The sequence below is a fragment of the Zwartia hollandica genome, assembly GCF_019923725.1.
GTDB classification, from domain to species: Bacteria; Pseudomonadota; Gammaproteobacteria; order Burkholderiales; family Burkholderiaceae_B; genus Zwartia; species Zwartia hollandica.
Map to the genome: position 1 here is coordinate 1 of NZ_JAHXRI010000010.1, position 55,896 is coordinate 55,896.

Here is a 55,896-nt window from a genome sequence, read left to right on the forward strand (position 1 = left end):
CAGGGTAACCTTGTCTGCATCTTCCCCTACAACCATCCGCTCGCAAGCGGTTCCATGCTAACGATAGAAGATCTCTTGCCTTACCCTCTGGTGTCCTATCGTAGCGAAACACCTTTTGGAACATTGGTCGAGCAGATGTACCAAGAGGCTGGGCATGTGCGGCGCGTCGCCATAGAGGTGAGCTCCCCGCATAACGCCTGTTCATTAGTTAAAGCCGGTGCCGGCATTGCTATCGTCGATGAATTCTCTGCGCACAGCGCGGAGGGCGACTTTGTGGTCCGTCCCATCGCGCACACGAAGACCTTAGCGATCAATCTTGTACAGTCTCGCTTCGAACCTTTGTCTCAACTCGCGCAAGACTTTGCTGTGGCCTTGCGCGACACCGTCAAGACACAAGGGTTTGCAATACCCAAAACGAACAAATAGCTACGCACCACTCACCCATAACCTAAGGTTATAGGTGGGCAATAAAAAAACAAGTGATGTTCTAGCGCAACCGCTTTAGGATAAAGCATCACAGCAACAAGCAACTCAGCTTGCATCGCTATCAAACGGAGACGTCATGCCTGCCCCAACAAACGCCAAAGGTGTATTTACGATTTGCCCTACCCCCTTTGATGACGCACTCAAGGTCGATACTGAAAGCATCAAAAGCTTGGTAGATTTTTTGTTAGATACGGGGATCACCGGCTTGGCTATTCTCGGGTTCCTAGGCGAACTGCACAAACTCAACAACGCTGAACGCCGCCTAGTGACAGACACCTTTATTAAACACACAAAAGGTCGCGTACCGGTTTGGGTTGGCGTGCGCGCCCATGGCATCACTGGCGCAATCGAACAAGCACAAGAAGCGCAAGACTCCGGTGCTGCTGCCGTGTTTGCTGCACCCCTTGATAACGCGAGCGATGCACTGTTGTTCGACTATTACAAGGCCGTTGCAGACTCCGTCAAGATCCCAGTTGTCATTCATGACTTTCCGGACTCGTTCGGCACAGAAATTCGACCGGAAGTTGTCGCGCGCCTGGGGAAAGAAGGTGGCGTAAACATGATCAAAATGGAAGAGCCTCCTGTTGGTCAAAAGATTAGTCGCATCCGTGATCTCGCGGGCGATGAAGCGATGAAGATCTTCGGTGGCTTAGGCGGGATGTTCTTCCTCGAGGAACTCCAGCGCGGAGCTGTCGGCACAATGACTGGCTTCGCGTATCCAGAAGTGTTGGTAGAAATCTATAACCGTTTTGCAGCAGGCGATCACAAAGGTGCGGCAGCCGTCTTTGACCGCTACTGCCCACTGATCCGCTATGAATTTCAACCAAAGATTGGCTTGGCGCTTCGCAAATACATCTACCAACAACGCGGCGCAATCCGCAGCAATGCAATTCGCTCGCCAGGAATGCGTATTGACGCACTCACCATCAAAGAACTTGAAGCAACCGTTGCTCGCGTTGGTTTATCGACGACCGCACGCGGCAGACAAGTCGTAAAGGCTTAAGAGAAACAAGGATGAGTGCCATGAGCAATTTTGACGTCACGATTCGGAATGGTCGGATCTGCACCGCTAACGAAACCTACTATGCGGACATCGGTATTAAGGACGGTGTGATTGCTGCGATCGCGAAGAGTCTGCCAGCCGGCAAACAAGATATTGATGCAGCGGGTCGCTGGGTGCTTCCCGGCGGCATCGATAGCCACTGCCACGTCGAGCAGCTATCAGGCATGGGAATGATGTGCGCGGATGACTTTTACAGCGCAACAGTCTCGGCGGCCTTTGGCGGTACAACAACCATTGTCCCGTTCGCAGCGCAACATCGCGGCAACCAGATCCCCGAAGTGGTTGCCGACTACGCTAAGCGCGCAGCCGAAAAAGCAGTCATTGATTATGGCTTTCACCTTATTCTGGCAGACCCGACAGCCGAAGCCATAGAGAAGCACCTGCCCGCAGTCATCAAAGATGGCATCACGTCATTCAAAATCTATATGACGTATGACCGCATGAAACTTGATGACTATCAAGTGCTGGACGTTCTGGAGTGTGCAAGTAAGGAAGGTGCACTGGTTATGGTGCACGCAGAAAATAACGACATGATCCGTTGGATCGCACGTCGCTTGGTCGAGCGCGGGCTCACCGCACCGAAGTACCATGCGGTTGCGCATACCAGCATCGCCGAGAGCGAAGCCACCAATCGCGCTGTCGCTCTTGCAACGCTAGTGGATGTGCCCATATTAATTGTGCACGTCGCGGGTCAGGAAGCCGTGCGCGTGATCCACTCTTCGCAAGCACTGGGACTTCCCATCCACGCCGAAAGCTGCCCACAGTATCTGTTTCTAACGGCGAAGGATATTGACCTTCCCGGCCTGGAGGGCGCAAAGTTTTGCTGCAGCCCACCACCCGGTGACGAAGCGTCTCAAGAGGCCGTCTGGCAAGGACTGATTAACGGCACACTGCAAATGTTTTCGTCGGATCACGCTCCCTACCGCTTTGACGAGTCCGGAAAATTGCCAAAGGGTGATGCGACGACCTTTAAAGACATGGCGAATGGTGTACCAGGCTTAGAAGTACGCATGCCCTTATTGTTTTCCGAAGGCGTACTTAAGGGTCGCATGACCATCGAACGCTTCGTTGCAGTGACAGCCACAAACCATGCGCGCACCTACGGGATGTATCCACAAAAAGGAACAATCGCTGTCGGTAGCGATGCAGATCTTGCGATTTGGAATCCAGAGAAGGCCGTCACGATTTCGACCAAGATGTTGCATGACAACGTGGGCTATACGCCATACGAAGGCAAGCAGATCACGGGTTGGCCTGAACAAGTATTTAGCCGTGGGCGTTTGGTTGTGACCGATGGCAAATTACAAGCCGAGCGCGGCTCCGGCAAATTCATCAAGCGGTCAACACCCGAACCTGTTCTGCGTCAGCGCTTGACCGGCAATCCCAACTCGGTCATGCGTAAGTATTTTTCTGTCGATCCGTCGGAGAAGCATTGATCATGAGCAAACGCCCCTTTGGTCTAGCCGTCGCTCAACTCGGCCCAATTCAGCCCAACGATACCCGCAAGCAGGCTGTTGCGCGCTTATTGGAAATGATGAAAGAGGCTGCAAGTCGTGGCGCAAAGATGGTCGTGTTTCCAGAGCTCGCGCTCACAACGTTTTTTCCACGGTATTGGATGACAGAAAAAGAAGCGATCGATCGCTACTTTGAAAAATCGATGCCGGGACCAGAAACGCAAGCACTGTTCGATACAGCAAAAAAACTCAGCATTGGGTTTTATCTCGGCTACGCAGAGGTATCGACAGAGGGGAAGTGTTTCAATACTTCGATTTTGGTCAATCAGCAGGCAGAGATTGTTGGTCGCTACAGAAAGATTCATCTGCCTGGACACAGCGATAACAAATCACATGCGCCCTTTCAGCATCTAGAAAAGAAATATTTTGAAGTCGGTAACGAAGGCTTCAATGTCTGGGAGACGATGGACTCCCGTATCGGCATGTTGTTGTGTAACGATCGCCGTTGGGGAGAAGCTTGGCGTGTGCTTGCTTTGCAAAACGCCGAGATCGTTGCCGTGGGCTACAACACCCCCTCACAAAATATTCATTGGAACGAGCCGCCTCACCTAAGAATGTTCCATCACATTCTGTCCTTGCAAGCGGCCGCTTATCAAAACTGCGTGTGGGTCGCCGCTGCTGGCAAAGCTGGCAAGGAAGATGGCTTTCACTTATTTGCGGGCTCTGCGATTGTGGCCCCCACTGGCGAGATCGTCGCCCAAGCCCAAGGCGAAGACGACGAAGTTATCTTCTGCCAAGCAGATCTCGCGCTTGGCGATGCATTCAAACAACATATTTTTAATTTCGCCGCCCATCGGCGTCCCGAACACTACACACTCATCACAGAGCGTGTAGGGCCAGGTGCCGCCTTGGGCAAACCTCCACTGCTCTAAAAAGGACTGATGATGACTAGCCTTACTTCTTTGTCGAATCGCGCCGGACGTTTTGGTCTGGTGCTGGCTCTCAGCGCTGCCTGTGCATCGGCCGCCTGGGCAAATAAACCACTCGCGACGGGCGTTGATGCAACTTTCGCGCCGCACGCCATGCCAAAACTTGGCGGCGGTATTGATGGCTTTAACGTTGAGTTGGGTCACGCTCTGGCTAAACAACTCGGCACGACCATTACGATCGATGGCACAGAGTTTTCAGCGTTGATTCCTGGCCTCAATGCCAAAAAATACGACTTTGTATTAGCACCGACTACAGTGACCGAGGCACGTGCCAAGGCGCTTCTTTTCTCTGAAGGCTATCTAAACACCGACTTCGCATTTGTACAAGACAAAAAGACAGCTGACATGAAGTCGCTTGACGACCTCAAGGGCAAAACGATTTCCGTGAACAAAGGTTCTGCCTACGAGTCCTGGGCCCGTGACAACGCAGCCAAGTACGGCTTTAAATTTGATGTCTATGCAACCAATGCAGATGCCATTCAAGCTGTTCAATCTGGCCGTGCTTATGCCAACATGGCCGGCAACACCGTCGCCGCGTGGGCTGCTAAGCAAAACCCAGCAGTCAAAATGACCTATGTCATGTCGACAGGATTGGTGTGGTCTCTAGCCTTCCGCCTGGATGACAAAGAAGGGCGCGATCGTATTTCAAGTGCTTTGAAATGCTTGAAGCAAAACGGGACTGTTTCTAAGCTTGCTCAGAAGTGGTTTGGCTTTACACCAGCCCCCGGTTCAGCAGCCGTGACGATTACCCCCGGTCAAGGTGTTCCAAACATGCCTGGCTACGACCCAACCCCCGTTAACCTCAAGTGCTAAGACGTTCCTGGACCGCATGATGCAAAGCCCGATTCTGAAAATTACCGGCCTCCACAAGTCCTTCGGTGACAACGAAGTGCTCAAGGGTATCGACTTGAGCGTCACGAAGGGACAGCTGGTTTTCATGATCGGGCCGTCCGGGTCTGGCAAAAGCACTCTCTTGCGCTGCTGCAATCGACTAGAAGAGCCAAGTGCTGGCGCGATACTGGTCGATGGCGAAGACATCACGGCTGCTAAAGCAGATCTCAATCGTATCCGCCAAGACATTGGCATGGTGTTTCAGCACTTCAATTTATATCGTCATATGTCGGTACTCGACAATGTCACCCTAGCTTTGCGAAAAGTGCAAAAGCTTTCAAAGAGCGAAGCAAATGAGCGTGGTCTTGACGCCTTAAAACGCGTGGGCCTAATCGAGAAATCAGCGTCATTTCCAGACCAGCTTTCTGGTGGTCAGCAGCAACGTGTTGGCATTGCGCGCTCGTTAGCGCTCCGCCCCAAGGTTGTTTTGTTTGATGAGCCGACAAGCGCGCTCGATCCAGAATTAGTCGGTGACGTACTGAAAGTCATGCGTGAACTGAAAGACGACGGCATGACCATGGTCGTCGTGAGCCATGAGATGGGCTTTGCCCGTGCTGCCGCAGACCATGTTGTGTTCATGGATGCCGGCGCCATCGTTGAACAGGGCACACCTCAGCAGATTTTCGGTGCACCCCAACATGTGCGGACAAAAGCGTTTCTCGCTCGTCTAAGCGATCACTCGGCATAACGATGGGTGACGCCAGACCATGGATCTAAAAGCGCTAGTCTTCTCTTTTTTCAACCTAGAGATCGCCTGGGAGTACCTGCCTGACATCTTAAAAGGCATGGTCGTAACTGTCGAGTTAGGCATCGTTGTTGCGCTGACAGGCTTGTTTGTCGGGATGTTGCTCGCCGTCGTGCGTGCGCTCCAACTCAAACCAATTAATTTTTTCATCATCTGCTTTGCCGACATCATGCGGTCTTTGCCTCCGCTGGTCGTCATCATGGTGTTGTTCTTTGCATTCCCGTACATCCAGATTTCCATGTCCGCATTTACTGCCACCTGGCTCGCCCTTTCGCTTGTGCTGGCAGCCTTTGTCGAAGAAATTTGCTGGGCAGGTATCGTATCCGTTCCCAAAGGCCAAGCTGAGGCGGCACGCTCCACAGGCCTGAACTGGTTGCAAAGTATGTTGTATGTGGTGCTACCTCAGGCTGTGCGCCTGACTGTCGCACCGCTGACTAATCGCGTGATCGCGATCACAAAGAGCACGGCACTTGGCTCTGTCGTTGGTTTGAGCGAAGTACTGAGTAACTCCCAGTCTGCGATGAGTAACAGCGGCAATGCCACACCACTCATGCTTGGTGCGATTGGATGCTTGTTTATCTTCATCCCTGTCGTGTTGCTTGGTCGTTGGACCGAAACGCGTTTCCGTTGGAAGCAATAGAGAGCGCCATGGACGAGATACTTAATAATTTCTTCAATATCCCGATCTATATTCAGGTCGCGCCATTTCTGTTGCAAGGGTTGCTCAATACCCTCTTGCTCTCCGCGCTTGTTATTCCGTTTGGACTAGCTTCAGGGTTATTGGTCGGTGTGCTGTCTATCACTCTCAAAAACCGTTGGGCGCGTGGGATCCTTGCGATCTACATCGACGTCTTTCGTGCACTACCGCCACTCGTTCTACTGATTTTTATTTACTATGGCACGCCATTTTTTGGTTGGGAACTCCCCAAGCTGCTTGCCGTTGTGATCGGCTTCATGCTGAACAACTCGTCTTATTACGGTGAAATTTTTCGCGCTGGCCTGGAAAGCGTCCCAAATGGCCAAGTTGAAGCCGCGCGCTCGACGGGGCTATCAGCCACACAAACCCTTCTCTATATTCAGATTCCCCAAGCAACGCGCAACGTCATGCCTGACTTGATCAGCAATACGATTGAAGTGATTAAGCTCACAACCCTTGCCAGCGCAGTCGCGATGCCGGAACTATTACGCGTCGCGCGAGACGCACAATCACTCGTCTACAACCCATCGCCGATCGTATTGGCAGCTATCTTCTACCTCGTCTTGCTATGGCCACTCGTGCGCTTACTCAGTCGCTTCGAGCACAAGAAGATGGGCGGTGGACATTAACTACAAATACACATCATGAAGATCCTAGTTGCTCGCATGAACCACGAGACCAATACGTTCTCGCCTATTGCAACCCCCTTGAAGTCTTTCGGTGACAACGGCCCGTTGTACGGCACAGAAGCGTACGTAGCATCAAAAGGCACGCGCACCGGAATCGCCGCCTTTATTGACATCCTTGAAGCAGCAGGTCACGAAGTTGTTGTTGCCTGTACGGCCACAGCCAACCCCAGCGGTTCTGTTTGCGCTAAAGCCTATACCCATTTATGTGACACGATCGTTGCAGCAGCCAAAGGCTGTGATGCCGTCGCGTTGGACCTCCACGGCGCCATGGTCGCTGAAAACTCTGATGATGGCGAGGGTGACTTACTTGAACGTGTACGTAAAGCACTACCGAACGCACCGATCGCAGTCGCACTCGATCTGCATGGCAAGATGACCGACAAAATCATTAATAACAGCGATATTGTCATCAGCTTTAAGACCTATCCGCATGTTGATATGTACGAGACCGGTGAACATGCGGGACGCCTGTTAGTAGACATGATCAATCAGCGCATCAAACCAACGATTGCTTGGCGTCGTCTTCCGCTGATTTTGAACACGCTCTGTAGTCGCACAGATATTGGCCCTATGCACGAAGCGGTGAAACTTGCCCGTGCGGCTGAGGCAAAAGGTATTTTGGGTGCCTCGGTGTTAGCCGGTTTTGCGTTAGCCGATATTGCGGCACCTTGCATCAGCGTTGTTGTGGTCAGTAATAATGACCAAGCAGCTGCCGAAGCTACCGCACAAGAAATCGCCGATTACATCTGGACGAATCGCGAAGGCTTCATTTACAAAAACGAGCCACTCGCGGCTTCTATTGCACGCGCCAAGGACCTCGCAGCCGCACCGGGCTCGGGCCCAGTCTTACTGTTAGACCATGGTGACAACTGCATGTCGGGTGGTACCTGTGACGACATGAACGTGCTGCACGAGGCGCTGAAGCAAGGCTTAGAAGATATCGTGGTGGGCCCAATTTGTGACCCTGAGGCAGTCGCGCAACTAATCGCTGCAGGCTTAGGCGTCACAGTAACCTTGCCCATCGGCGACAAGGTGCCCCTGACCCAACTCGACATTACGAATCCACCGCGCTTACTGACTGGTGTGGTGTCAAAGATTACTGATGGGCAATATGTGGTCTCAGGCCCAACCTATACAGGTCAACGTATCCACATGGGCCGGACAGTTTGTCTGGATACACCACAAGCAAAAGTGATGGTCACTGAAACACCGCAAGAGCATTGGGATCTGGGGATCTTCAGTCACATCGGAATCGATGCACCAAAACACCGCTTTATTCTATTGAAGTCGCGCATGTACTGCCGACCCGTTTTCGTACCAATCGCCAAAGCACTCGTCGAGTGCGATGGCGGTGGTGTCACCGGTGCGGACTACTCTCGCTTCCCCTACAAGAAGCTAGACCGCCCGGTTTATCCGTTTGACTCCCAGACAACCTGGAAGTAAACGCTTTTAATTACTCGCCGGCTTCTCGAGTTGCTGCATGATCTGGTCGATCGAGAAGCTTGCCGCCTTTTGACGTGGTGGAAACTCTTTGAAGGTCGAGTAAAACTGCGCGACCATCTCTTGCGCTGGTACGAATAAGAACGCGTGATCGATCAACCAATCATAGTAAGTATTGGATGTTTGATCAGCGCGCTCGTACGGATCCAGCCGCAAGTTAAAGAGCTTAGGAACGCGCAGCGGTGTGAAAGGCTGTGCCCACAAACGCATCGTTCCTTTGGCTTCTTGCTCAGAGAAGACAACCTTCCAGTTGTCGTAACGCAAGGCTACAAGCTGACCATCATCGTTGAAGTAAAAGAACTCATTACGCGCACTCTTGCCCGACTTACCCGTCAGGTATGGCAACTGGTTGTAGCCATCAAGGTGCACCTTATAGTCTTTGGCACCAACTTTTGTACCCTTCTTCAACTTCTCTTTGATCTGATCATCGCCTGCTGCGGCCACCAAAGTAGGCAACCAATCCAAGCCTGAAACGATACCGTTCGAAACCGAGCCTGGCTGAATCTTGCCTGGCCACTTGATCATGGCGGGGACACGATATGCACCTTCCCAGTTTGTGTTCTTCTCAGCGCGGAAAGGTGTCATGCCCGCGTCTGGCCATGAATTCATGTGCACGCCATTGTCGGTTGAGTAAATAACAATGGTGTTCTCGGCCAGACCAAGATCTTTGATCTTTTGCAATACACGCCCTACCCGCTTGTCATGCTCGACCATCGCATCCGCGTACTCGCCTAGCCACTTGCCTGCCTGACCAGCAATCTTTGGATCAATGTGGGTACGAAAATGCATACCTGTGGTGTTGATCCACGTAAAGATTGGCTTGCCACTTTTTGCGCCGCGCTCAAGAAACTCGTTCGCGCCTGCCACGATCTCATCATCGATCGATTGCATCCGCTTCTTTGTTAACGGTCCAGTGTTCTCGATTCCACCACCTGCTTTGCATTTCAAGACACCGCGTGGTCCATACTTCTTTTTGAACTCTGGGTCTTTGGGGTAGTCGCGGTGCTCTGGCTCCTCCTCAGCATTAAGATGGTAGAGATTGCCAAAGAACTCATCAAACCCATGATTACAAGGCAGATGCTCATCCCGGTCACCAAGGTGATTCTTACCGAATTGGCCCGTGACATAACCACGTGATTTGAGCAAGGTCGCAAGCGTTACGTCCTCTGTTTGCAAGCCAAGCTTCGCACCAGGTAAACCGACTTTCGACAAGCCAGTGCGCACAACGGCCTGACCCGTAATGAAAGACGAGCGACCCGCTGTCGAGCTTTGCTCAGCGTAATAGTCAGTAAACAGCATGCCATCTCGCGCAATGCTGTCAATATTAGGTGTGCGATAGCCGACCAAGCCGTTAGAGTAAGCCGAGATATTGCTCTGGCCGATATCATCGCCCCAAATCACGACAATATTTGGCGGGCCCGCTGCAATGGTGGCCGTGGAGATCAAACCCGTCGCTAGCATCGCCGCCACGAGAGAGGATTTCTGAAATTTTTTAAGCATTTGAATCAAATCCTGAAGTTGGGTGACCAGCATCGAACGAAACCTAAGTTATTCCGTCTTTGCTTTTTTATGTGGTCAACCCTATTAAATTCCTTATTTCCAGAAAGGGAAATAGACTAATTGGCGTATACAGCCCTCTCAATCATTTTTCTGAGGAATGCGCACACCCACATCTTTGATCAATCGCTGAAACTCGGGCGACGCCATGATGATTTTGCCTGCCGAGGCACGCAAGCGATCAACCGCTTCATCGGTCAGCACAAACGAAGTCGGCTGCTGATTTAAATAAAACCGCTCTTCTTCGCTTTTGATTTGTTTGAAGGACACATCAATCGTGTAGATCTCTGCATTCGGCACTTTCATCAAGGACGCAATCGCAGGATCTTTGTTCGTCTTCATTGCGGCGGAGTCTCGAATCTTACGCAAAGCGTTCCAGCGCGCCGACGTATCCTTGAGCAACTCTACTGCTTCGTAAGAATAGTGATCGATCGGTGTGCCGGCGGCCTTGAGCAAGACAGTGAGACTATCAGGAGGACGCTCGCGCTCATCCCAATTAGTCTTGGGCTCAGATAAGGAGTTCACGACGAACACGATTACCCGACGTATGCGATCGAGTGAGGTTGAGGTGCCCGTGTCGTAGAGTGCTTCCATTAACTCAAGGGAGTCTAGAACACCACGCATGCCGACGTTGTCTGAGACGCCGCCGTCTACAAGGTGAAGATATGGCTTTTTGGTGCTGTCACTTAAGCTATTTTCCGCCTGAATTGATCGCGTGGCTCGGGCCGCCGGGCGCTTGACGTTGCTATTATCTAAAAAAGGTGCCATCCATACAGGTGGCTTCCAACCACAACTCCCCCCATAATTGTTAAAAGTCACTGGCGACAGAACCACGGGGACAGCTGAGGACGCCGCCGCAGCACGCGATAAGGGCACCGCACTCAAATCCGAGCACATGGTATCGAACACGCGTTGATTAAATACAAAGCGCGAACCAGTCGAAATATCGGTCGCAGATGCTACGACAAACGGACCCTTGCGCTTTGCAAGATCCCCAAAGGTTGCACCTTCAAACAAAATTTCATCGTAGAGTTGCGCGGCCAACTCGGACCTACCCCAACCACTTGAGGACAAACTCGGCCAATAAACAGGATTCAATACGCGCGAAACGATTTCTCCTTGCACATCACGCTTAAGGAACCGTTTTTCGTATTCATCAAAGAGTTTGTCGCCATACAGGCCATAGGAAAGTGCTGTGAAGCTTCCCCCAGATACACCGGTGATCAAGCCAACGCTATCAAGCAAGCGCATCTTTTTGCCTTTTGGGCCAACCATCTCGGTGTTACGTAAAAATTCCAACACGCCATACGAGAAGGCAGCTGCCCGCGTGCCACCCCCTGAAAACGCTAGCACCACAAGGTTCTCTTGATCCTCTGCTTTGGCGTGCATGGTCTCAAAACGATACCCGGCATTGTCGTCGACGGTGGATACTTGCTTGTTCACTGGGCGTGAAGCACACCCAGTGAGTAGGATTACAGAAAAAAACAATGAAAAGAATTTAACGGATGTCATGAAGGGCGAATTAAAAAAACAAGATGAATGTTATGGACTGCGTCGAAACCATAGCAGAGAAAGAATGAATGCCAACAACACAAAGACGAAGCTTACCCCTCCAAAAAGAGAGGTGATCTCTGTTTCGCGTCGCTCTAACGAAAACTTGCTAGATAGATGCTGATAAACCTTTGTTAAATCACTTGAGTTTTCAGCACGAAAAAACTCTGCCTCAGTGATACCTGCAATCGCTTGCAAAGACCGTTCATCGACCTGAGCATAGAAATTACTGCCACCCCATCCTGGAATAAATCCACCGGCCGTCCCGAACGCAACGGTATAGACGCGAACGCCACGCTCTGCAGCCTGCTTCGCTGCTGCGAAGGGATCAGGACCGTGCGTACGACGTCCATCCGAAATCAAAATAATGGCACCGTTGCTATATGATCCTGGCGGCACAGCAGCGCTCGGGCGATTTTTACTGACGGGTGGTGAAGGCTTGGCCGATGGTAAGGGAAACCCGTCACCCCAGGCTCCAAAGTTCTCACCATAGATCGTGGCTTGCAAGTCCACACCCGATTCAGGCAGCAAGGTGGCAAGCGAAAGTAACAAGCCACTTCCCGTCGCGGTCCCTCGCTGCAGTCGAAAACGATCGATGGCCTCTAACAATATCTCTCGGTTGTCCGTCACTTGCTGGACAACTTGAGCGGTGCCCGCAAACGTGACCACACCCACACGAATGTTATTTGGCAATTCTCGTAAGAATTCTTTAATTGTTACTTGTGCTGCTTGAATACGATTGGGTTCAACGTCCTCTGCCAGCATGCTGCGCGACACGTCAACTGCCAAAACAATTGTCATATAGTCTGCCGGCAAAGTGACCTGCATGACAGGTCGCGTCAAGCCAAAACAGGCGATCAAGAGCCCAATCCAGAGCAAAGCGGGTGGTGTATGACGCCGCCAGGCGCCTCGCGGCCCAAGGGCCTGACGCACCATCGCTACGTTTGAAAAAACCACCGCCTCCCGGCGTTTTCGACGCAGCAGCCATACATACCCCAATGGCAGACATGCCATCACGGCAAAGCACCATAAAAATTCTGGCCAAATAAAGCGCATAAGCCTAGTCTCGGCGGTATGATAAATCACACTTTATCACCGCTTGCGGGAATTGAGTCCATTATGAAACGAACCGCACTATACAGCCGTCGTTTAGACTCCTTGCCGAAGCAAGATGAGCCCAGCTGGGACTCGTCACAGGATCACCTCCCTGCGCTAAATAAGAAAAAACGCTACCGAATAAACCGCAGACAAGTCGAGCGCGCTTTCCTTCTGTCCTTAGGCATCTTGCTCGGTATCGTTGCAATTTTGGGTTTTAACCATCAAAACCAAGCTCTCAATGCCTTAACGCAAGAGCAAATCGACGCGGCCGTATTGCACACACTGAGCACGAAAGATTTGCCCTCGCGTACGACGCGTGCGGCCACCTTAATCGCGCCCTCAATCGTCAGAATCAGGACTGATATTTTTGCAGCCTCAGGCGGGACCCAGGTTTTTGATGGTGAGCTTGGCGTTGGTACCGGAATTGTGATTAAGGATGATGGGACCATACTGACTAATCTGCATGTTGTGGCAAATGCGCCTCGACTCATCGTCACTTTCGCGGATGGCATGGAATCGCCAGCGGTCATCATTTCAGCACAGAAAGACAAAGACCTAGCTGTGATTAAACCAACCAACATCCCAGATGATCTCGAACCAGCCACACTAGGCTCGAGCAAAAATATTATGGTGGGCGATGAAATAGCAGTTGTTGGGTATCCCTTCGGGCTTGGACCGTCGGTTTCAGCGGGGGTGATATCTGGGTTAAATCGCGAATATAAGCCGACAGAAAACTTAACACTAAAGGGCTTAATTCAATTTGACGCTGCCGCTAATCCAGGCAACTCAGGCGGTCCATTAATCAATATGTCTGGAGAAGTACTTGGCATTGTGACTGCGATTCTAAATCCAACAAAGGCAAAGACCTTTGCAGGAATTGGCTTCGCAATCACGATCGAAAGTGCCGGAGATAGCTTAGGTATCCCACCATTTTAAACACCGTGTTTGAGGGCATCACAATGCAAGAATCAGAGATTTGGAGCGCTGGTCGACCCACTCAGCCAATCGCAGAGGCCGCCTCCTTGATGGAGCGCGTGCTCTTCGAAGTCAAGCGCGTCGTGGTCGGTCAAGATGTCTTTCTAGAAAGAATGTTGATCGCAATATTGGCTCAAGGCCACCTTCTGATTGAAGGTGTGCCTGGCTTGGCAAAAACATTGACCGTAAATACCTTAGCCAAAACGATTCAAGGATCGTTTAAGCGCATTCAATTTACGCCAGATCTTTTACCTGCTGACCTAGTGGGTACACAGATCTTTAATCAAAAAGAGAGCGAGTTCAGCACTGTACTCGGTCCCGTCTTTACAAACTTACTCCTTGCAGACGAAATCAATAGAGCTCCCGCTAAGGTTCAAAGCGCGCTATTAGAAGTGATGCAAGAGCGACAGGTCACAATCGCCGGAACGTCGCACAAAGTACCCTCGCCCTTTCTAGTGATGGCGACACAAAACCCAATCGAAACAGAGGGCACCTACCCCCTTCCCGAGGCACAAGTCGATCGCTTCATGATGAAAGTACAAATCGGCTATCCAAGCGACTCTGAAGAGTTTGTCATTGTGCAACGCGTCATTGGAGACCCTATCCACGTGAGTCCCGTGGCTTCAACAGAGCAGCTTCAAGCACTGCAAGCGCAGAGCCGCCAGGGTTATGTTGATCCTGCACTCATTGAGTACGCGGTCAGAATTGTTGCTGCTACCCGAGATCCAAAACGAAGTGGGCTCGCAGAGTTAGAGCGATTCATCACTTTTGGAGCAAGTCCTCGCGCAACGATCGGTTTAATTGAAGGCGCAAGGGCACTAGGCTTCTTGCGCGGACGAGCATACGTTCTACCTCAAGATGTTGTTGATCTTGCCTTTGACGTGCTTAGGCATCGAATCGTCTTATCGTACGAAGCGCTCGCCGAGGGAATTACAGCCGACGAGATTATTAGACAAATTTTAAAGGCCGTCCCTCGACCAGAGAAACCGCTTGAGAACCATGTTCAACTTCCTTAGGCGGTTTGCGAAGTCACCTACCGTTGACGTGACCCCGCCGCCCTTCAATCCCGATCTGTTTTTACGACAGCTCGAGTGGACGGCTGTTCGTAAATTAGACGGTCAATTGCAAGGGGACTATCGAACACTCTTTCGCGGTGCGGGGCTGATGCTCGCAGACCTCAGAGAGTATCAAATGCATGACGATGTGCGTCACATTGATTGGAATGTGACTGCGCGGATGCGTACCCCATACGTGCGTGAGCACGAAGAAGACCGCGAGATCTCAATCTGGTTTCTTGTCGATCTTACCGGATCTATTCATTTTGGCTCCAGCGCAGTGACCAAGCAACAACTAGCAATGAATTTTGTAGCAGTGTTGGCGCGGCTATTTACACGTCATGGGAATCGTGTTGGCGCAATTCTTTACGCGGGACCTTCATCACAGGCGTCGCTTGTTATTCCAGTGCGATCTGGCCGAAAGCAGGTTTTACATATCATCGAACAGATGCATCAGTTGTCTGAAAAAAAACCACAAGGCGAGACAAGCCTGAGTGATTTATTCCAACTGGCTAGCATGGCGATCAAGCGTAGATCCACTGTATTTGTCATATCAGACTTCATCAGTTCGCCGGGCTGGGATAAGCCGATACATCAGCTTTCGAATCGTCATGATGTGATCGCCGCTAGACTCTTAGATCCAGCCGAGAACGAACTACCAGCCTCTGGAATCATGCTGATCCAAGATAGTGAAACGGGTGAACAAGTATTTGTCGACTCGGAAGACAAGGGCTTTCGGCAACGATTTATCGAACATGCCGAGGCACATGCAACACGCCTCTCACACATCTTCGCGCAATCTAGCGTGGACTGTATCGAGTTAGACACGTCGGAGTCTGTTCACGACGCATTAATGCGTTATTTACTTTTAAGAAAACGTAAAGTGTCGCTTACGCGTGGCTCAAGCTTGCACAACAGCACCGCGAATCAGTCGCACGTTCAGCAGAATAAAAAAATATGATTGCGTTGAACTCAATCAGCTTTCTATGGCCTCAACTTCTTTGGCTTTTGTTTATTTTGCCGCTTCTCTGTGGCATCTACCTTTTCACTAACATCCGCTACCATCACGCACAGACGTTTGGTCAGCCCCGTCTTTCAGGACCTAAGAGTCGTACAAGATGGCGCAACACAATCGTAGCGGCGCTTATACTCATCGGCCTAGCGCTCTTGATCCTGAGTCTAGCCAGGCCCAGAGCGGCCCTTTTGCTTCCGACTCGCCTGGACAGCATTATGGTAGCAATCGACACATCAGGCAGTATGGCGGCTACCGATATTGCTCCCAGTCGAATTGAAGCGGCACAGGCCACAATAAAGAAATTTATCGGAGCTCAGCCACCCAACATGAAGGTCGGTGTCGTGACGATAGCAAGCACAGCGGCTATTGCGCAGGCACCTACAACGGATCGAGACGATTTGTATCGGACCATCGAGAGCCTGCCCTTACAAGCGGGCTCCGCTGTGGGCAGCGGCATTCTGATTGCGCTTAGTGAACTTATTACTGGAAGCGGCCTGGACGTACAAAAAATCCTAACAGAGTCAAACCGCTCTACTGGACCGACCGACTCCGGTCAACCGCTTGATCTCACTCCGCGCCCAAAGGCCGCCTTAAGAGTTCCGCCTGGCTCAAATAAATCAGCAGCGATCGTGTTGATCTCCGATGGTCAGAGTAATTTTGGACCAGACCCATTGAAGATGGCTCAACTCGCTGCCGATTTTGGGGTGCGCATCTATACCGTCGGGATGGGTACGCCAGAAGGTGTTGTCTTAAAAGCCCAAGGCGTCTCAATGCGCGTCAAACTCGACGAGGCACTACTTAAAAATATTTCCGAACTTACCTTGGGTAATTACTATCGGGCAACCAATGACATGGACCTGACAAGTATTTATCAATCCTTGTCCAAGACAATTAGACTTGAGCGCCATCAAGTCACTGAGGTTTCTGCTATTTTTCTGGCATTAAGCGTACTCTTTCTGCTCATTGCCGCGCTCATATCGATTAACCATCGCGGCCGAATAATCTAATAGGAGCCCTTATGGATCTGGGAATCAAAGGTAAAACAGCAATGATCACGGCCTGTAGTTCTGGGCTCGGACAAAGTATTGCTCAGCGTTTGGCCATGGAGGGCTGTAACCTCACCTTACTGTCGCGCTCGGCTGAGAAGCTGGAGTCCTTAGCATGTGAGCTGCGATCGAAGTATGGTGTAGAAGCGATCGCGATTCCTGGAGACATGACGCGCGAGCATGATATGGAACATTTCACTCAAGTAACCCAAGAAAAACTAGGCGGGCCTGACATTTTAATTTTGAACACCGGACGTCCACCACTAAAAATGACCACGGTCTTGGGTGAAACCGATGCACAACGATGGGAGCAGGCTTACCAGACACAACTGTTAGCGGCAACAATTGCCGTTCGCGTGATTGTGCCCAAGATGGTCGGTCGCGGATGGGGACGCATTGTCGGAGTCACGTCTGCCTCTGTTGCGCGACCAATGACCAATCACGCGCTATCTACCGTATATCGCGCAGGTGTAACGGCCCTCCTCAAGCATCTTGCAAACGAAATTGCACAGCACCAAATTACCGTCAACACCGTGCAACCGTCCTCAATCCGCACCACTTCATTGGCTTCCTCTTATGACATGAGCGAACGCATCAAACGCATACCGTTGGGCAGGCTCGGCACACCTGAGGAATTCGCTGCAACAGTCGCATATTTGGTTTCCGAGCCAGCCGGTTTTATTACCGGTACCCATTTATTGATTGATGGTGGCATGGCGAGTAGCCTCCAATAGCTGGCAAATGATTAAAGACTAGCTTAGGTAGCGACTCAGGCCCCCGAAGGCTTCCCAATTTGAGATCCACAAAGCTTGCGCAAAGCTTACAAAAAACTTGCATAAAGTTTACGCCTCTGGTCTCATAAAGAAAAAACCCTTTGGAGACAACATGAACGCGATAAAAAAACTCTTATTAGGCTGCACGCTGTTGCTATCTATTTTTAAAGTCAGTCACGCTGCCTATCCAGATCAACCCATCAAAATCATTGTTCCGTTCCCTGCCGGGGGAACAACCGACGTCTTAGCGCGAATCTTAGCGGCTAAGCTTTCTGAGCGCGTCGGGCAACCTGTCGTTGTTGATAATCGCGCCGGTGCAGGCGGGACAATCGGTGCAGCTGCGGTCGCAAAAAGTCAGCCAGATGGTTACACCTTTATTCTCGGAACCTTTGGGACCCACGCAGTCAATTTTGCACTGACAGACAAACCGACTTATCACCCCTTGAACGATTTTGCCCCTGTCACAACAATTGCTGAAGTACCCAATGTATTGGTCGTTTCGTCCAAAGCGCCATACAAGACCCTCGCAGAACTGATTGCGGCGGCAAAGGCAAAGCCGGGGCAGCTAAGCCATGGCAGTACGGGAATCGGCGCCTCACCGAGCCTCAGTTTCAATGTACTTAAAAACATGAGTAAGATAGACATGATCGAAGTCATGTACAAAGGCGGTGCGCCCGCCCTCCTCGCTACGATGGGGGGTGAAGTCACAATGACCTTTGATGGCGTCACGACTTCAACTCCGCACATCAAAGCAGGAACGTTAAGACCCCTCGCCGTCAGCAGCAGTTATCGCATCCCCACCCTGCCAGACGTGCCGACGGTCGCCGAGAGTGGTTACCCAGGCTTTGATGTTGCTGCATGGTACGGCATCTGGGCGCCGGCAAAAACTCCTCCGGCCATCATCCAAAAAATGAATGCTGAGTTCAATGCCATTCTCAAAATGCCTGATGTCAGAGAGAGATTCGAGAGCAATGGTGCCAAAATTTTAGGTGGCTCAGTGCAGGACTTCGTCGCCTTCAATAAGAAAGAGTTCGAGCGTTGGTCAAACTTTATCCGTACCAGCGGCATCAAATTAGAAAACTAAGTAGGCATCAAATCAAATGCTTGGCATCGCTTCTCAGAGTACAGACAATCCCTTCGATACCGTTGATCGCATCAGTGCCACAAACTGGCTGAACACTCTTAATTCAGCCTTAGCAAAATCTGACGAAGGTCTGATCAAGACGCTCTTCGCAGACGATTGCCATTGGCGCGATCTGCTCGCGTTTACTTGGTCTCTTACACCCACAGCAGGTGGTGCCAACATAGCAAGCTTAATGTTGAGTAAACAAGCCCAAGTGAAGGCGCGCGACTTCAAACTGGCAGAAGGTCGACTTGGCCCACGCCGGTTGAAGCGAACAGGCATAGATGTCATTGAGTCAGTTATTCAGTTTGAAACAGAGCTTGGTCGTTGTTTTGGTGTTCTACGTCTTTTGCAAGACCATCCTGAAGAAGCATTTCAGTTACTGACAAGTATGCATGAACTGAAAGGACACGAAGAAAAAATTGGGGGGCGTCGCCCAACAGGAGCAGCCTACTCACGAAACTTTGGCGGAACTAACTGGCAAGATCAACGTATCGCAAGCCAAGCCTATGCGGACCGAGAACCCACCGTGCTTGTGGTGGGTGGCGGCCAGGCAGGGCTTAGCGTCGCAGCGTCTTTGGTCTTGATCGGTGTTGATACATTGGTAATCGATAAGTATCCAAACATTGGCGATAGTTGGCGCAAAAGGTATCACTCACTCGCGCTGCACAACGTCACGGATCTCAACCACCTGCCCTATTTGCCATTTCCAGAAAGCTGGCCCTCTTATCTACCTAAAGACATGGTGGGTAACTGGCTCGAGATCTATGCTCAGACGATGGAAATCAATAACTGGACGAGTACTGAGTTAGCTACTGCCACTTATAACGAAGAAACCGCAAGCTGGACTGCAGTACTCAAGAATAACGTCACAGGCACCGAGCGCACAGTACGACCCAAGCACATCATCTTCGCCAATGGACTCGTAGGGCTCCCACGCATCCCGAAACTGCCTGGGCTCGAGGATTTCACCGGCGAGGTCATGCATACAAGCTCCTTCACGAGTGGCGCGAAATGGAAGGGAAAACGCGCACTAGTTCTTGGCACTGGAACCAGTGCACACGATGTCGCCCAAGATCTCCATAGCAACGGCGTAGAAACGACAATGATTCAGAGAGGATCAACGACCGTTGTCAGTATCGATCCTAGCTTGAAGTTAACTTACGCACTGTACGAAGGTATTGCACTAGAGGACGGCGATCTACTTTCTAGTGTGAACACACTTGAAGTGACCAAACGCAATTTCAAGCAAACCTCGGCCAGAATGATCGAGCTCGATAAAAAATTAATTAACGATCTTATTGCCTGCGGATTTAAATGGGATAACGGCGAAAACGATACCGGCTATCAAATGAAAATCCGTACACGCTACGGTGGCTACTACTTAAATGCTGGCTGCTCTGACCTTATCATCAGCGGAGCTATAGGCTTGTGTCAGTATGAACAAATTGACACGTTCGTAGAAAACGGCGCTCTATTGAAAGATGGGACCATCAAACAAGCAGATCTCATTGTTATGGCCACTGGCTTCGTCCCACAAGAGGAAGTCGTCAAGCAACTACTGGGTGAAGAGGTGGCGCAAAAGATTGGCCCGGTTTGGGGCCTTGCGCCAGATGGCGAAATGAACAACATGTGGCGCCGCACAAGTCAAAAGGGACTATGGTTTGTAGGCGGAAGCTTTACGAACTGTCGAATTTACTCCCGCTATGTCGCCATACAAATCAAAGCACTTGAGGAAGGGCTTCTGCATTAACGCTCCTCAAACGAAACACCGTTCACCACTTCTCAACGCTTGGCCTTAAATCTAACTCAAAGGTCCAAGCATCGGGAGTTTGCTCGTGCAGCCACAAGTAGGCGCGAGCGATGCTCTCCGGATCAAGCAGTCCTTGCGGACCAAGCGCCGCAACACGTTCTGGCTGAGTGGTACGCACTCGCTCAGAATCGATCACACCATCGACAACTACATGTGCAATGTGTAAGCCCTGCGGCCCAAATTCACGCGCCATACTTTGCGCGAGCGCCCGTAAGGCGGCCTTACCTCCGGCAAAGGCACTGAACCCAATACCGCCCCGCAGGCTAGCCGTAGCACCCGTAAATAGAATCGTGCCGTGCTTTCTCGGCAACATTGCCCTCACGGCTTCACGCCCCGTCAAGAAGCCCGCCATTGCGCACATTTCCCAAGTCTTGAAGTATTTTTCTGCTGTCATTTCCAGCAACGGAAATCGCACATTACCGCCTACGTTGAAGACGACCACTTCAAGAGCGCCCACGTCGGCCTCTATTTTCTTGAGGAGCGCGATGACCTCCTCCTCGCGTCGTGCATCAAGTTGATAGGCAATGGCACGACCACCCGCGTCTTGAATACTTCGCACAAGCGCAGCACTGGCGTCGGGCGTGCGACGCGTCACACAGACGGTAAAACCCGCTTGTGCGAAGCGTTTTGCAATGGCACTACCTGTCGCATCGCCCGCGCCTACAATCAAACAAACCTTCTGTGAGGTTGTCACCGCAGGTGAAGTGCTCATGCTAAGCCCGGGCCGTGGGACGTGCGACGACCGAGGTGTACCAACGAGTCAGCTCTTTAAGCTCGGGTGGGATCTTTGTACCCGTCACCTTACCCACCAAAAACCCACATTGCGCCACGATATCTGCAATGCTGTATTGATCTCCGGCAATAAACTCGCGACCAGCTAGCTCACGATCGAGCCACGCAAAGGAGTCATACGCGCGATTGCGCGCATGCTCACCACAAAGCGGCTCTTGCGGAATGCGCCCTTCCCAATACTGCCCTGTGTGTTGAAACGCTGTCACGATCGGGGCGACGATTTCAAATTCCATCCGTCGCATCCACATCTCGATTTGCGCTTTCTCAAGTGGTGTACTGCCAAACAAGGGTCGCTCAGGGTGCAGGGCCTCAAAGTAGCGGCATATCGCGATCGATTCGGTCAGCAAGGTGCCGTCATCCAGTTCTAGCACAGGTGTCTTACCCAGTGAATTCAACTTCAGAAAAGCTGGAGATAGGTTTTCACGATTCAGACCATCGACTTGCTTCGTTGGTACGGTGATGCCCTTCTCAGCCAAAAAGATCCGCACGCGACGCGGATTCATTGCCGTGGTCATGTCATACAGAATCATGTGAGTTACCTTTGTGAAGTCAAATATCAAGCGCGACGCAGGACTAAGCCTTGAGTCCTTATTATGCTTGAAACAAATCTCTGTGAAAGACCCTACGAAGAAAATCGTTTTTTCGTGCTAAAACATCGACTTACCGTAAACACCTAGAGGTCCTATGATCCGAGCTCTAACGCTTCGCGCACTAACTTTTTGGGCGACGACATTTTTTGCCTCGGCGATCACCGCTAGCGCCCTTGCACAACAGGTATTACGTGTCACAACAATACCTGAAGAGGCCGCAACAGAACAGGTTCGTAAGTTCGGACCGTTAACGAAATACCTCGAGCGCACCCAAGGCATGAAGGTTGAATTCATCCCGGTCAATGACTACCCAGCCGCAGTCGAAGCCTTGGTCAACAAACAGGTCGATCTCGTTTGGTTTGGTGGCTTCACACACGTTCAGGCACAAATTCGTTCTGGCGGAAAAATTATCCCAATCGCTCAACGCGAAGAAGACACAAAGTTTCGCTCAGTATTTATTGCGCAGAAAAACTCCGGGATCACGAAACTCTCTGACTTAAAAGGTAAGCAATTTAGCTTTGGCTCTCAATCCAGTACGTCGGGTAGCTTGATGCCACGCTCGTTTCTGCTAGAGGCAGGCATCGATCCAGAACGTGACTTCAAACGTGTCGCCTACTCCGGTGCGCACGACGCAACAATCGCCTCAGTCGTTAGCGGTCGTGTCGATGGCGCTGCACTAGACATTACCGTTTGGAATAAGTTTGTCGCAGACAAGAAAGTCGACACAAGCAAAGTTGATGTGTTTTTCACAACGCCTCCTTACTTCAATTACAACTGGTCTGTACATGCAGATATGCCTGCGGCGCAGCGCGAAAAAATCAAGGCTGCCTTATTGGCCTTGAGCATGGACAATCCTGAAGGTAAAGAAATTCTCACCTTGAATCGAGCAACCCGCTACATTGCGACTTCGCCTGAGAATTACAAAGGCCTTGAGACCGCCGGACGCAGTGCAGGACTGATCAAATAGCCGGCTGTATTTTCATCAAGCACTTTCGGCTCACAGATGCGTGTCAGACTCAGTCATGTAACAGGACATCATCCCGCCGCCGAGCGGGATGGAGTGCCTGCTGTTCGTGATCTGAACATCACGATCGAGCCAGGCGAACAGGTTGCAGTCATCGGTCCGTCCGGCGCAGGCAAGACAACCTTCCTGCAAGTCATCTGCGCCGCGATCAAACCGAGCGCCGGTGAGGTCTGCTTAGATGATACGGATATTTGGTCGTTATCCACAAAGCATCTGCAGGAGATTCGAGGACGTTTAATCTGTGCACCACAGGTTCCACCGCTCCCTCCGCGGCAACGCGTGATCACCTCGTTAATTGCGGGGGCACTCCCGGCAATGTCCTTGACGCAAAGCTTAGTGAATCTGATTTACCCGTTAAAAACCTCAGAGGCTTATCAAGCACTCGAAGCGTTTGATGTGCAAGACAAGCTCTGGAATCGTGTTGATCGTTTATCCGGCGGAGAGCGCCAGCGCGTTGGTTTAGCCAGGATATTGATGGCGCCCGCTTCGCTTTGGCTTATTGATGAGCCCCTTTCTGCTCTCGATCCCACACGGGCAGAGCAAGCAATCAATTCTTTAGTCGATCGCGCAGCCGCAAGAGGCGTCACGCTGATTACAACCTTGCACCAAGTCGATGTCGCTCGGTCAAAGTTTTCTCGCGTCATTGGACTGCGCGACGGTGCCGTGGCCTTTGATCTGCCGGCTGCCCAAGTCACAAATGGTGAGCTTTCAAAGCTTTACGCTCAACACGAGCACGAACTAAGCAGTCTTCATGTCCAGCACGACGCACTCTCCACACCTGCGTGACCCTGCGTGGCTTAGCCGCGTTTTTTGGGCAATGGCAGCCTTAGCTTTGCTCATGCCTGCGCTAGTCGCAACCGAATTTAAGCCTTGGATTTTTTTTGATCCTGACAACCTTAAAGTCAGCATACGTTTTTTGGCGGATTTTTTTCCACCTGCGCTTGGCTCTGAGTTTCTATTACTCGTTGTGAAAGAAACGTGGCGCACCGTCGCTATCGCCACAGCAGGCTTGACGCTCGCGATGATCTTAGCGATTCCCTTAACGATAGTCTCAACACGGATCCTGTCGATATCCGCACTGTCTGGTCGAATGCATTTTCTTCCCTCTTGCGTGCGACAGCTCGTTCGCTGGCTGCTTATTTTTTTACGAAGTATTCCAGAACTCATCTGGGCTCTTGTCTTCGTTCGCGTCGTCGGTTTAGGGCCTGCCGCAGGCGTGTTGGCCATTGGGTTGACCTACGCTGGAATGCTGGGAAAAGTCTACGCAGAGATCCTTGAAAGCGGTGATGCGCACAGCACCCAGTCGATCCTAAGAAATGGTGGCTCTCGACTCCAAGCACTCTTCTTTGGACTTCTGCCCCAAAACTCGGCTGAACTCACGAGTTACTCCGTCTATCGCTGGGAGTGTGCGATTCGCTCCTCTGCAGTATTAGGCTTTGTGGGTGCCGGCGGCTTAGGTCAACAAATGGATAATTCCATGAAGATGTTTAATGGCGGTGAAGTCGCGACCCTATTAATCGTCTTCATGCTGCTTGTCTGGCTGTCGGACTTACTAAGTGGCTATTTGCGGAAGGTCATGCAATGACCCGCGCTCACTTACCCGTCCACGCGCGACCTCGACCACCGATCCGCTGGAATAGCTCGATTTACTGGGTCCTCATCGGCATCGCCGTACTGATTGCACTCAGTTTTTGGACACTCGATTTACAGCTAGCGCGGATGCTCTCAATAGATAGCGCTGTGCGAATGGGAAAGTTTTTAGGTGAACTGCTGTCGCCAAACCTTGACCCGAAGTTTTTATCAAAATTAGGCATCGCGAGCCTTGAAACCTTGGCCATGTCTGCTCTAGGCTCCCTAATAGCCGCCGGTCTTGGACTCTTGCTTGCCTTGCCAGCAAGCAAGACCACGAACGGGGTAAAGTCTGCTTGGTATTCTATTACTCGGTTGCTCTTGAACGCCTTTCGCTCGATCCCTGAATTGGTCTGGGCGGCACTGCTTTTAATATCCGCAGGCTTAGGGCCTTTTGTAGGCACACTCGCTTTAGCCTTACACACGACTGGCGTGTTGGGGCGTCTCTTTGCGGAAGCCATCGAGAATGCCCCCCAAGGTGCGGCGCAAGCCTTGCGCATACAAGGCGTGAATGAAGGACGTATTTTTCTCTTCGCTACGTTGCCAACGGTTCTACCCCAATTGGTTTCCTATTCGCTTTACCGTTGGGAAAACAATATTCGCGCGGCAGCGGTACTAGGCGTTGTGGGCGGTGGTGGGCTGGGCCAAATGCTAGCTTTTCATATGGGTTTATTTCAGATGCGCGAAACCAGCAGCATCCTGATTGCCATGATCATTTTGGTTGTACTTGTTGACGCCCTATCCTACGTCGCCCGTCGACTCATGTCGCGATAGCACGAATAGCTAATGCAGCTTCAGTCACTTTTTCTGCGGTGATACCAAAGTGATCATAGAGTGCATCTGCAGGCCCCGACAAGCCGTAGTCATTCATACCAACAAAACTTCCGTGATTACCAAGATAGCGTTCCCAACCAAGCTTCACTGCGGCTTCGATCGCCACAGTCGTGGTACCAGGGCACAAAACCTCTGCGCGATAGGATGCTTGCTGACGATCAAAGAGCTCCCAGCAAGGCATAGAGATCACCGCCGTCGACAGACCTAAAGCTTCAAGCTGCTCACGCGCCTTTAAGGCAATGGCTACTTCGGAACCCGTTGCAAGCAAGCTTACTTGTCGCGGTAAATTTTTTCCTTCTGCCAAGACGTAGGCACCACGTGCGGACAGGTTATCGGCCGCCGCTGACGTGCGCACATGAGGGAGTGCCTGTCTAGAAAAAATCAAGGAAACAGGGCCTTGCTTATGCCTGAGTGCAGCCTCCCAGCATTCGACAGCTTCCACAGCATCGGCGGGACGCATCACCAACATGTGAGGCATCGCACGCAATGAGGCTAAGATTTCAACCGGTTGATGCGTGGGTCCGTTTTTTCCGATACCGATCGAATCGTGACTAAACACAAATTTGACCGAAAGCTTCATGAGCGCTGCATTGCGTAAGGCTGGGCGCATGTAATCTGAAAACGCTAAATACGTGACACTGACCGGTATGGCACCGCCATGAGCTGCAATGCCATTACACATAGACCCCATCAAGTGCTCACGGACTCCACAATGAATATAAGCCCCGCTTGGATTTGAAGCACTAAAGGCATCCAATCGTTTTTTATGATCAGTAGGTGCCTCCAAATCCGCGCAAGCCACGATACGCTCTGGCAAGTGATCGGTCAGGCAATCATTAATTGCGGCAGATAAATTGATGCCGCCGCGCGGGGGCTCAGCAAGAAGCTTCTCTTTCAACGCAGCGAGTGCAGACTCAAGCGCAGGCGGTAGTTCACCTCGCATCACACGCTCAAACTCTGTTCGTTTTTCTGGAGAGAGCGTCGCAACACGCGCAAGCCATTTTGATCGGCTCGACCGATTCACACTCGGGCTAGCCCTCCAGACACTTAAGATCCTCTCAGGGATCTCAAATTCTGGATCAGACCAATTCAAATCCTTGCGCATCTGCGCGGCATCCGCCTCAAAAAGCTTGGCACTGTGTCCACCGCGTTGCCCTTGGAGTCTTGCGAGTCCCTTAGCGATGGTCGTCCGCGCCAAAATAATCGATGGACGAGAATCTGCGCGTGCAGCAGTGATACAGGAAGACACCGCTTCCAAATCATGACCATCCACACGCTGAACATGCCACTGTGCAACCTCAAAGCGTTTAGCGACATCCTCACTGATCGATAACTCCGTGCTCCCATCATCTGTGATGGCATTGTCATCCATCAATAAAATCAACCGCCCTAGTCCAAGATGACCCGCGAGGCTAATCATCTCCTGACCGACCCCCTCTTGTAGGCATCCGTCACCGACAAACGCATAGGTAAAGTGGTCCACCAGATCGTTGCCAAAGCGTGCGCGCAAAAATGCTTCAGAGACAGCCATCCCCATCGCATTGGCAATACCTTGCCCGAGCTGACCCGTCGTGACTTCGATGCCAGCCTCAGGATCTAACTCAGGATGCCCGGCACAATGGGATCCGAGCTCTCGAAACGACTTGATTTGCTCAAGTGAAATTTTTTCGTATCCCGTCAAGTACAAGAGGGAATACAAAAGCATTGAACCGTGGCCATTAGATAGAACCACCCGATCACGATCCCACCATGTCGGGTAGGCGGGATCGTGCTTGAGATGCTTCAGGTATAACGCGGTGGCAATTTCCGCCATCCCGAGAGGGACACCTTGGTGCCCTTCCCCAGCGCGAACGATGGCATCAACAGAAAGGAATCGAATCGCGTTCGCTAGGGATTGAGGAGATGACGTAACAGTCATAAGACTAGATCGCAACTTAATGAATCAACATGCCACCGTTGACATCCAACGTAATGCCTGTGCAGTATTTCGATAAATCGCTGGCTAAGAACACGACACAGCCCGCAACATCATTCGGTTCACCGATACGATTCATCGGGATGTTCGACAAAATATCAGTCATGCGATCTGCGGGAATGAGACCTTTATTGATATCTGTTTCGATGAGTCCTGGCGTGATGCAATTCACGCGAATATTATCAACTCCGCACTCCCGCGCCATCGCACGTGCCAAACCCAGCACCCCGGCTTTCGCAGCAGAATAATGTGGCCCACCTAGAATTCCGCCACCGCGTTGTGCAGAGACCGACGACGTACAAATAATCGAGCCTTGCTTGCGCGCACGCATGTGCGGCAAAACTGCTTGGGACATATACAACGCGCCACGCAAGCTCACATCCAAGACCGCCTCGTAGTCAGCGGCAGTGATCTCCATCGTCTTACGCGGCTGAGTAATGCCTGCGTTATTAAACAAAATATCAATCTGCCCCATTTTCTCCATAACGGCCTTAATTGCCGCGTCACAGGAAGCCTTGTTCGTAACATCGGCGACAACACCCATATGCTGTTGCCCTAAGGTTACGGCCACAGAAGCTGGCTGTGCTTTGTCGAGGTCAAGAATGACAACGCGTGCACCCTGTGCAGCCATCATGCGCGCAGAAGCAAAGCCAAGCCCGTTGACTCCAGCACCACCAGTAATAATCGCCACTTTATCTTTTAACAGCATGTTTCACTACTCCGTCAAATGTCGTATTAATCAATAAAAAAGATTTACCTTAGTACATCGTTAAAGCTGGGAAATATGTCATCAACGTAAGCACAACAAGAGCGACGAGGTAGAAAGGCCCAAGCTCCTTCACAATCGAACCGATCGATTCCCTAGAAATAGCAGCCGCCACAAAAAGTGTGGTGCCAACTGGCGGCGTAAACAACCCAATACTCAGGTTGACTGCCATCATGATCCCGAGTTGAATCAAATCCAAGCCAATGGCGTTACCGATAGCGACGAACGTTGGCCCCAGCAGCAAGATGGCAGCCGGCAAGTCCAAGAACATACCCACCACAAGCATGATGATGTTCAACATCAGCAGGATAACGAGAGGATTTTTAAGCGTCTCCAGCGCCCACTCAGCCACCGCTTTTGGCACGGCCTCAACCGTCAGTACATAGCCAACGATATTTGAGGCTGAAATCACCAACATGACTACGCCTGTTGTCACTGCTGTGTGGACGAGAGCGTCAAACAGACGCTTCATATTGACGTCACGATAGATCACTAAGCTAACCACGAGCCCATAAAACACCGCCATCACACTGACCTCGGTCGGCGTCGCAATACCTGCTCTTAACAAAATTACGATAAAGAGTGGCATCAGCAGCGCAGGCAAAGCGTAGAAAGTGATTTTCGAAAACTCAACAGCAGTGACTTTGTTCATAAGCCTAGGGAAATTTCTAATCCGGCCAGACAAATAGCACACCACCATAAAACCAAAGCAAAGCATCAAACCCGGAACGATGCCCGCTAAGAATAGAGCCGCGATTGACTGATCGGATACGGTTGCGTAAATGATCAAAGGTATTGAAGGTGGAATCAAACCAGCAATCACCGAAGAGGATGCAATGGCTGCCGCGGCAAACGGTCCGGGATAGCCTTCCCTCTTTTGCCATGGAATCAACATCGAGCCTAGTGCTGACGCTTCTGCAACCGCAGAGCCAGACACCCCGCCAAAAATTGTTGAACCCACTACGCTGACTTGTGCCAACCCACCATGCATGCGACCTACCAACGCCGTCGCAAACTCAATCAATTTTTTCCCTAAGGTACCGCCCATCATCAAATTTCCCGACAGTACAAAAAACGGAATCGCTAGTAGCGGAAAACTTTGTGAGGGTTGAAATATTTTGACAACAATTGTCGCACTGGGCATCGCACCGACAGTAATCGCGGCGATGCCGGAGCTGACAACCAAAGCATATCCAACCGGAAACGCTAGCACGAGGAGCGCTAAAAAAATACCGAGCATTAGGAAAGTCATACACTGTCCTCCGGAGCAGGCGCACGCACCGATAACGGATCATCCGCAAGAAGCAGACGAAAGAAAGTTGTAATTCCAGTCAGACCCAACGCCACAAAACCAACGATGATTGACAGATATGCCCACTTTGCCGAAACCTTCGTCACGGGATAAACCTCTGAGCCCGTTATCTCGATTACAAACAAGCCCACTTGAGCCAAGTAAAAGAAAGTACAAATGATTACTACCTGAAGTGACATCAGCAGTACACGATTCAGATTTTTACCAAGAAATGCACGAATCGTTTCGACCGCAATATGCTTGCCATATTGGGCTGCAAGCACGATTCCACTCATCATTAGCCAAGGAAAAAGCAGGCTTGGTATTTCTGTCGGCCAGCCCATTCCCTGGTTAGTGACGTAACGCACAATAACTTCAGCCATGAGCGAAAGAAACATGACAACCAATGTGATCACAGCAATGATCTTACTGCTTACCTCGATCGTCAGATCGGTGATGTTAATCAGCGAATTAACTAAATAATTTCCTCGAGCGCTCATGGCAATCCCTTTAGATCAATTATGGCTTAGCGGCTTCTTTGACCATTGCATCAACTAGGTCTGGAAACGTTTTGCGCCATTTGTCGTAAACAGGCTTTGTTGCGGCGATGAACGGAGCTTGATCCACTGAGTTAAACGTGACGCCTGCGGCGGCTAATTTACCTTTCAAATCCGCATCGGCAGCAAGCGAAAGATCGCGGTTCAACTTAGCGGCCTCTGTCGCAGCTTCTCGCACTGCTTGCTGATCTTGCTTCGACAACTTCGCCCACTCAACCTTGCTGGCAAACAGAGGAGTCGCTTCATACTTATGACCGGTTAGCGAGATGAATTTCTGCACCTCAAAGAGCTTGGAAGAGAAAATGTTGACCAAGGGATTCTCTTGACCATCAAATACGCCCTGTTGCAACGCAATGTAAAGCTCAGAGAAGGCCAGTGGTGCTGGGTTCGCGCCCAGAGCATTGAAGATGTCTAAGGTGATTGGATCGGGTGGAGTGCGAATTTTGATCCCTTTCAAATCCTCAGGCTTGGTGATCGCACGCTTGTTGTTACTGGTGTGGCGAATGCCGTTATCCCACATCGCGAGCAATACTAGACCCTTTTTATCAGCCGCATCAGCGAGCTGTTTTCCAATCGGACCATCCACAACTTTATAGGCGTGCGGCAGATCTCTAAACAGGAACGGTAGGCCAAGCACCGCAAATTCAGGCACTGCACCGGACGTTGCGCCTTGGGAGTTAGCACTGAAAGCCAGGGTACCTAAGCGAAGATTGGTGATGGACTCCGCGTCATCTCCGAACTGAGCGTTGCCACCCACGTTGACTTTGACGCGTCCGTTTGTTTTTTGCGCGACGAGCTCTGCAAACTTATCTGACGCTACAGCCTTTGGGTTACCAGGCGCCGCATTATGAGAAAGGCGCATCACAGTTTGCGCAGAGACTGCAGATACCGATAGCGCTAACCCAGCGATTGCGACAGCGAGAAATTTTTTCATGTTGTGTCTCCAAAAAGTAGTTTTGTTATTACTTATACTGACCCTACAGGCTCAGCACGAAATAAGAATTAACTCGTTCAACTCGTAGTGTTTAAGACCCTCCCTCTTGACTCCTCCTGATTAAAGTTCATTTTTAATACGGTGCGACATTGATTCGGTTGAAATCCCGTAGCGGTCATGCAAGGTTGGTAATGCACCTGCGTCCAAAAATGCGTCCGGCAATGCAATCGACAAAAACTTCGGTGCTAGACGTGAGCGCAACAACAGACTCGCGATAGATTCGCCCAAGCCACCAATCACCGAATGATTTTCCGCAACGACCACGAGGCGATCAGCGCGTTTAACTTCCCGCAGAATTGTTTCTTCGTCTAAGGGCTTGATGGTCGGCACATGTAAGACACTTACGCCGACACTGTCTTTTTGTAATTGCCCAGCTACCTCTAGCGCACGCATTGTCATCATTCCAGAGGCGATAATCAGCACCTCTCTGCCTTCTCGCAAGAGCTTTGCTTTCCCTAATTCAAACTGATAGTCATACTCATCCAAGACAAGCGGCACATTGCCTCTCAGCAGACGCAAATAGACGGGGCCCGTGTACGCAGCGATCGCAGGAACAGCCTGCTCTATATCCAAGGCATCACAAGGATCAACAATGGTGAGACCTGGAATCGCGCGCATCATGGCAATGTCATCTGTTGCTTGATGACTAGGTCCATAACCAGTGGTCAGCCCTGGTAGGGCACCACAGATTTTCACATTCAGATTTTCTTCGCAAATCACCTGATGAATGAAGTCATAGGCGCGGCGCGTTGCAAAGACTGCATAGCTCGTCGCGAAGGGTGTGAGCCCAGTTTTTGCCATGCCGCCTGCCGCAGCGAGCAATAACTGTTCAGCCATCCCCATCTGGAAAAAGCGTTCTGGGTAGGCTTGCGCAAAGATATGCAAGTCTGTGTATTTACTCAGGTCAGCTGTCATCCCCACAATATCAGGGCGACTCTCACCAAGCGCGGCAAGGGCTTTACCGAAGGGTGCAGCACGCACGCGCTGACCTTCTGACGCAATCGAAGCAATCATCGCAGACGTCGTCAGCCGGGGCTTAGCTGGTGTATTGGCATTCATGGCCGCTCTCCACTTGCGTAGGCTGTATCCAAAATTTCCAACGCCTGTTGCCACTCGGGCGGGTCAACACGAATGAAATGGTTTTTTTCACGCGCCTCTAAAAATGGGACGCCCTTACCCATCAGCGTGTCACAAATGATCACGCGGGGTTTCTTTTCTGTCACGGCCCGCGCGACATCAAATGCATCGCGTACGGCAAACAAGTCATTGCCGTCGACGCGTTGTACATGCCACCCAAACGACTGCCACTTATCAACTAAGGGCTCGAACCCCATGATCTTCGAAGACGCGCCATCTGCTTGCTGGTTGTTGATATCAACCAGACAGATCAAGTTCGAGAGTTGGTGGTGGCTTGCGCCCATCGCCGCCTCCCAAGTCGCGCCCTCGTCCAACTCGCCATCTGACATCGAGTTATAAACAAAGGCTCCAATTTTCTGATGACGTAGACCCAGCGCCACGCCCACGGCAATCGCTAAGCCTTGACCAAGCGAGCCTCCGGACATCTCCATTCCTGGGGTATAGGACGCCATGCCAGACATCGGGAGACGACTATCGTCACCTCCATAGGTCTGCATTTCGTCTTCAGGAATGACCCCAGCCTCGAGCAGCGCAGCGTAATGGGCGATCGCATAGTGGCCATGAGAGAGCAGGAATCGATCGCGTTGCGGCCACTCAGGATCCTCGGGCTTGAAATTCATTGCATGACAATACGCCACGGCCAGCACATCGGCATAACCAAGTGCTTGGCCAACATAGCCTTGTCCCTGAATCTCACCCATCTGAACCGAGTAGCGCCGAATTCTGTAGGCGCTCTGCGCCAATGCGCGATCGGTTGGTTTTTGCTTCATGACTGTCTCCGTGCAGTTGCCTGAGTTTTCTCAGTGCTTGCGTGTTATGGAGCCATACTAGCAACTTGACAGAACGAAAACAAATGAATAATTTAGGCATATAGATGAATTAAATTCACCCAAAAAGAGAACAATGAGAAAGATCCCGCCACTTAAATCAGTGCAAGCTTTTGAGGCCGCCTCACGGCTCGGGTCCTTTGTAGCGGCAGCGACTGAGCTGCATCTCACCCCTTCGGCCATCAGCCACCAAGTACGCATGCTTGAGCAGCGCCTCGGGATTGCGCTATTTCACCGGACGCATCGAAGCGTCGAACTCACTGATATTGGGCGTCGCTATGCTGAGTCCGTCTCCGAAGCCTTCAGTCTGATCGAAGCCAGTACCCGCAGCATTGAGCGAGCAGGCAAAAGTGACATCTTGACGATTCATAGCGTACCTAGCATCGCCGCCCAGTGGCTCATGCCTCGTCTATCGCGCTTTTCTGCCATGCATGCCGACATCGATGTACGACTCAACGCATCCTCTGCGCCTGTTGACCTCGCAGCAGGAGAGGCCGATTTTGATATTCGCTATGGGAATTTTTTCCCAGATGCCGGCGTCATGGTCGAGCCCTTCCCAGCAGAAAGGATCGTCGTAAATTGCTCGACCTCGATGCTGCCAGGGCGTCGCTTGCCTAAAAAAGGCTTCACCCTAACGGGAAAAACCTTAATCCACACAGAGGTCAATCGATACACCTGGAGAGACTGGTCTAAGGATCACCCTGAGCACAGCATTGATCTCGAAAGAGGTCCTCGCTTCGACCGTTCATTTATGGCGATTAACTGCGCAGTGGATGCTCTAGGCGTTGCGCTAGAAAGCACTTTGCTGATCGAACGAGAATTAGAAAGTAAAAAACTCGTTCTACCGCTTGGGTTAGTCGGTCCACAGATCGTCTGCCATCAACTGACTTACCTAAAATCGAAGGGGCATATACAAAAGATGAAAGCCTTCCGAGAATGGTTGTTTGAAGAGCTCAACCAATCGATGACAAATCTTAGCTAGTAAGCCACGCGACTTACCCAACACGATCTAGTACAAATTTTTAAAATAGAAATACACCTTTGCCTGAGGTTTGTTTATCAAAAAGTTGATAGGCCTGCACGGCATCCTCGAATCCCCAGCGATGCGTAAAAAGTGCATCGACATCGACGCCTCGGTCAGCAACAAATCGTGCGCAGTCGCCTTGCCCAACAGTTGAAAACGTCCATGAACCAATGATCGTGACTTGACGCCGCAACATATCAGGGCTGACATCAATCGAGACGCTTCCACCCTCACCCACATAGCACGCCTTTCCCCAAGTCCGAACGCACTGAACGGCTTGTTTGCGAGCCGAGGCAGAGGAAGAGGCATCAATCGACGCATGTGCACCGAGCCCGTGCGTCAACTGCCTAATGGCCTGGACGGGATCATCTTTCAAGGGATTGATCACAGCATCAGCACCCAACTCTTGCGCTCGCGCCAAACGTTCTTCGCTGACATCCAGGGCGATGACGCGCGCTCCCATCGCATGCGCTAACTGCGTCGACGAAAGCCCTACCGGTCCTTGCCCAAAAATCGCAATGGTTTGATCGCCCTTTAAGTCAAGACGATTTAAGGCCCCCCACGCGGTCCCTGTGCCGCACGCAATTGCCGCCCCTGTTTCAAACGTCAACTCCTCGGGTAGTTCGACGATCGTACTGGCAGGACACTTCATGTATTTGGCATGTGCGCCATGGCCGGTCAGACCATAAATTTCTTTGACACCTTCGTCACAAAGCTGCATCCATCCCGTTGAGCAGTGGGGGCACGCTCCACACCCTCGGTAATGGTGCACCATGGCGCGCTGTCCTGCATAGGCACGCTTAGGGTTGACGCTGGCGCCAACCGCAACCACAACGCCGCAGGGTTCGTGTCCAGCGACGACCGGCGGTGCGTCGTTATAGCCAAGTGCCTTGAGCCCCTCGCCGCGGGGAGCGCGATAAAACTTAAGATCGCTGCCACACATCCCAGAGGCCTTGATTTCCAGCACCACCTCATCGTGACCCGGCGTCGGATCAGGGAAATCGAGATACTCAATTTTGCTATTGCCTGCAAATACGATCCCTTTCATTGCTTTTCCCCTCGGCATTCAGTCTTATTAAATTTAGTTTTGTTTGCGAATACTAATGATTGTAGAGAATCATACAACCCCAGCAGAGCAACACTTGCCAATCGATTGGTAGTCAGTTACCTTTTGCTGCGGAGACACTGCTCTTAAAACAATCGCACCACAACAATAGAGTTCAACATGAAAAATTCTAGTGAATCGCTACTAGACAAGACCTACTCTGGCCCCACGATGGGCAGCATGATTGTAAATTTGCTGAGCCGCTACCCGACGCGCTCAGCCTTCGTCAATCCTGATGGCACGCACATCACCTACGAGACCATCGCACGACGAATCGCTTACCTGTTGCAGCGCTTTGAACAGTTAGGGTTAAAGCGCAGCGACACCGTGGTGCAGATGTGCGGCAATCGAGCAGATGTTTTTGTCGTGATGGCGGCTTGCTATATCGGCAGCTTCAGATCTGTTGCGCTGCAGCCTCTCGGTGGTATTGAGGACCAACTCTACATCTTGAATAACTGTGAAGCCAAGATACTGATCGTAGACGAGGCTCGGTCACAACGCGCCCACGAACTGAAGCAACGCTCCACACAAGTATTCGATATTTTTAGTCACGACACCGGCCCAGATGCAACAGGCATTTGGGATGACTTTGACCCCGCGATCAGCTCAATCTTGACTGACCTCAGCGAACCCGACGATATCGTTCGTTTGATTTATACAGGCGGTACAACAGGCAAATCGAAAGGGGTGATGGGTACGACCTGTTCGCTCGCAACCAATGCGCTCTTTAGAATGGCGGGTCACAATTGGGTCGATCTGCGCCTACTGTGCTCCACGCCCCTATCGCATGCCGCCGGCTCAATGATTGTCCCCGTGCTTTGGCATGGCGGCACGATCGTGCTTCATGATGGCTTCGACCCAGACAGACTTATTATTGATGTTGAAGCCGGAACTGCTAACGCCTTGTACCTAGTTCCAACCATGATCTATCGCCTGCTTGATCATCCCAAGAGCAGTCGTTTGGCCAAAGCAGGCCTGCGCATGCTGATGTATGGCGCAGCACCCATTTCGCCGCCAAGGCTTTTACAGGCCAGGCAGCTCCTTGGCCCTATTTTGATTCAGCACTACGGGCTCACTGAAGCACCTAGCACCGTACTGAGCTTGTCCGATGTTGATCACTTAGATGATTCCTTGCTTGCTTCGGCTGGAAAGCCATACCCCGGAGTCACCGTAAAAATATTAGACAACGACGGGCACGAAGTCCCTCGAGGCACGGTCGGTGAAATTTGCATTCGTGGCGACCTGGTGATGAAAGGCTACTTTAAAGAACCAGAGCTCACAGCGCTTGCACTCAGGCACGGATGGCTCTACTCAGGCGACCTGGCCTATCAGAATGAGCGTGGTTATTTCTTTATCGTTGATCGTGCAAAAGATATGATCATCAGCGGTGGCTTTAACGTGTATCCCAAAGAAGTAGAAGATGTCATCGCCTCTCACCCTTCTGTCGCCTCGGTTGCCGTCATTGGCATCCCAGATGCAGACTGGGGCGAAGCGGTTAAAGCAGTCGTCGTACTCAAAGCGGGTTGCGATGTGTCTGCACAAGAACTTACCCAAAGAGTGAAAGCGGCAAAGGGTGCGGTCCAAGCACCTAAGACAGTGGATTTCGTCGAGACACTGCCCCTGACCTCTCTTGGAAAGCTAGATAAGAAAGCGTTACGCGCTGTGTATTGGAACGACAAGACACGCAGCATCAATTAAACCAGCACCCTTGCGGAGAGCATGATGACTAATCGACCATTCAAACAGTTTTTGGCTCTACTCACGCTATGCATCAGTCCTGCGATCGGCATGACGCAAACCTATCCGGATCGACCGATCAAGATGATTGTTCCCGCACCCGCAGGATCCTTTGCTGACATTATCGGTCGAGAGTTCGGCACACGCTTGTCAAAAAAACTTGGACAGCCTGTCGTGATCGATAACAAAGGTGGCGCAAGCGGCGCGATCGCCTACTCTGCTGCGGCCAAATCACCCGCGGACGGCTACACCATTTTGGTGACCAACACCGGCCCCTCTGCCATCAATCCAGAGTTGTTTCGCAAAAAAGGCCTCACCTACAACCCGATCGCCGATCTAGAGCCTGTCGCCCTCATCTGTCTGACGCCCGTTGCGCTGCTTGTCAAAGCCGACTCACCCTGGAAGTCGGTGGCGGATATTGTTAGTTTCGCAAGCAAGAACCCAGACAAACTATCGTTTGGTACGACCGGTAGTGGTCAGTTGAACCACTTGTCGGCAGAGTATCTGAATTCGGTGGCAAAGATACGCACGACGCACATCCCCTACACCTCGGGCCCTGCAGCCATTACAGACTTGATAGCCGGTCGGATTGATTATCTGTTCTATCCACCCGCCAATGGCAAACCGATGATTGACGACGGTCGCTTACGTGCTCTCGCGGTCACCACTATAAAGAGAACGGTTGCGTTACCTTCGGTGCCCAGCCTATCTGAACAGGGATACAAAGAATTCGATCTCAGCGCTTGGTTTGGTCTTGCCGTGCCCACGGGAACGCCTAACGATATCGCTCAAAAACTATGGACGGTATCAAAAGAAATTGCCTCAGATCCTGAGTATGTAGCGAGACTGACTCAATTGGGTATTGACGATGTTCTACATTGGCAAAAAATGTCACGCGCCGAGTTAAAGAAGTTTCACAGTGATGAAGTCAATCGCTGGGGCGCTATTGTGAAGCTCGCCGGCGCCAGTGCTGAATAATTTTTATTTTTTAACAGAGTGGTTGAAAGCGTGAAGCGAAACGATAAAGCCTATATAGCGGGAATTTTTGAGCATCCAACTCGACATGCTCCAGATAAGTCGCTGGTTCAACTGCATGCAGAGTGCGCCTTGGGGGCATTGAAAGATGCTGGCCTAAGCCCTAAGGATGTTGATGGATTCTTTGGTGGGCGAGATATCCCAGGCTCTAACGCAAACTGGTTCATTGATCACATGAATCTGAAGCTTCGCCACATCGACTCAACTGACGCAGGTGGCTGCTCTCCATTAATTCATGTTTCACATGCGGTAGATGCCATTTCGTCCGGGCGCTGTAACGTTGCACTCATCATCCTCGCTGGTAGACCGCGTAGCGAGCAGATGAAAACAGGCACCGCACCCAGACCTTGCGAGCCAGACCGCCCTGATGCACTGTGGGAGGCGGGTTACCGCCCCACCATATCGACAGCCTACGCCATGATGATGTCTCGGCACATGCATGAGTACGGCACCACCTTAGAACAGCTGGCATGGATCCGTGTTGCCGCATCCGAGCATGCCAAGCACAACCCGAATGCCATGTTCAACAAACCCGTAACCGTTGACGATGTCATGCGTTCTCCTTTAGTGGCGTCGCCTCTGCGCAGAATGGACTGCTGTGTCATTAGTGATGGTGGTGGTGCGATCGTTCTAGTGAGCCCTGAAATTGCCAGATCACTCAAGAATCCGTTGGTGCGTGTGATTGGGTCTGGCCATACCGTACACGGCCAAAACGGCGGCTACTCGTCCTTGACCACAACGGGCGCTTCCGTCAGTGGGCCAATCGCTTTTGCCGAGGCGGGTGTTACCGCCAAAGATTTTAAGTATGCCTCCATCTACGATAACTTTACGATCATGGTGCTGATGCAACTGGAAGATCTCGGCTTTTGCAAAAAAGGCGAAGGCGGAAAGTTTGTGGCAGATGGCAAACTGATCTCTGGGAACGGGCCCCTTGCCATCAATACAGACGGCGGCGGCCTTTGCAATAATCATCCAAGCAACCGTGGTGGCATCACAAAGCTCATTGAGGCGACGCGTCAGTTGAGGGGTACCGCCCACCCTGCCGTACAAGTCAAAAACTGCGATCTGGCGTTAGCGTCTGGCCCTGGCGGTTTCATCGGCACAGGTTATGCCCACGCCACTGTCGTTCTTGAGAGGCTCTAGATGAGTAACGAACATATCACCCTGCATACGCAAGCCCTGGCAGCTAATCCCGATCTCGCATTTTTCTGGGAAGCCACAAAAAAAGAGAGCATGCTGCTGCCGCATTGCGCCGACTGCGGCAAAACGCATTGGCATCCGCGACTGTTCTGCCCTTTTTGCTTCAGCAACAAGCTCGAGTGGAAAGAGTCTGCCGGCAAAGCAACGCTCTACGCAGCAACGACACTGAGCAAGGCCTCAGAGCCATACATCGTTGCGTATGTCGAGTTAGCCGAAGGGCCTTTAATGCTTACCAATATTGTCGACTGCTCGCTGGACGATTTGCAAATCGGTGCCCCGTTAACGCTGACGTTTTCACCGATGAGTTCAGGGCATTTCTTGCCGGTCTTTCGACCGAAAAAATGAAGTTCTCGTAAGCTCGGGGGATATTCGGCTTTTCGAGCGGTTAGCTCGGGCATTCCAGCCTAGCGCCTCGCTTCCATTCGACCGTATTTGTGCTGATACGTCTGCCGATACGTCTGCCGATTTTAATTGTTATTTATCAATTACTTATTAACATTTTTTGATAAAAATTGCCGATCTAGTAAAGAGGTGAGTCGCTAACACCATCCCCCTCGATAAGTGACCAATTTGTCCGATTCGAGGATCCCATCATCGGCCAAACAAAGTAATAATCAAAAAAATCGAGTCGATTCATCGGCTCAACAATAGATACCCAGCACATTAAATCGTTTTGCAAAGCGTAACGCTACACGATACAATTCATGATTAAATCTTTTATACATAAAGGCCTAGAAAGTTTCTTTGAAACCGGTAACAAATCTGGGATCCAAGCCGTGCATGCCTCTCGCTTATCGCGAATGCTCGCCAGGCTAGATCAATCAACAGCAGCCAATGATATGAACCTGCCGGGATGGAAACTTCATCCACTCAAAGGCCGAGATCTAAAAAAGCACTTTTCAGTGTCGGTCAGTGGGAATTGGCGAATGACCTTTGCCTTTGAGAAAACTCACGCTGTATTGGTGAACTACCAAGACTACCATTAGGAAAAAAAATGACACGCATGCACAGCCCACCACACCCAGGATTAACGATTCGAGATGATGTGCTGCCGGCGTTGGGATTGAATGTCACACAAGCTGCCGCGCAGTTAGGCGTCTCACGTGTAGCCTTTTCACGCATGATAAATGGTCATGCTGCTATCTCGCCCGAGATGGCACTCAGGATTGAGGCATGGCTTGGTGTCGAAAGAGGTGGGGAGGCCCGACTATGGTTGGCGGAACAATCCGCTTATGACATGTGGCAAGCCGCTCAACGATTCAAGAAAAAGCCAATGAAGGTTACGCCGGCACCTGCTTTTCAGACGCTCAGTTAATAGCAGATGCCAGGCAAAAAGGTAAAGTCCCTAGCAAATTAATCACTCCCGCTTCAAAGTAAGCGCATAGAATATAAAAAACATAAAGATGAACCACCTTAGGAGACATGTATGACCAGCAAGCGCTATTTCATTAAAGAATCTGACGTAACACCTTATAGTCCTGCCAATCATGGTGACACGGTTAATCGTCGTTTGATTGGCCCGGAAACAGTGGGCGCCCAACAACTTGAGGTTTTACTTGGTGTGGTGGGTGGTGCGCTCAACGCCGAAGGCGGTGGCGCATTGCCGCACCGTCATCCGGGGATTGAGCAGGTGTGCTACATGCTCTCGGGGCGTGCGCGTGCCGAAGTCGGTGGCCAAGTGTGTGAGCTCAATCCTGGGGACACCTGTTTTTTCCCGGCGGACGCAGTGCATTCCTTTACGCGCATCAGCGAAGAACCCGTACGCGTCTTGGTGATTTACTCGCCTCCTTATGTCGAATCAAAAGAAAAAGGTGTCGCCGCATGAAGAAACTTTCCTTATGGATAGCTAGCGCGGCGATAGGCATTGGGTTATCGCAAGCGGCCGTCGCACAATGGACGCCGACCAAGCCCATCAAAATGGTGGTGCCGTATGCCCCAGGCGGTGCGGCTGACTTAACCGCTCGTTTAATGGCAGAGCAACTCGGCCTTGCGCTTGGTCAAACCGTGATTGTCGAAAATAGAGCGGGCGGCGGCGGCATTATTGGCGCAGACGTCTTAGCAAAAGCAGTGCCAGATGGGTACACCATTAGTTTTGGTTCTGATCCGCCTTTCACGATTAACCCGCACCTGCAGAAAGTTCCCTACGACCCGCTCAAAAGTTTTGCGCACGTTAGTTTGGTCGCAAACTTACCTTTGGTCTTAGTCGTCAACCCACAAAAAATGCCAGTAAAAAACGTGGCAGAGCTTGTTGCGTTAGCCAAGGCTAATCCGGGGAAATTCACAATCGCTTCGTCGGGGAATGGCTCTTCTGGTCACTTAGCCGCGGAACTATTCAAGCATGAAGCGGGCATCAGTCTTGTGCACGTCCCCTACAAAGGGCAAGCCCCCGCTAATACCGACATGATCAGTGGTCATGTGGATGTGACATTTAGCTCTATCGGCGCGGCCGCACAGCACTTTACCAGTGGGCGCTTAATTCCCTTGGCCGTGTCGACAAAAGATCGGTTCTCTGGGCTGCCGAACGTTCCCGCTTTAGCCGAAACTATTCCTGGCTTTGATATCGGTGTTTGGTTAGGTCTGACTTACCCCGTGGGCACGCCACAGGCGGCGATTGATCGCATCAATCAAGAGTCCGACAAGATTTTAAAAACACCTGCTGTCATCCAACGCTTTGAAAAACTGGGCTACGTACCGGTGGGTGGCAAGCCCGAGGTGCTGACCAAGCGCGTTGAGACCGACTACCGAACTTTTGGCGATTTAATTCGCACTAACAACATCAAAGGCGAATAAGCAGAAGGGGTTTACCGAACATCCTAAACCCCTTCCCTCGGCGAACCTCTAGTTAAGCTTGATATTGCCATTCTTAATGACGTTCGCCCACTTTGTCAGCTCAGCAGGCACGCGTGCCTGTGCCGACTCCGTTGTACCGCCTATCGTGATGATGCCAAGCGTCAACAGCTTTTCCTTCACATCGGCCTGCTGAAGGACGGCATTGGTCTCGCGGTTGAGCAAGGCGACGATATCGGCAGGCGTACCGGTGGGCACAAACACGGTGTAGTTCGTGGCCGTTTCATAGCCAGGCAATCCCGCCTCGGCCATCGTTGGCACATCAGGCAACATTGGCACTCTTGTACGTGTCGCAACAGCCAAGGCGCGAACCTTTCCTGACTTGATATGCGGCAAGTGTGCGGGCATGCTGTCGACTGACATCTGTACACGCCCAGACATTAGGTCAGGTAAAAACTGCGTAGTACCTTTATAGGGTACGTGCACAAGATCGACACCGGCCATCTGCTTAAACATCTCGGCATTGAGGTGCTGTGAGCCTCCCACTCCCGATGAGGCATAGCTCAATTGCCCGGGATTCGCTTTGGCGAACGCAATCAGCTCTTGGAGATTCTTAACCGGCAAGTCGGCATAGACGACCAAGCCCACTGTACCAAAAGCGACTTCGACAACGGGTATGAAATCGCGCTTCATATCAAACCCAAGATTCTTGTGCACGTGTGGCGCAATAGCGTAGTCCGTAATGCTCCCCAACATAAGGGTGTAGCCGTCTGGTGGGCTCTTGGCAAGCGCATCCGCGCCGATCGTGGCACCAGCACCGGGGCGATTCTCAACTGCGATGGTTTGTCCGATACGCACCGAGAGGCGCTCGGCTACGAGACGCGCCACGGTGTCCACCCCACCGCCGGGCGGATACGGCGCAATCATCTTTATTGGCTTGTTGGGATAAGACTGCTGCGCGAACGCACGCACTGACGTACCTAGCAGTGGCGTACCAGAAATCACCGCAATAGCAGAGATCAAACGACGACGAATTAATTGAGACATGGAACACGCTCCTTTAGTTTGACTTACCCGTATCCGTCCAAGCGGGGACACGCCCTAGCTGCTCAGCTTCCGACCAAGCGAAGTTGAGCTCTACTTTTATTCCATTAATGGGTTCGCGCATAAAAAGTTGATAGAGGTTTGAATTGTGGGCCTTGCGCTCACTGAACTCGACACCATTGCTGGTCAAACGCTCGACAAACTCAGCCAAGCCATCGCAGTTAAAGCAAATGTGATCGATACGCCCAGAACCCAGCGCACCTGCGGCAGAGTAGTCCACATCCTTTTGGTCGCTCGGCGTTTGCAAATAGGTATTCTGATGTGCAGAGTGCCTAGCCTTACCGATATGTAAGACATCTTGCTCACCGATATAGAGCCAGTACACCGGGAACCCGAAATCAGGGTGAAACCCATTTGTGAAACCTAGATTTGTACAAAACCAGTCACGCGTGCCTTCGGGATCATGCGTCAGGATGAGTGCGTGTTCTAAAAATCTTAAGCCCATTTTCTTTCCCTATACAAAGCACGTTCATTCAAATGAATACTTACCATTCAATCCCGTTACGCATCAAGATAGTGTTGCACCATTGGCTTAGATAATGTTTGGCGCTCTCGTTCAATAATATGAGCCGTGACACTTCGCATTGCTCCCATGTCGAGATCTGAACTCGATGTGATTTGAACACCTCTTTGCGCTAGCTCAGTGAGCAATGCGCTATCTTGTTGCGCTGCAAGGGTACGTTGCTGTTGCGTTGCCCTTGCAGCCGCAGCGTCTACCGCATGTTGCTGCTTTGCCGACAGACTATCAAACCATTGTCGATTGCAAACGAGCAAGAGCACACCAAAAAAATGGCCGGTTAGGCTCACATAAGGGTGGTTCTCATAAATCTTGAAGTTGTTGTAATTGGTAAGCGGATTCTCTTGCGCCTGAACTTCACCGGACTTCAGCACCCGCTTCAATTCACTGACATCCGTTGTGACCGCGGTGAACCCAAGTGCATTTAAGGATTCACGATAGATTGCACTGTCCAGTGTGCGAATCTTCAACCCCTGCATATCAGTAGGCGTACGCAAAGATCGGACCGAGTTAGAAATATGTCTAAACCCGTTATCCCAAAACCCCAATACCTTGAAGCTTGAGTTTTGTCCGAGCTGATCACTTAACCACTGCCCAGCCGAATGATCTAGCGCGGCCAAGGCAGCCTCACGATTTTTCACGGTGAATGGCAAATCAAGCGCGGCTAAGTCACTTGCGTAAGCCGTCAAATAGCCTGATGCCGCATAACAGATTTGCCGAGTACCTAGATTGACGCTTTGGAATAGTTGCCCAGCCGTTTCACCCTGCGCTGTGACGTCAAGTGCTGTGGTGATGGGGCCAAAGAGCTCGCAGGCCTTAAGTGATTGCTCAAGGGAGGTCAACGAAGCACTTAGTATCGACCCACTCCCCTGATAACCGCCTAGGCTAACTGCCGCAAGGTTCGACATCGATCAACCGCCCTTAATATTTGCATCCTTGATGATGGTTTGCCACTTAACGAAATCATGTTGCATGATTTTACTAAGTTGCTCAGGCGATTTAGGCCAAGGATCCAAGCCGGCATTCGACATTTTCTGTTGAATCGCAGGATCATTGACGACGCTCTGTGTCTGCTTACGAAGCTCGGCTAAGGCAGCAACGGAAATCCCTTTCGGTGCGAACAGAGCAATCCAAGAGGAGTAGTCATAATCCTTCACACCTTGCTCAATCAGCGTAGGAATGTCTGGATATTGTGGATGACGTTCGGTGCCGCAATAGCCGATCAAACGAACGCGCTTGTCTGCCAAAAACGGTTTCGCCAAAGACAACGCCATGGGCATGACCTGAACTTCACCTGAAGCGACTGCAAGCGTCGCTTGGCTCGCACCACGATAAGGCACGTGCGTGAGCTTGACCTTTGCATAGGCACTGAACATCTCAGCCGCCAAATGCTGCGGACTACCAATGCCACCCGAGGCGTAATGAATACGGTCCGGCTCTTTACGCGCGAGCTGCACGAGATCCTGAATATTATTAATTGCAGAGCTGCTCGGCACCGCAAAAAAGGTCGGAATATTCGCAAGCCCGGCAATGGGCTCAAACTCTGTGAGCGTATTGACCTTAACGTTTTGCGGTTGCAGATGGGGCAAGATCGTCAAGATGCTGTTGTTCAGCGCAGCTAACGTTTGACCATCTGGCTTGGCTCGCGCCATCCGATCCAAGCCAACAATTCCGCCAGCGCCCAGAACGTTCTCAACAACGAAGTTAGTATCCATAGCTGTCGACAGTGCTGCGGTCACATAACGAACCGCAACATCAGATGCGCTTCCCGCTTGAAGGGGAAGCACCACTGTCACCGGATTACCAAAGACATGCTTTTGAGCGATGGCCAAGGTAGGCCAAAGAGCCGCACCGAATGTTGCTGCACCGAATTTTAGAAAAGCTCTTTTTAGCATGGTGCCTCCGGGCGCCTGAAACGGCTAGATAATAAATCTATTCTCGTGCATTGAATTTACTCTGTTTTATAGCGAGCAACAACCACCCATCCTGCACCGCATCGCCATCACTGAGCCAAATCAGTTGAGACAACTCACCCTAATCGATCTGCAACTTCAAATCCCCAATCAACCCGCCCCAGACTCGCGCTTCGCTTTCGGCGCGCTTCTGAATATCCGCAGGTGTGCCAGGAATCGGGAAGAGGAACTGGTCATTGAGTTTTTGCGCGATCGGCGGATCCGTTAGGAATTGATTAACCGCTGCAGAGATTTTTTTGGTCACCGCTGCGTCCATTTTTGCTGGGCCAATCAAGGCATACCAACCAGGAAGCGCTGGCATGTTCGGCGCCAGCTCTTTCAGTAGCGGCACCTCTGCCAACTGAGCGGAGCGACTTTCACCGGACTGCGCTAGGGCAATCACCTTGCCCCCTTTGATTTGGCTCAGACCTGTCGCGGTCGTGACAGTCATCAAGTCAGCCTCACCGGCAACCACAGCCATCAAGGCAGGTCCTGAGCTCTTGTAGGGAATATGGCGGATCTTGATGTCGGATCGCAGGCCAATCATTTCACTATAGAGATGGGTGGAGTTCCCGACGCCGGCACTTGCAAACTTTACGACATCAGGCTCAGCCTTCGCCTTCTTAATCAGATCACTCCACGATTTGATGCCACTATTCACGCTTGCTACAAGAACAAAGCCAGCATCGGCAACCGGAGAGATGAACGTGAAATCCTTCAAGGGATCAAACGGCACGTTCTTGTATAGAAATTGGTTGAAACTCACCAAAGAAACGCTGGTAAGCATAAGCGTATAGCCATCGGGCTGTTCACGCTGCACAAGCTGCGAGGCGATGATGCCATTTGCGCCGGGTTTGTTATCGACGACAACAGATTGCTTCAAAGATTTCGACATATGCTCAGCAAGCATGCGCCCCACTAAGTCAGCACCCGAACCTGGCGCCTGCGGAATCACGAGCTTGATCGGACGCGACGGGTACTCCTGACTATTTGCGAGATTCACAACAGTCGCGGACCACACACACAGAACAGACGCAAACAAACGACGGAATACATTTTGCATTTAAGTCATCCTAACAAGTAAGCAAAGTTTAGTTACTAGGGTAATTTCCATTTACTGCATATAGTATGGGTTATCTAAATATAAAGCGATCAATCATGTCTGACAACGATGCACTCAGCCGCGCCTGGAACGTTACCCCTTCCGAATATCTCGCCAAGCGACCCTCCACCTACACAATTGGAACACCCGATTCAAGGTATCTCACGATGCCCGATGGTGTGCGACTGGCCATCGATGTTTATCTTCCTGAGAGCCCAACGCTCAAACCCGGGACGCGCTTCCCGACGGTTGCCGTGCTGACACCTTATTACAGACGCTTTAAAGTCACTGGCCCCGGTGCTGAGCCCTCACCCAACATTGCAATCTATCGGGATTTCTTTATTCCTCGCGGTTATGCAGTGATCACGGTCGATGTGCGTGGCACCGGGGCTAGCTTTGGCACACGTGATTGCTTTCGGTCTCCGCGAGAGCGCGAGGACTATCGCGAAATTGCAAATTGGATCGTCGCCCAGCCTTGGTCTAACGGCTCGATCGGCTCCACCGGGATTTCCTACCTGGGTGCTGCCGCATGCTTTTTAGCCAGTACGGGTCATCCAGCAGTCAAGGCGATTGCACCATTATTTTCTGTGCATGACACGTACGCTGATCATGTCTTTCCAGGTGGCATTAAATGCACAACCGTCACTGAAAATTACGATGATCTGGTCTCAGCCTTAGACCTCGATAGACGCGACCTCTTGCAGCCCTACCCTTACTTCAATGACAAGCGCTATGCAGGTCCTCAGCCGGTGGATGAGGATAAGGATGGTGCACTGTTGGCGCAAGCACTTGTACAGCATCAAGGCAGCTTTCGGATGCGTGACTTAGCACCTGAGTTTGCGTTTCGCGAAGAAGCTGCAACGCACGACCCCAACATGCATAGCGGCTCGTTCAGCCCGTATTGGTATTTGGGCCAAGTGCCTGGGCAAGTCAACATACTGTCGGTGTCTGGCTGGTATGACGGCAGTGCGTTTGCAAATGGTTCTATCGCTCGCTTCTTGAGCAACCCCGGTGCAGATAACCGCTTACTGCTTGGTCCGTGGGATCACGGCGCGCGCACGAATGGCTCGCCATGGCGCGGTGGCGGCTCCAAGCCTGAGTTTCAGATCTTGGCTGAGGTCTTACGCTTTTTTGATGAGCACTTAGCAGGGATGAATACTGGGATCAAAAACGAATTGCCCGTGCACTTTCACACCCTGCACGAAGAAAAATGGCAAGCCGCCGCGACCTGGCCACCGCACGCCAAGAGCACACGGCTATTTTTTGCAGACCAGGGCCAACTTTTGCCGCAAGCGCCAAGCGCGGCATCCACCGCGCCCTATCAAGTGAGTTTTTCCACAAACACCGGACAGCACAGTCGCTTTGAACGTCTTGGGGCCTTGCCCGTTGAAGACTACTACGACGATTGGAACGCACACGAAAAACGCTTACTTTGTTTCTCGACCGAGCCCACAAACAATGCGCTTGAACTCTCTGGACATTTAACGGTTCAATTGCGTATGTCTTGCTCAGAGCATGATGCAAGTGTGTTTGTCTATATTTCTGAAGTCGATCAAGCCGGTCACTCTTGGTATATCACTGAAGGTAGCTTGCGCCTACTGCACCGTGCCGAGGCCAAACCGCCTGCAAGTTACAACGCCAACTGGGTATACCGAAGCTTTCACCGCGAACAGGCAAAGCATATGCAGCCCGGTGTGTTTGCTGACGTGAGATTTTCTTTGCTACCGATTTCTTGGACCTTACAGCCGGGTAGCCGTCTGCGTGTGTCAATCGCTGGCACGGATGCAGAGCATTTTGCTCAAGTGCCACATGGTCGCCCGCCCTTGCTGAACTTCGCGCTAGGCGGAGAAAGCGGATGCTTTATTGATGTGCCGTATAGAAGCGAGTGACAACCGAGATCTTTGACTAAGCGCACTCACGCGCGCCGCTGGTACGGTTGTCTTAACTTTATTTATTTTTTGCCAACAGTGCCAGCAAATCAGCCCGTACTGTTTCAATGTGTTTGACTAGCAAATCACAGGCTGGCTTAATTTTTTTCAATTTAGCCGCTTCAATTAAATTTGCATGCTCTTTTTCGGCGCGTTTCCGAGCGGCATTTGAAGAAAGCTGGACTCGTGTGTAACGATCACTTTTTTGAAGCAAGGCTGCGACCACGGCAGCGGTTTGCGGCAACTCGGCGCGACCATACAGCGTTGTATGCAATTCCGTGTTGAGCTTTCCCCACTGGGTTAAGTCTGCATCTCTGATTGCGATACCAAACTTTTTCTGAATCTCATCTAAGGCGGCAAAATCCGATTCAGTCAATTTCTGTATGGAATCCTCAAAGAGCCGAGCCTCCAAAAGTTTACGCAAGTCAAACACATCATTAATCTCCGCACGCGACAGGCTTGTGACCACAGCACCTTTGTGCGGAATCATTTGAATCAAACCCTCCGCCTCGAGCTGAATCAACGCCTCTCGCACCGGAATCCTACTGGCTCCAAAAGCTGTGGCGAGCGCGTCTTGGCGCAGCTGTGCGCCGGCCTCGTGAATGCCGCTCAGAATATCTTGCCTGAGCTTATCCGCGATGGCGTTGGCGACGGTTTTGTGTTTCATGATTCTAGAAGTATTAGATGTAACCCTGATTTTATGGGATATTTCTTGACTTGCATATTTTATACAATATACAATTTATAGCATTAAGTTTTACTTATGTACACAGGTCAAGTCATGCAACACCTCACGACAGAACAAGCGCATGCAACACCGACCCCACCGATTGCTGTACGCGCCGTGCTGGCAACCTCAAAGACAATCCTCACTGTCGAGAGATGGTTGATCACGGGGCTGATGTTCTTATTGACCTTCCTCATTCTGCTGAATGTTGTGACCCGCTACAGCGGGGCATCGCTTTATTGGGTCGATGAGTCCGCCGTCTATTCCGTCGTCTGGCTAACCTTTATTGGCGGCTCTGCCATGACGCGGTTACGTATGGATTTCGCAGTTGAAATGCTCACGGAAAAACTGCCAGCGTCCTATAAAAAAATTGCAAAAATTACTGCGGGTCTAGGTATCGCTATTTTTTCAATCGCGCTGGCATGGATGTGCCTGCTCTGGTTTGATCCGATTGGCTTTGCCCAAGCAGGTTTCGAGCCAAAGGCCTTTGCGGCTAAGTCTTTTAACTTTCTCTATACAGAACGAACGCAAACACTGAATTGGCCAAGCTGGGCCGTCTACCTGATCATTCCAATATTTTCGATAACGATGGTGATCCATAGCGTAGCGAATCTGCTAGAGGACATGGGTTTCGTACAAGTATCGAAGTTCAAAGAGTTTGGTCTAAACAGTGCAGAGAGTGTTAACTAATCATGATGACTCTCTCTGCCTTCTTAATCATGATGCTAGTCGGGATCCCAATTGGCATTTGCTTATGCTTAGGGGCCTTGGCCTACATCATTGACTCCGGCAACCCTCTATTGTTTTCAAACTATCCACTACAGCTATTCGGCGGCGTGGATAGTTATGGCTTGATCGCTATTCCTCTGTTTATTCTGATTGGCGAAATCATGAATGGCGGCGGCATTACCCAGCGGATCGTCAACCTCGCGATGGCTTGTGTCGGTGCGTTAAAGGGCGGACTTGCCTACGTCAACATTTTGGCCAACATGATGGTTTCCTCAATCTTGGGGTCGGCAACAGCGCAGGTTGCCATCATGTCGCAAATCATGGTCCCAGAGATGGAAAAAAAGGGCTATGACAAAACCTTTGCCGCCGGACTCACCGCTTATGGCGGCATGCTCGGGCCCATCATCCCACCCTCAGTTATGTTTGTGGTGTACAGCACGCTCGCACAAGTTGCTGTCAGCGACATGCTCATCGCAGGAATTATCCCTGGGCTCATCCTAACGCTCATGTTCTTTTTCATCATCATGGTGATGGGGTTTTTCTATAACTATCCTCGCGGTGAAAAACAATCGCTTAAAGAGCGCTTCAGCATCTTCCTTGACGCGTCCCCCACTCTATTAATTCCCATTGTGATTGTTGGCTCGATTCTTTCTGGCCTAGCGAACCCCACTGAATCGGCCGCAGTCGGCTCCATCGTAGCCGCCTTAGTAGGACGCTATTGGACGCGTGAATTCGATCTTTCACAGTTACCAAAAATGATGTTGCGCGCTGGGATCTACTCAGCGATTGTTTTGTTTTTGGTGGCCGCCGCCGCAGTGTTCTCGTGGGTGTTGATCTACGGAAAAATCCCACTGATGATCGCAGAGAGCATTAAGAATGTAGCGACCAGTCCGATCGCATTTCTATTGATCGTTAGCGTGGCGCTATTACTGATCGGAACAGTCATTGATGGAATTCCCGGACTCATCATGGTTGTCCCAATCTTGTTACCGATCGCGACGGGCGTCTACGGGATCGATCCGAGACACTTTGGTGTGGTGGTCGTCATCAACTTAGTTCTTGGACTACTGACTCCGCCTGTCGGCTTGTGCTTTTTCGTTGCGTCCGCGGTGACAGGTGCAAAGCCTGGCCCTATGTTTATTGTCACGATTCCATTTTTTATCGTTTCATGTTTATTGCTCGTTTTACTTTGTTTTTATCCAGAAATTTCAACCGCGTTATTGAAGTAATTCACATTGTGTACAGGAGATTGAAAATGAATATCACACGTCGTCAAGTCATCATTGGTGGATCAGCCTTAATGATGGGTACACCTGGCATGCTGCTTGCTCAAACTAAGCAATTACGTCTTGGAATTTTGACACCGAACGGTCACCCTTGGAACGTCGCTGCTGAAAAAGTAGCCGCGAGCCTGAAAGAACAAACGAACGGGCGTCTGAACTTAACCGTCTTCGCCTCGGGTCAGCTTGGCAACGAAGGCGCCATGCTTCAGCAAATGCAGTCAGGTGCTCTGGATATGGGCTGGATCATGGCGGCCGAACTCGGCTCACGTGTGCCGACTATTGCTGCAATTACCGCACCCTACATTGTTGACTCAACCGACAAAATCGCAAAACTCGTGCGGCATCCTGTTGCGATGAAACTGTTGGATGTACTGCCTGCTGAAACTGGAACGATCGGTCTCGCGTGGGGTATTACGGGTATGCGTGCTATTTTCGCAGCTAAAGATATCAATAAGATTGCAGACATCAAAGGCATGAAACTGCGCATCAATCCAACGCCTGCCTACCGAGATTTTTATCAATTATTGGGCGCAGCGCCAACACCCGTTGCAACACCACAAGTGTTTGATGCGATGTCTAACGGACAAGTAGACGGACTTGAAGCGGACTTAGAGTTTTCGTGGAACCAACGCTTTGACAAAGTTTCAAAATCGATTCTTCAGATGAATGCGATTTTCATGCCTGTTGTCGCGTTGGTATCCGGTCGCTTCTGGCAAGGCACTCCAGCTGGAGATCGCGAGTTAATCACCAAAGCCGTACGTGCCGCCCTCGATGTCCAAGTCGACCAAATAGCTCTAAACGAACCCAAGCTTATTGAGCAATTTAAAGCGACCAAGATCCCCTTCCGCTATGCAAATGCTGCGGACGCGCAATCTGTGATTGCTGACTACGACAAGATTTGGCTTCCTAAAGCACCGATCTTGGCTGAGCTCAGAAAAGTCGGCAAAACACTGTAATTCACTCCTTTTGAGAAGCTTCTGTCATGACAAATAATGTTTTCCTAGGAGTCATTCCTGCGCTGATGACCCCCTGCACACAAACACGTCAACCCGATTTTGATGCGTTAGTGCGTAAGGGGAAAGAGCTCGTAGCGGCCGGCATGTCTGGGGTCGTGTATTGTGGCTCGATGGGCGACTGGCCTCTCTTAACCGATGAACAACGCATGCAAGGGGTCGAGAGCCTGACCAAAGCGGGCGTGCCCGTGGTGGTCGGGACCGGCGCGCAAAGCCCCAAGCGCGCGGCAGCACTTGCCGCGCATGCCGTGCGATCCGGCGCGAAGGGGCTGATGGTGATCCCTCGCGTATTGTCACGTGGAACGTCTTTGGCCGCGCAGCGGGCTCACTTCGAAGGAGTCCTTCAGGCGGCGGCTGGCCTTCCAGCCGTTATTTACAACAGTCCGTACTATGGGTTTGAAACACGTGCTGACTTGTTCTTTGAACTTCGCAAGAAATATTCAAATCTTGTGGGATTTAAAGAATTTGGCGGCGCTGCTTCATTGCGCTATGCGGCTGAGCACATCATTGGGCAGGATCCAGGTGTCTCTTTACTAGTCGGTGTCGATACCCAGGTTGTGCATGGTTATATCAACTGTGGTGCCGTCGGGGCTATTACTGGTATTGGCAACATCTTGCCTAAAGAAGTGTTGCACTTGGTAGAGCTGTGCAAGAAAGCAGCCAAGGGGGACGCAGTTGCGCGAGCCCGTGCGACCGAGCTTGATCATGCACTAGGCGTACTGTCTTCTTTTGATGAGGGTGTTGATTTGGTTTTGTACTACAAGTACCTGATGGTTCTTGAGGGTAATCCTGAGTACGCACTACACTTCAATGAGACGGACGCCTTGTCACCGAGCCAGCGCCATTATGCGGAAACACAATTGCGCTTATTCAAAGCTTGGTATCAGGCCTGGACGAAGTAAATCCTTGTAATAAAGACCTCAAGCCAATGGCTTGAGGTCTTTAATTAATCCTACGCAAGCTTACGCTTTAACTAAAAGTGCTGCGCAAGAGTTTGCTGTTTCAGAAGTGAGTTTGATTGCGCCGGGCATTTTTCCCCAGCCTCCCTTCTCGATATAGGCAGAACGCGCCCATTCATCCGTCTTTTTAAGTTCCACCAAGTTCGCCGTAAAGTTTGGATCTCGCTTGAACATTTCAGCGCAAACAGGTGACAGAGCAGCCACAGTCGCCTTGTTTGCCTGAGCCTGTCCAAGCGCAGCTGAACCACCTTCAGTGCTCCACCCCGCAAAGCCAAACCCGATCATCGCGATCAGTGCTGCACCACCAGCGGCACCCCATAGGGTCGGTTCGGTGTCTTTAGGAAGTTTCATAGAAGGCCTTTGAGTGTCAAACGGAAAACCGTCCGTGAACGGTGAGACCCACTCTACGCCATAAGAGAACTTAAAACAGTTTTATTATTGTTTTAGTTGATCTTCGAGGGAATACCCTCCTGTTGAGACAGCGTCATCCTGATTTCTGCGTTGATCTGAAGCTCCATATCAACGCGCGGTTTGCCGTCTCGATTACCGAACATACTCGAACGTCGCAGGCTATCGCTGATTTCTGCCGGAGCGGATTCGTAGACTACTTTATTGAGCAACATCTCTCGCTCAAACTCCTCACCACCGATGATGCAACTTCTAGCGATCAGTTTGATGTTGTAGGGTGCGACCTCTTCTTGAAAGCGATCGAAATCACTAATCAACCAGTGCCCGTAAAGATAAAACTTGGTCGACTCATCTCGCTCAACGTTCACATTCAACAGGTAGATCCCTATCGCCGCCGCACACAGCGCGCCCCCAACTACCGCCCTAGCCCACGCGTTCTTCATCGACTTCCCTTAACCGATTAATGACTTTCTTAATTTGGGCGCCATACAACTCAAAATTCGCCTTTAGCTGGGCGTTCCCTTGGGCGGTCGTCAATTTCTGAGTCAATAACGCGACATATAAAGCATCCATTCGCTCGTAATGCTCGATCAGCACTTGGCGTAACTCATATTCTCTAAACGCTTGCAGCCTAAGCGCGCGGCACGCTTTATTTTTTTCAATGAACTTCTCTAACCCAGCGCGTTGCGCATCACTTAGCGTGTTGTTTGATACTAGTAACTCGGTGCGTTCAGGTGCGACCGTCTCTGAATAGATGACTTGCGCAAAAATAAACTGCCCGACAGCGCTGCAATCTACATCTTTGCTGCAACGGGCGGATTGCTCAAACGTCACTCGCTCCGCAGCCTTAACACCTTGCCCGCGCCACAGGTCTCAGATGCTTTCAACAAGTCCACGAAATAGTGGTCATTAATGGTATGGTTATATCAGCAGGTGGGAATTACCGACGCAAATCAACGGTGTGGTCAAAATGCCAAACATAAATGCTGATGACGAAATCACGTTAGTTCTGTTCATTATTTTTGTATTTATCGCTATTGCGGTGATGATTACTGGCATTTTTCTATCACCAAAAACCCGGCCCTTGATGCTGCAGTACGAGGGCGTTGTGGCTCCTTTCTTTGGCTTGCCGGCGGTGTTGTTTTCCTTATCTATTGCCTTGATGGGCACCTCAATTTGGGAAAACTACAACGTCGCGTCGCAATCCATCAAGACTGAAAGTCAGGGTCTCATTCAGATCATTAGCCTTGCCAGTACGATTCCGGAGCTAAAGGATAGCAATCTAGCCAATGCGACTCGAATCTACACAAAATCTATTGTCGAGGAAGAGTGGCAAACACTAACCTCAGAAAGAACAGACGCCTCGGAAACGGTAGAAAAATTTATAGCGATGCGTGCTGATTTATTTAAGGCTGTGAATCAACTGAACAATAATGCCGAATCGAAAGTGCTCATGAACGCCTTTCAGATCGTCAATAACGCTCGCAGTATCCGTTTGGCCTATACCTCGTTTGATGTTCACCCCTTACGGATAAGCGGAGTTTTATTACTCGCTGTACTGGTTCTACTCGCCGTTGCATTTATTCATGCAGCGAAACCAAAGTCGTTAGTGGTGGCGATGTGCATTGCAACTACTACCGTTCTTACTCCAATTTGCATGATTGCTTTAACATTTAGTAGCCCATATATTGGGGTGATTTCCATATCCAATAAAGCCTATCTTCTGATTCAGTAATTGTTGGATCCCTATTGTTTAGCCGCTTAAGGAGCCCTTATGAAACCAATCAAATTTACTTGTTTGGCCATTAGCATTCTTTCAATAGGTATATCTGGCTTTGCTAGTAATGTCGCGCTCGCCGATCCAGACCCTATCTCGATGGTCAATCAGTTTGAAATGACTGCGGGAAAGTTTGAGGGTTTTAGACGATCCGGCGCAAAAGGTGTTTGCGCAACCGGTGAGTTTGTAGGTAGCCCCGAAGGCAAGAATATTTCCAGCTCCTCTGCTTTCAGCGGCAACGCCATCCCAGTGATTGTGCGCTTTTCAGTAGGTGGCGCAAATCCAAAAGCGGCTGACAATACGAAAACACAACGAAACTTAGCGTTGCAGTTTAATTTGCCTAACAATGAATTCTGGCAGATGGGAAATATATCGGCTCCTGTCTTTGGTTCTGCGACGCCTGAGCAATTGTTCGGGCGGTTGCAGTCTTCACAGCCCGACCCAACCACCAAAACAGCGGACCCCGCCAAAGTTAAAGCTTTTGCAGATGCCAATCCAGCAGTACTGCTTCAAGGGAAATACTTTGCGTCAAAGCCTGTCCCCGCGAGTTACGCTTCAACGAATTATTGGGGA

General features: G+C 51.0%; 58 protein-coding genes and 1 pseudogene (1 of these 59 only partly in view). 37 read left to right on the forward strand and 22 right to left on the reverse strand.

Annotated features, from left to right (window positions below):
- The 9 genes from KZZ10_RS10645 to KZZ10_RS10685 all read left to right on the forward strand — a co-directional run.
- A partial coding sequence (locus tag KZZ10_RS10645; RefSeq protein WP_259661515.1) for a LysR substrate-binding domain-containing protein occupies positions 1-426 on the forward strand: 426 nt, incomplete at its 5' end.
- Between the two features lie 136 nt (positions 427-562).
- Positions 563-1,489 (forward strand): dihydrodipicolinate synthase family protein, encoded by a 927-nt coding sequence (locus tag KZZ10_RS10650; protein ID WP_259661516.1) that lies wholly within the window; start codon positions 563-565, stop codon positions 1,487-1,489.
- Positions 1,490-1,509: 20 nt separating this feature from the next.
- Positions 1,510-2,985, forward strand: coding sequence for a dihydropyrimidinase (hydA, locus tag KZZ10_RS10655; protein WP_259661517.1), 1,476 nt, complete (start codon positions 1,510-1,512; stop codon positions 2,983-2,985).
- A gap of 2 nt (positions 2,986-2,987) precedes the next feature.
- Positions 2,988-3,935, forward strand: coding sequence for an N-carbamoyl-D-amino-acid hydrolase (locus KZZ10_RS10660; RefSeq protein ID WP_259661518.1), 948 nt, complete (start codon positions 2,988-2,990; stop codon positions 3,933-3,935).
- A 9-nt stretch (positions 3,936-3,944) separates the two neighbouring features.
- Positions 3,945-4,805 carry a transporter substrate-binding domain-containing protein gene (locus KZZ10_RS10665; protein WP_259661519.1) on the forward strand — a complete coding sequence of 287 codons (861 nt, stop codon included), beginning with the start codon at positions 3,945-3,947 and terminating at the stop codon, positions 4,803-4,805.
- Between the two features lie 16 nt (positions 4,806-4,821).
- The gene (locus KZZ10_RS10670; protein ID WP_311133556.1) at positions 4,822-5,571 is read left to right on the forward strand and encodes an amino acid ABC transporter ATP-binding protein; all 750 of its coding nucleotides are present in this window, start codon (positions 4,822-4,824) and stop codon (positions 5,569-5,571) included.
- Positions 5,572-5,590: 19 nt separating this feature from the next.
- The gene (locus KZZ10_RS10675) at positions 5,591-6,268 is read left to right on the forward strand and encodes an amino acid ABC transporter permease (RefSeq protein ID WP_259661520.1); all 678 of its coding nucleotides are present in this window, start codon (positions 5,591-5,593) and stop codon (positions 6,266-6,268) included.
- An 8-nt stretch (positions 6,269-6,276) separates the two neighbouring features.
- Positions 6,277-6,954, forward strand: coding sequence for an amino acid ABC transporter permease (locus KZZ10_RS10680; protein ID WP_259661521.1), 678 nt, complete (start codon positions 6,277-6,279; stop codon positions 6,952-6,954).
- 15 nt (positions 6,955-6,969) lie between these two features.
- Positions 6,970-8,457, forward strand: coding sequence for a M81 family metallopeptidase (locus tag KZZ10_RS10685; RefSeq protein ID WP_259661522.1), 1,488 nt, complete (start codon positions 6,970-6,972; stop codon positions 8,455-8,457).
- A gap of 6 nt (positions 8,458-8,463) precedes the next feature.
- Here the strand turns inward: KZZ10_RS10685 and KZZ10_RS10690 are convergent, their stop codons facing one another.
- The 3 genes from KZZ10_RS10690 to KZZ10_RS10700 all read right to left on the reverse strand — a co-directional run bounded on the left by KZZ10_RS10690 (position 8,464) and on the right by KZZ10_RS10700 (position 12,678).
- Positions 8,464-9,975 (reverse strand): arylsulfatase, encoded by a 1,512-nt coding sequence (locus tag KZZ10_RS10690; protein WP_259662192.1) that lies wholly within the window; start codon positions 9,973-9,975, stop codon positions 8,464-8,466.
- Positions 9,976-10,152: 177 nt separating this feature from the next.
- Entirely contained in the window at positions 10,153-11,583 is a 1,431-nt protein-coding gene (locus tag KZZ10_RS10695; RefSeq protein ID WP_259661523.1) for a patatin-like phospholipase family protein, read from the reverse strand.
- 30 nt (positions 11,584-11,613) lie between these two features.
- Positions 11,614-12,678, reverse strand: a complete 1,065-nt coding sequence (locus KZZ10_RS10700) for a VWA domain-containing protein (RefSeq protein ID WP_259661524.1) — start codon at positions 12,676-12,678, stop codon at positions 11,614-11,616.
- A 63-nt stretch (positions 12,679-12,741) separates the two neighbouring features.
- On the opposite strand from KZZ10_RS10700, the gene KZZ10_RS10705 reads away from it, so the two are divergent.
- From KZZ10_RS10705 to KZZ10_RS10735, 8 genes and pseudogenes are all read left to right on the forward strand, one after another.
- A complete protein-coding gene (locus tag KZZ10_RS10705; protein ID WP_259661525.1) occupies positions 12,742-13,656 on the forward strand; it encodes a S1C family serine protease in 915 nt (304 codons plus the stop codon).
- A gap of 23 nt (positions 13,657-13,679) precedes the next feature.
- On the forward strand, positions 13,680-14,711 hold the full coding sequence (locus KZZ10_RS10710; RefSeq protein ID WP_259661526.1) for an AAA family ATPase: 1,032 nt from the start codon (positions 13,680-13,682) through the stop codon (positions 14,709-14,711).
- Positions 14,695-15,711, forward strand: coding sequence for a DUF58 domain-containing protein (locus KZZ10_RS10715; protein WP_259661527.1), 1,017 nt, complete (start codon positions 14,695-14,697; stop codon positions 15,709-15,711). Before KZZ10_RS10710 ends, KZZ10_RS10715 begins: the two co-directional genes overlap by 17 nt.
- Positions 15,708-15,929, forward strand: a pseudogene (locus KZZ10_RS15475) (hypothetical protein); the annotation flags it as partial. The gene KZZ10_RS10715 and the pseudogene KZZ10_RS15475, both read left to right, overlap by 4 nt.
- A gap of 51 nt (positions 15,930-15,980) precedes the next feature.
- Positions 15,981-16,772, forward strand: coding sequence for a vWA domain-containing protein (locus tag KZZ10_RS10720; RefSeq protein WP_259661528.1), 792 nt, complete (start codon positions 15,981-15,983; stop codon positions 16,770-16,772).
- A gap of 11 nt (positions 16,773-16,783) precedes the next feature.
- Entirely contained in the window at positions 16,784-17,545 is a 762-nt protein-coding gene (locus KZZ10_RS10725; RefSeq protein ID WP_259661529.1) for an SDR family oxidoreductase, read from the forward strand.
- Between the two features lie 151 nt (positions 17,546-17,696).
- Complete coding sequence (locus KZZ10_RS10730) at positions 17,697-18,668, forward strand: Bug family tripartite tricarboxylate transporter substrate binding protein (RefSeq protein WP_259661530.1); 972 nt, start codon at positions 17,697-17,699, stop codon at positions 18,666-18,668.
- A gap of 16 nt (positions 18,669-18,684) precedes the next feature.
- Positions 18,685-20,460: an FAD-dependent oxidoreductase gene (locus KZZ10_RS10735; RefSeq protein ID WP_259661531.1), complete on the forward strand. Its 1,776-nt coding sequence runs from the start codon at positions 18,685-18,687 to the stop codon at positions 20,458-20,460.
- A gap of 22 nt (positions 20,461-20,482) precedes the next feature.
- Here the strand turns inward: KZZ10_RS10735 and KZZ10_RS10740 are convergent, their stop codons facing one another.
- Entirely contained in the window at positions 20,483-21,232 is a 750-nt protein-coding gene (locus tag KZZ10_RS10740) for an SDR family NAD(P)-dependent oxidoreductase (protein WP_259661532.1), read from the reverse strand.
- 1 nt (position 21,233) lies between these two features.
- A complete protein-coding gene (locus KZZ10_RS10745) occupies positions 21,234-21,842 on the reverse strand; it encodes a glutathione S-transferase family protein (RefSeq protein ID WP_259661533.1) in 609 nt (202 codons plus the stop codon).
- A gap of 154 nt (positions 21,843-21,996) precedes the next feature.
- Between KZZ10_RS10745 and KZZ10_RS10750 the strand changes: the two genes are divergently transcribed.
- The 4 genes from KZZ10_RS10750 to phnE are packed head-to-tail and all read left to right on the forward strand — an operon-like array spanning position 21,997 to position 25,329.
- A complete protein-coding gene (locus KZZ10_RS10750) occupies positions 21,997-22,869 on the forward strand; it encodes a putative selenate ABC transporter substrate-binding protein (protein WP_259661534.1) in 873 nt (290 codons plus the stop codon).
- Between the two features lie 36 nt (positions 22,870-22,905).
- Entirely contained in the window at positions 22,906-23,712 is an 807-nt protein-coding gene (locus tag KZZ10_RS10755; RefSeq protein WP_259661535.1) for a phosphonate ABC transporter ATP-binding protein, read from the forward strand.
- Positions 23,678-24,511 (forward strand): PhnE/PtxC family ABC transporter permease, encoded by an 834-nt coding sequence (locus KZZ10_RS10760; protein ID WP_259661536.1) that lies wholly within the window; start codon positions 23,678-23,680, stop codon positions 24,509-24,511. Before KZZ10_RS10755 ends, KZZ10_RS10760 begins: the two co-directional genes overlap by 35 nt.
- A complete protein-coding gene (gene phnE / locus KZZ10_RS10765) occupies positions 24,508-25,329 on the forward strand; it encodes a phosphonate ABC transporter, permease protein PhnE (RefSeq protein WP_259661537.1) in 822 nt (273 codons plus the stop codon). Before KZZ10_RS10760 ends, phnE begins: the two co-directional genes overlap by 4 nt.
- Here phnE and KZZ10_RS10770 read toward each other — a convergent pair.
- The 7 genes from KZZ10_RS10770 to KZZ10_RS10800 form a co-directional block, all read right to left on the reverse strand.
- Positions 25,316-27,307 carry a transketolase family protein gene (locus KZZ10_RS10770; RefSeq protein ID WP_259661538.1) on the reverse strand — a complete coding sequence of 664 codons (1,992 nt, stop codon included), beginning with the start codon at positions 27,305-27,307 and terminating at the stop codon, positions 25,316-25,318. The two genes, phnE and KZZ10_RS10770, sit on opposite strands and share 14 nt — an antisense overlap.
- A 16-nt stretch (positions 27,308-27,323) precedes the next feature.
- The gene (locus tag KZZ10_RS10775) at positions 27,324-28,073 is read right to left on the reverse strand and encodes an SDR family NAD(P)-dependent oxidoreductase (RefSeq protein WP_259661539.1); all 750 of its coding nucleotides are present in this window, start codon (positions 28,071-28,073) and stop codon (positions 27,324-27,326) included.
- 49 nt (positions 28,074-28,122) lie between these two features.
- Positions 28,123-29,382 carry a TRAP transporter large permease gene (locus tag KZZ10_RS10780; RefSeq protein ID WP_259661540.1) on the reverse strand — a complete coding sequence of 420 codons (1,260 nt, stop codon included), beginning with the start codon at positions 29,380-29,382 and terminating at the stop codon, positions 28,123-28,125.
- Positions 29,379-29,921, reverse strand: coding sequence for a TRAP transporter small permease (locus tag KZZ10_RS10785; RefSeq protein WP_259661541.1), 543 nt, complete (start codon positions 29,919-29,921; stop codon positions 29,379-29,381). Before KZZ10_RS10785 ends, KZZ10_RS10780 begins: the two co-directional genes overlap by 4 nt.
- A gap of 19 nt (positions 29,922-29,940) precedes the next feature.
- Positions 29,941-30,912 (reverse strand): TRAP transporter substrate-binding protein, encoded by a 972-nt coding sequence (locus KZZ10_RS10790; RefSeq protein WP_259661542.1) that lies wholly within the window; start codon positions 30,910-30,912, stop codon positions 29,941-29,943.
- A gap of 120 nt (positions 30,913-31,032) precedes the next feature.
- Positions 31,033-32,031: a transketolase family protein gene (locus KZZ10_RS10795; protein ID WP_259661543.1), complete on the reverse strand. Its 999-nt coding sequence runs from the start codon at positions 32,029-32,031 to the stop codon at positions 31,033-31,035.
- The gene (locus KZZ10_RS10800; protein WP_259661544.1) at positions 32,028-32,879 is read right to left on the reverse strand and encodes a transketolase; all 852 of its coding nucleotides are present in this window, start codon (positions 32,877-32,879) and stop codon (positions 32,028-32,030) included. Before KZZ10_RS10800 ends, KZZ10_RS10795 begins: the two co-directional genes overlap by 4 nt.
- A 133-nt stretch (positions 32,880-33,012) precedes the next feature.
- On the opposite strand from KZZ10_RS10800, the gene KZZ10_RS10805 reads away from it, so the two are divergent.
- On the forward strand, positions 33,013-33,918 hold the full coding sequence (locus KZZ10_RS10805; protein WP_259661545.1) for a LysR substrate-binding domain-containing protein: 906 nt from the start codon (positions 33,013-33,015) through the stop codon (positions 33,916-33,918).
- A 40-nt stretch (positions 33,919-33,958) separates the two neighbouring features.
- On the opposite strand, the gene KZZ10_RS10810 is transcribed toward KZZ10_RS10805, so the two are convergent.
- Positions 33,959-35,008 (reverse strand): zinc-dependent alcohol dehydrogenase family protein, encoded by a 1,050-nt coding sequence (locus tag KZZ10_RS10810; RefSeq protein WP_259661546.1) that lies wholly within the window; start codon positions 35,006-35,008, stop codon positions 33,959-33,961.
- 177 nt (positions 35,009-35,185) lie between these two features.
- On the opposite strand from KZZ10_RS10810, the gene KZZ10_RS10815 reads away from it, so the two are divergent.
- The 8 genes from KZZ10_RS10815 (at position 35,186) to KZZ10_RS10850 (ending at position 41,827) form a co-directional block, all read left to right on the forward strand.
- On the forward strand, positions 35,186-36,763 hold the full coding sequence (locus KZZ10_RS10815; RefSeq protein ID WP_259661547.1) for an AMP-binding protein: 1,578 nt from the start codon (positions 35,186-35,188) through the stop codon (positions 36,761-36,763).
- Positions 36,764-36,784: 21 nt separating this feature from the next.
- Positions 36,785-37,780: a Bug family tripartite tricarboxylate transporter substrate binding protein gene (locus KZZ10_RS10820; RefSeq protein WP_259661548.1), complete on the forward strand. Its 996-nt coding sequence runs from the start codon at positions 36,785-36,787 to the stop codon at positions 37,778-37,780.
- A gap of 30 nt (positions 37,781-37,810) precedes the next feature.
- A complete protein-coding gene (locus KZZ10_RS10825; RefSeq protein ID WP_259661549.1) occupies positions 37,811-38,980 on the forward strand; it encodes a thiolase family protein in 1,170 nt (389 codons plus the stop codon).
- Positions 38,981-39,382, forward strand: coding sequence for a Zn-ribbon domain-containing OB-fold protein (locus KZZ10_RS10830; protein ID WP_259661550.1), 402 nt, complete (start codon positions 38,981-38,983; stop codon positions 39,380-39,382).
- Between the two features lie 359 nt (positions 39,383-39,741).
- The gene (locus tag KZZ10_RS10835; RefSeq protein WP_259661551.1) at positions 39,742-40,023 is read left to right on the forward strand and encodes a type II toxin-antitoxin system RelE/ParE family toxin; all 282 of its coding nucleotides are present in this window, start codon (positions 39,742-39,744) and stop codon (positions 40,021-40,023) included.
- Between the two features lie 8 nt (positions 40,024-40,031).
- Positions 40,032-40,352, forward strand: coding sequence for a HigA family addiction module antitoxin (locus KZZ10_RS10840; protein ID WP_259661552.1), 321 nt, complete (start codon positions 40,032-40,034; stop codon positions 40,350-40,352).
- 111 nt (positions 40,353-40,463) lie between these two features.
- On the forward strand, positions 40,464-40,862 hold the full coding sequence (locus tag KZZ10_RS10845; protein ID WP_259661553.1) for a cupin domain-containing protein: 399 nt from the start codon (positions 40,464-40,466) through the stop codon (positions 40,860-40,862).
- A complete protein-coding gene (locus KZZ10_RS10850; protein ID WP_259661554.1) occupies positions 40,859-41,827 on the forward strand; it encodes a Bug family tripartite tricarboxylate transporter substrate binding protein in 969 nt (322 codons plus the stop codon). The genes KZZ10_RS10845 and KZZ10_RS10850 overlap by 4 nt, the downstream gene beginning before the upstream one ends.
- A 48-nt stretch (positions 41,828-41,875) precedes the next feature.
- On the opposite strand, the gene KZZ10_RS10855 is transcribed toward KZZ10_RS10850, so the two are convergent.
- From KZZ10_RS10855 to KZZ10_RS10875, 5 genes are all read right to left on the reverse strand, one after another.
- The gene (locus KZZ10_RS10855; protein ID WP_259661555.1) at positions 41,876-42,871 is read right to left on the reverse strand and encodes a Bug family tripartite tricarboxylate transporter substrate binding protein; all 996 of its coding nucleotides are present in this window, start codon (positions 42,869-42,871) and stop codon (positions 41,876-41,878) included.
- A gap of 13 nt (positions 42,872-42,884) precedes the next feature.
- Positions 42,885-43,373, reverse strand: coding sequence for a VOC family protein (locus KZZ10_RS10860; protein ID WP_259661556.1), 489 nt, complete (start codon positions 43,371-43,373; stop codon positions 42,885-42,887).
- Positions 43,374-43,429: 56 nt separating this feature from the next.
- Positions 43,430-44,353: a TRAP transporter substrate-binding protein gene (locus KZZ10_RS10865; RefSeq protein ID WP_259661557.1), complete on the reverse strand. Its 924-nt coding sequence runs from the start codon at positions 44,351-44,353 to the stop codon at positions 43,430-43,432.
- A 3-nt stretch (positions 44,354-44,356) separates the two neighbouring features.
- Entirely contained in the window at positions 44,357-45,340 is a 984-nt protein-coding gene (locus KZZ10_RS10870) for a Bug family tripartite tricarboxylate transporter substrate binding protein (protein ID WP_259661558.1), read from the reverse strand.
- A gap of 139 nt (positions 45,341-45,479) precedes the next feature.
- Positions 45,480-46,460 (reverse strand): Bug family tripartite tricarboxylate transporter substrate binding protein, encoded by a 981-nt coding sequence (locus tag KZZ10_RS10875; protein WP_259661559.1) that lies wholly within the window; start codon positions 46,458-46,460, stop codon positions 45,480-45,482.
- A 95-nt stretch (positions 46,461-46,555) separates the two neighbouring features.
- Between KZZ10_RS10875 and KZZ10_RS10880 the strand changes: the two genes are divergently transcribed.
- Positions 46,556-48,388: a CocE/NonD family hydrolase gene (locus tag KZZ10_RS10880; RefSeq protein WP_259661560.1), complete on the forward strand. Its 1,833-nt coding sequence runs from the start codon at positions 46,556-46,558 to the stop codon at positions 48,386-48,388.
- 58 nt (positions 48,389-48,446) lie between these two features.
- Here KZZ10_RS10880 and KZZ10_RS10885 read toward each other — a convergent pair whose 3' ends face one another.
- A complete protein-coding gene (locus tag KZZ10_RS10885) occupies positions 48,447-49,094 on the reverse strand; it encodes a GntR family transcriptional regulator (RefSeq protein WP_259661561.1) in 648 nt (215 codons plus the stop codon).
- Positions 49,095-49,208: 114 nt separating this feature from the next.
- Here KZZ10_RS10885 and KZZ10_RS10890 point away from each other — a divergent pair, with 114 nt between their 5' ends.
- From KZZ10_RS10890 to KZZ10_RS10905, 4 genes are read left to right on the forward strand one after another with little or no spacing between them, the layout of a single operon-like run.
- A complete protein-coding gene (locus KZZ10_RS10890; RefSeq protein ID WP_259661562.1) occupies positions 49,209-49,844 on the forward strand; it encodes a TRAP transporter small permease in 636 nt (211 codons plus the stop codon).
- A gap of 2 nt (positions 49,845-49,846) precedes the next feature.
- Entirely contained in the window at positions 49,847-51,112 is a 1,266-nt protein-coding gene (locus KZZ10_RS10895; protein WP_259661563.1) for a TRAP transporter large permease, read from the forward strand.
- 26 nt (positions 51,113-51,138) lie between these two features.
- Positions 51,139-52,122: a TRAP transporter substrate-binding protein gene (locus tag KZZ10_RS10900; RefSeq protein ID WP_375372558.1), complete on the forward strand. Its 984-nt coding sequence runs from the start codon at positions 51,139-51,141 to the stop codon at positions 52,120-52,122.
- A gap of 26 nt (positions 52,123-52,148) precedes the next feature.
- Positions 52,149-53,081, forward strand: a complete 933-nt coding sequence (locus tag KZZ10_RS10905) for a dihydrodipicolinate synthase family protein (RefSeq protein WP_259661564.1) — start codon at positions 52,149-52,151, stop codon at positions 53,079-53,081.
- Between the two features lie 60 nt (positions 53,082-53,141).
- Here KZZ10_RS10905 and KZZ10_RS10910 read toward each other — a convergent pair whose 3' ends face one another.
- The 3 genes from KZZ10_RS10910 to KZZ10_RS10920 all read right to left on the reverse strand — a co-directional run bounded on the left by KZZ10_RS10910 (position 53,142) and on the right by KZZ10_RS10920 (position 54,380).
- Complete coding sequence (locus KZZ10_RS10910) at positions 53,142-53,489, reverse strand: hypothetical protein (protein ID WP_259661565.1); 348 nt, start codon at positions 53,487-53,489, stop codon at positions 53,142-53,144.
- A 92-nt stretch (positions 53,490-53,581) separates the two neighbouring features.
- The gene (locus tag KZZ10_RS10915) at positions 53,582-53,989 is read right to left on the reverse strand and encodes a hypothetical protein (RefSeq protein WP_259661566.1); all 408 of its coding nucleotides are present in this window, start codon (positions 53,987-53,989) and stop codon (positions 53,582-53,584) included.
- Entirely contained in the window at positions 53,970-54,380 is a 411-nt protein-coding gene (locus KZZ10_RS10920) for a hypothetical protein (RefSeq protein WP_259661567.1), read from the reverse strand. The genes KZZ10_RS10915 and KZZ10_RS10920 overlap by 20 nt, the downstream gene beginning before the upstream one ends.
- Before the next feature lie 136 nt (positions 54,381-54,516).
- Here KZZ10_RS10920 and KZZ10_RS10925 point away from each other — a divergent pair, with 136 nt between their 5' ends.
- Both KZZ10_RS10925 and KZZ10_RS10930 read left to right on the forward strand, forming a co-directional pair.
- The gene (locus tag KZZ10_RS10925; protein ID WP_259661568.1) at positions 54,517-55,281 is read left to right on the forward strand and encodes a bestrophin-like domain; all 765 of its coding nucleotides are present in this window, start codon (positions 54,517-54,519) and stop codon (positions 55,279-55,281) included.
- Between the two features lie 39 nt (positions 55,282-55,320).
- Positions 55,321-55,896, forward strand: the 5' portion of a protein-coding gene (locus KZZ10_RS10930) for a catalase family peroxidase (protein WP_259661569.1). 438 nt of this gene lie beyond the right edge of the window; only the first 576 of its 1,014 coding nucleotides appear in the window; it begins with the start codon at positions 55,321-55,323; its stop codon lies beyond the right edge, outside the window.

Bases quoted from the DNA above. Each gene is read 5' to 3' on its own strand.
- KZZ10_RS10720 (WP_259661528.1), top strand. From the start codon at position 15,981: ATGGTAGCAATCGACACATCAGGCAGTATGGCGGCTACCGATATTGCT.
- KZZ10_RS10800 (WP_259661544.1), bottom strand. From the start codon at position 32,879: ATGAAGCAAAAACCAACCGATCGCGCATTGGCGCAGAGCGCCTACAGA.
- KZZ10_RS10730 (WP_259661530.1), top strand. From the start codon at position 17,697: ATGAACGCGATAAAAAAACTCTTATTAGGCTGCACGCTGTTGCTATCT.
- KZZ10_RS10675 (WP_259661520.1), top strand. From the start codon at position 5,591: ATGGATCTAAAAGCGCTAGTCTTCTCTTTTTTCAACCTAGAGATCGCC.
- KZZ10_RS10820 (WP_259661548.1), top strand. From the start codon at position 36,785: ATGATGACTAATCGACCATTCAAACAGTTTTTGGCTCTACTCACGCTA.
- KZZ10_RS10770 (WP_259661538.1), bottom strand. From the start codon at position 27,307: ATGACTGTTACGTCATCTCCTCAATCCCTAGCGAACGCGATTCGATTC.
- KZZ10_RS10870 (WP_259661558.1), bottom strand. From the start codon at position 45,340: ATGCTAAAAAGAGCTTTTCTAAAATTCGGTGCAGCAACATTCGGTGCG.
- KZZ10_RS10895 (WP_259661563.1), top strand. From the start codon at position 49,847: ATGATGACTCTCTCTGCCTTCTTAATCATGATGCTAGTCGGGATCCCA.
- KZZ10_RS10885 (WP_259661561.1), bottom strand. From the start codon at position 49,094: ATGAAACACAAAACCGTCGCCAACGCCATCGCGGATAAGCTCAGGCAA.
- phnE (WP_259661537.1), top strand. From the start codon at position 24,508: ATGACCCGCGCTCACTTACCCGTCCACGCGCGACCTCGACCACCGATC.
- KZZ10_RS10845 (WP_259661553.1), top strand. From the start codon at position 40,464: ATGACCAGCAAGCGCTATTTCATTAAAGAATCTGACGTAACACCTTAT.
- KZZ10_RS10810 (WP_259661546.1), bottom strand. From the start codon at position 35,008: ATGAAAGGGATCGTATTTGCAGGCAATAGCAAAATTGAGTATCTCGAT.
- KZZ10_RS10685 (WP_259661522.1), top strand. From the start codon at position 6,970: ATGAAGATCCTAGTTGCTCGCATGAACCACGAGACCAATACGTTCTCG.
- KZZ10_RS10785 (WP_259661541.1), bottom strand. From the start codon at position 29,921: ATGAGCGCTCGAGGAAATTATTTAGTTAATTCGCTGATTAACATCACC.
- KZZ10_RS10660 (WP_259661518.1), top strand. From the start codon at position 2,988: ATGAGCAAACGCCCCTTTGGTCTAGCCGTCGCTCAACTCGGCCCAATT.
- KZZ10_RS10795 (WP_259661543.1), bottom strand. From the start codon at position 32,031: ATGAATGCCAATACACCAGCTAAGCCCCGGCTGACGACGTCTGCGATG.
- KZZ10_RS10815 (WP_259661547.1), top strand. From the start codon at position 35,186: ATGAAAAATTCTAGTGAATCGCTACTAGACAAGACCTACTCTGGCCCC.
- KZZ10_RS10650 (WP_259661516.1), top strand. From the start codon at position 563: ATGCCTGCCCCAACAAACGCCAAAGGTGTATTTACGATTTGCCCTACC.
- KZZ10_RS10680 (WP_259661521.1), top strand. From the start codon at position 6,277: ATGGACGAGATACTTAATAATTTCTTCAATATCCCGATCTATATTCAG.
- KZZ10_RS10735 (WP_259661531.1), top strand. From the start codon at position 18,685: ATGCTTGGCATCGCTTCTCAGAGTACAGACAATCCCTTCGATACCGTT.
- KZZ10_RS10725 (WP_259661529.1), top strand. From the start codon at position 16,784: ATGGATCTGGGAATCAAAGGTAAAACAGCAATGATCACGGCCTGTAGT.
- KZZ10_RS10860 (WP_259661556.1), bottom strand. From the start codon at position 43,373: ATGGGCTTAAGATTTTTAGAACACGCACTCATCCTGACGCATGATCCC.
- KZZ10_RS10850 (WP_259661554.1), top strand. From the start codon at position 40,859: ATGAAGAAACTTTCCTTATGGATAGCTAGCGCGGCGATAGGCATTGGG.
- KZZ10_RS10910 (WP_259661565.1), bottom strand. From the start codon at position 53,489: ATGAAACTTCCTAAAGACACCGAACCGACCCTATGGGGTGCCGCTGGT.
- KZZ10_RS10705 (WP_259661525.1), top strand. From the start codon at position 12,742: ATGAAACGAACCGCACTATACAGCCGTCGTTTAGACTCCTTGCCGAAG.
- KZZ10_RS10855 (WP_259661555.1), bottom strand. From the start codon at position 42,871: ATGTCTCAATTAATTCGTCGTCGTTTGATCTCTGCTATTGCGGTGATT.
- KZZ10_RS10790 (WP_259661542.1), bottom strand. From the start codon at position 30,912: ATGAAAAAATTTCTCGCTGTCGCAATCGCTGGGTTAGCGCTATCGGTA.
- KZZ10_RS10700 (WP_259661524.1), bottom strand. From the start codon at position 12,678: ATGCGCTTTATTTGGCCAGAATTTTTATGGTGCTTTGCCGTGATGGCA.
- KZZ10_RS10745 (WP_259661533.1), bottom strand. From the start codon at position 21,842: ATGATTCTGTATGACATGACCACGGCAATGAATCCGCGTCGCGTGCGG.
- KZZ10_RS10695 (WP_259661523.1), bottom strand. From the start codon at position 11,583: ATGACATCCGTTAAATTCTTTTCATTGTTTTTTTCTGTAATCCTACTC.
- KZZ10_RS10775 (WP_259661539.1), bottom strand. From the start codon at position 28,073: ATGCTGTTAAAAGATAAAGTGGCGATTATTACTGGTGGTGCTGGAGTC.
- KZZ10_RS10925 (WP_259661568.1), top strand. From the start codon at position 54,517: ATGCCAAACATAAATGCTGATGACGAAATCACGTTAGTTCTGTTCATT.
- KZZ10_RS10805 (WP_259661545.1), top strand. From the start codon at position 33,013: ATGAGAAAGATCCCGCCACTTAAATCAGTGCAAGCTTTTGAGGCCGCC.
- KZZ10_RS10715 (WP_259661527.1), top strand. From the start codon at position 14,695: ATGTTCAACTTCCTTAGGCGGTTTGCGAAGTCACCTACCGTTGACGTG.
- KZZ10_RS10915 (WP_259661566.1), bottom strand. From the start codon at position 53,989: ATGAAGAACGCGTGGGCTAGGGCGGTAGTTGGGGGCGCGCTGTGTGCG.
- KZZ10_RS10780 (WP_259661540.1), bottom strand. From the start codon at position 29,382: ATGACTTTCCTAATGCTCGGTATTTTTTTAGCGCTCCTCGTGCTAGCG.
- KZZ10_RS10865 (WP_259661557.1), bottom strand. From the start codon at position 44,353: ATGTCGAACCTTGCGGCAGTTAGCCTAGGCGGTTATCAGGGGAGTGGG.
- hydA (WP_259661517.1), top strand. From the start codon at position 1,510: ATGAGCAATTTTGACGTCACGATTCGGAATGGTCGGATCTGCACCGCT.
- KZZ10_RS10760 (WP_259661536.1), top strand. From the start codon at position 23,678: ATGTCCAGCACGACGCACTCTCCACACCTGCGTGACCCTGCGTGGCTT.
- KZZ10_RS10900 (WP_375372558.1), top strand. From the start codon at position 51,139: ATGAATATCACACGTCGTCAAGTCATCATTGGTGGATCAGCCTTAATG.
- KZZ10_RS10880 (WP_259661560.1), top strand. From the start codon at position 46,556: ATGTCTGACAACGATGCACTCAGCCGCGCCTGGAACGTTACCCCTTCC.
- KZZ10_RS10710 (WP_259661526.1), top strand. From the start codon at position 13,680: ATGCAAGAATCAGAGATTTGGAGCGCTGGTCGACCCACTCAGCCAATC.
- KZZ10_RS10670 (WP_311133556.1), top strand. From the start codon at position 4,822: ATGATGCAAAGCCCGATTCTGAAAATTACCGGCCTCCACAAGTCCTTC.
- KZZ10_RS10665 (WP_259661519.1), top strand. From the start codon at position 3,945: ATGATGACTAGCCTTACTTCTTTGTCGAATCGCGCCGGACGTTTTGGT.
- KZZ10_RS10835 (WP_259661551.1), top strand. From the start codon at position 39,742: ATGATTAAATCTTTTATACATAAAGGCCTAGAAAGTTTCTTTGAAACC.
- KZZ10_RS10740 (WP_259661532.1), bottom strand. From the start codon at position 21,232: ATGAGCACTTCACCTGCGGTGACAACCTCACAGAAGGTTTGTTTGATT.
- KZZ10_RS10840 (WP_259661552.1), top strand. From the start codon at position 40,032: ATGACACGCATGCACAGCCCACCACACCCAGGATTAACGATTCGAGAT.
- KZZ10_RS10830 (WP_259661550.1), top strand. From the start codon at position 38,981: ATGAGTAACGAACATATCACCCTGCATACGCAAGCCCTGGCAGCTAAT.
- KZZ10_RS10690 (WP_259662192.1), bottom strand. From the start codon at position 9,975: ATGCTAGCGACGGGTTTGATCTCCACGGCCACCATTGCAGCGGGCCCG.
- KZZ10_RS10750 (WP_259661534.1), top strand. From the start codon at position 21,997: ATGATCCGAGCTCTAACGCTTCGCGCACTAACTTTTTGGGCGACGACA.
- KZZ10_RS10755 (WP_259661535.1), top strand. From the start codon at position 22,906: ATGCGTGTCAGACTCAGTCATGTAACAGGACATCATCCCGCCGCCGAG.
- KZZ10_RS10905 (WP_259661564.1), top strand. From the start codon at position 52,149: ATGACAAATAATGTTTTCCTAGGAGTCATTCCTGCGCTGATGACCCCC.
- KZZ10_RS10890 (WP_259661562.1), top strand. From the start codon at position 49,209: ATGCAACACCTCACGACAGAACAAGCGCATGCAACACCGACCCCACCG.
- KZZ10_RS10875 (WP_259661559.1), bottom strand. From the start codon at position 46,460: ATGCAAAATGTATTCCGTCGTTTGTTTGCGTCTGTTCTGTGTGTGTGG.